Source organism: Paenibacillus sp. NPDC055715 (assembly GCF_053617595.1).
The window spans coordinates 1-57,671 of record NZ_JBSHGA010000016.1 but is presented as its reverse complement, the minus strand read 5'-3'; the positions used below and the strand labels follow the sequence as shown (position 1 = coordinate 57,671).

Annotated in this window: 48 protein-coding genes, 11 tRNA genes and 2 pseudogenes (1 of these 61 running past the window's edge); 7 read left to right on the top strand and 54 right to left on the bottom strand. The window is 46.2% G+C overall.

Annotated features, from left to right (window positions below):
• On the top strand, positions 1 to 29 hold the 3' portion of the coding sequence (locus tag ACWGOO_RS19825; protein WP_452486221.1) for a hypothetical protein. Its footprint begins 691 nt before the window's first position; the window shows 29 of its 720 coding nt (coding positions 692–720); the start codon falls outside the window, past its left edge; its stop codon occupies positions 27 to 29.
• A 17-nt stretch (positions 30 to 46) separates the two neighbouring features.
• The gene (locus ACWGOO_RS19820; RefSeq protein ID WP_452486219.1) at positions 47 to 247 is read left to right on the top strand and encodes a hypothetical protein; all 201 of its coding nucleotides are present in this window, start codon (positions 47 to 49) and stop codon (positions 245 to 247) included.
• 158 nt (positions 248 to 405) lie between these two features.
• Here ACWGOO_RS19820 and ACWGOO_RS19815 read toward each other — a convergent pair whose 3' ends face one another.
• Positions 406 to 819 (bottom strand): hypothetical protein, encoded by a 414-nt coding sequence (locus tag ACWGOO_RS19815; protein ID WP_452486217.1) that lies wholly within the window; start codon positions 817 to 819, stop codon positions 406 to 408.
• Between the two features lie 378 nt (positions 820 to 1,197).
• Positions 1,198 to 2,052, bottom strand: a complete 855-nt coding sequence (locus ACWGOO_RS19810; RefSeq protein WP_452486238.1) for a tyrosine-type recombinase/integrase — start codon at positions 2,050 to 2,052, stop codon at positions 1,198 to 1,200.
• Between the two features lie 2,915 nt (positions 2,053 to 4,967).
• Between ACWGOO_RS19810 and ACWGOO_RS19805 the strand changes: the two genes are divergently transcribed.
• The gene (locus tag ACWGOO_RS19805) at positions 4,968 to 6,176 is read left to right on the top strand and encodes a tyrosine-type recombinase/integrase (protein ID WP_452486215.1); all 1,209 of its coding nucleotides are present in this window, start codon (positions 4,968 to 4,970) and stop codon (positions 6,174 to 6,176) included.
• Positions 6,177 to 6,279: 103 nt separating this feature from the next.
• On the top strand, positions 6,280 to 7,110 hold the full coding sequence (locus ACWGOO_RS19800; protein WP_452486213.1) for a PPK2 family polyphosphate kinase: 831 nt from the start codon (positions 6,280 to 6,282) through the stop codon (positions 7,108 to 7,110).
• 119 nt (positions 7,111 to 7,229) lie between these two features.
• Here the strand turns inward: ACWGOO_RS19800 and crcB (ACWGOO_RS19795) are convergent, their stop codons facing one another.
• From crcB (ACWGOO_RS19795) to ACWGOO_RS19680, 24 genes and pseudogenes are all read right to left on the bottom strand, one after another.
• Complete coding sequence (gene crcB, locus ACWGOO_RS19795; RefSeq protein WP_452486211.1) at positions 7,230 to 7,586, bottom strand: fluoride efflux transporter CrcB; 357 nt, start codon at positions 7,584 to 7,586, stop codon at positions 7,230 to 7,232.
• The gene (gene crcB / locus ACWGOO_RS19790) at positions 7,583 to 7,984 is read right to left on the bottom strand and encodes a fluoride efflux transporter CrcB (RefSeq protein ID WP_452486209.1); all 402 of its coding nucleotides are present in this window, start codon (positions 7,982 to 7,984) and stop codon (positions 7,583 to 7,585) included. The genes crcB (ACWGOO_RS19795) and crcB (ACWGOO_RS19790) overlap by 4 nt, the downstream gene beginning before the upstream one ends.
• A gap of 100 nt (positions 7,985 to 8,084) precedes the next feature.
• Entirely contained in the window at positions 8,085 to 9,395 is a 1,311-nt protein-coding gene (locus ACWGOO_RS19785) for a replication-associated recombination protein A (protein ID WP_452486207.1), read from the bottom strand.
• Positions 9,396 to 9,675: 280 nt separating this feature from the next.
• The gene (locus tag ACWGOO_RS19780) at positions 9,676 to 11,817 is read right to left on the bottom strand and encodes a HelD family protein (RefSeq protein ID WP_452486205.1); all 2,142 of its coding nucleotides are present in this window, start codon (positions 11,815 to 11,817) and stop codon (positions 9,676 to 9,678) included.
• Between the two features lie 336 nt (positions 11,818 to 12,153).
• Entirely contained in the window at positions 12,154 to 13,020 is an 867-nt protein-coding gene (gene citG / locus ACWGOO_RS19775) for a triphosphoribosyl-dephospho-CoA synthase CitG (RefSeq protein ID WP_452486203.1), read from the bottom strand.
• Between the two features lie 43 nt (positions 13,021 to 13,063).
• On the bottom strand, positions 13,064 to 13,609 hold the full coding sequence (citX, locus tag ACWGOO_RS19770; protein WP_452486201.1) for a citrate lyase holo-[acyl-carrier protein] synthase: 546 nt from the start codon (positions 13,607 to 13,609) through the stop codon (positions 13,064 to 13,066).
• A 1-nt stretch (position 13,610) separates the two neighbouring features.
• Positions 13,611 to 14,642: a [citrate (pro-3S)-lyase] ligase gene (gene citC / locus ACWGOO_RS19765; protein ID WP_452486200.1), complete on the bottom strand. Its 1,032-nt coding sequence runs from the start codon at positions 14,640 to 14,642 to the stop codon at positions 13,611 to 13,613.
• Between the two features lie 129 nt (positions 14,643 to 14,771).
• Positions 14,772 to 15,944, bottom strand: a complete 1,173-nt coding sequence (locus ACWGOO_RS19760; protein ID WP_452486198.1) for an NAD(P)-dependent malic enzyme — start codon at positions 15,942 to 15,944, stop codon at positions 14,772 to 14,774.
• Positions 15,945 to 15,998: 54 nt separating this feature from the next.
• Positions 15,999 to 17,558, bottom strand: a complete 1,560-nt coding sequence (gene citF / locus ACWGOO_RS19755; RefSeq protein WP_452486196.1) for a citrate lyase subunit alpha — start codon at positions 17,556 to 17,558, stop codon at positions 15,999 to 16,001.
• Positions 17,559 to 17,568: 10 nt separating this feature from the next.
• The gene (citE, locus tag ACWGOO_RS19750; protein WP_452486194.1) at positions 17,569 to 18,450 is read right to left on the bottom strand and encodes a citrate (pro-3S)-lyase subunit beta; all 882 of its coding nucleotides are present in this window, start codon (positions 18,448 to 18,450) and stop codon (positions 17,569 to 17,571) included.
• Positions 18,451 to 18,744, bottom strand: a complete 294-nt coding sequence (gene citD / locus ACWGOO_RS19745) for a citrate lyase acyl carrier protein (protein ID WP_452486192.1) — start codon at positions 18,742 to 18,744, stop codon at positions 18,451 to 18,453.
• Positions 18,745 to 18,789: 45 nt separating this feature from the next.
• Positions 18,790 to 21,033, bottom strand: coding sequence for an ATP-binding protein (locus ACWGOO_RS19740; RefSeq protein WP_452486191.1), 2,244 nt, complete (start codon positions 21,031 to 21,033; stop codon positions 18,790 to 18,792).
• A 182-nt stretch (positions 21,034 to 21,215) separates the two neighbouring features.
• Positions 21,216 to 22,565 (bottom strand): 2-hydroxycarboxylate transporter family protein, encoded by a 1,350-nt coding sequence (locus ACWGOO_RS19735; RefSeq protein ID WP_452486189.1) that lies wholly within the window; start codon positions 22,563 to 22,565, stop codon positions 21,216 to 21,218.
• A 357-nt stretch (positions 22,566 to 22,922) separates the two neighbouring features.
• Positions 22,923 to 23,621 (bottom strand): response regulator transcription factor, encoded by a 699-nt coding sequence (locus ACWGOO_RS19730; protein WP_025716948.1) that lies wholly within the window; start codon positions 23,619 to 23,621, stop codon positions 22,923 to 22,925.
• 397 nt (positions 23,622 to 24,018) lie between these two features.
• The gene (locus ACWGOO_RS19725; RefSeq protein ID WP_452486187.1) at positions 24,019 to 25,836 is read right to left on the bottom strand and encodes an ABC transporter ATP-binding protein; all 1,818 of its coding nucleotides are present in this window, start codon (positions 25,834 to 25,836) and stop codon (positions 24,019 to 24,021) included.
• A gap of 98 nt (positions 25,837 to 25,934) precedes the next feature.
• Positions 25,935 to 27,233, bottom strand: coding sequence for an NCS2 family permease (locus tag ACWGOO_RS19720; RefSeq protein ID WP_452486185.1), 1,299 nt, complete (start codon positions 27,231 to 27,233; stop codon positions 25,935 to 25,937).
• Positions 27,234 to 27,407: 174 nt separating this feature from the next.
• Positions 27,408 to 28,157, bottom strand: a complete 750-nt coding sequence (locus ACWGOO_RS19715) for a tRNA threonylcarbamoyladenosine dehydratase (protein ID WP_452486183.1) — start codon at positions 28,155 to 28,157, stop codon at positions 27,408 to 27,410.
• A 155-nt stretch (positions 28,158 to 28,312) separates the two neighbouring features.
• Positions 28,313 to 30,091: an aspartate--tRNA ligase gene (gene aspS / locus ACWGOO_RS19710; RefSeq protein WP_452486181.1), complete on the bottom strand. Its 1,779-nt coding sequence runs from the start codon at positions 30,089 to 30,091 to the stop codon at positions 28,313 to 28,315.
• A 152-nt stretch (positions 30,092 to 30,243) separates the two neighbouring features.
• On the bottom strand, positions 30,244 to 31,488 hold the full coding sequence (hisS, locus tag ACWGOO_RS19705) for a histidine--tRNA ligase (RefSeq protein WP_452486179.1): 1,245 nt from the start codon (positions 31,486 to 31,488) through the stop codon (positions 30,244 to 30,246).
• A gap of 657 nt (positions 31,489 to 32,145) precedes the next feature.
• A pseudogene (locus ACWGOO_RS19700) lies at positions 32,146 to 32,539 on the bottom strand (hypothetical protein).
• A gap of 58 nt (positions 32,540 to 32,597) precedes the next feature.
• Positions 32,598 to 32,798 (bottom strand): annotated as a pseudogene (locus ACWGOO_RS19695) (protease); the annotation flags it as partial.
• 155 nt (positions 32,799 to 32,953) lie between these two features.
• Complete coding sequence (locus tag ACWGOO_RS19690; RefSeq protein WP_452486177.1) at positions 32,954 to 33,178, bottom strand: hypothetical protein; 225 nt, start codon at positions 33,176 to 33,178, stop codon at positions 32,954 to 32,956.
• A gap of 42 nt (positions 33,179 to 33,220) precedes the next feature.
• The gene (dtd, locus tag ACWGOO_RS19685) at positions 33,221 to 33,667 is read right to left on the bottom strand and encodes a D-aminoacyl-tRNA deacylase (protein WP_452486175.1); all 447 of its coding nucleotides are present in this window, start codon (positions 33,665 to 33,667) and stop codon (positions 33,221 to 33,223) included.
• Positions 33,668 to 33,805: 138 nt separating this feature from the next.
• Complete coding sequence (locus ACWGOO_RS19680; protein ID WP_452486173.1) at positions 33,806 to 35,983, bottom strand: RelA/SpoT family protein; 2,178 nt, start codon at positions 35,981 to 35,983, stop codon at positions 33,806 to 33,808.
• 269 nt (positions 35,984 to 36,252) lie between these two features.
• Here ACWGOO_RS19680 and uraA point away from each other — a divergent pair, with 269 nt between their 5' ends.
• On the top strand, positions 36,253 to 37,563 hold the full coding sequence (gene uraA / locus ACWGOO_RS19675) for a uracil permease (protein ID WP_452486236.1): 1,311 nt from the start codon (positions 36,253 to 36,255) through the stop codon (positions 37,561 to 37,563).
• Between the two features lie 369 nt (positions 37,564 to 37,932).
• Here uraA and ACWGOO_RS19670 read toward each other — a convergent pair whose 3' ends face one another.
• From ACWGOO_RS19670 to ACWGOO_RS19635, 8 genes are all read right to left on the bottom strand, one after another.
• Complete coding sequence (locus ACWGOO_RS19670) at positions 37,933 to 38,109, bottom strand: hypothetical protein (protein WP_452486171.1); 177 nt, start codon at positions 38,107 to 38,109, stop codon at positions 37,933 to 37,935.
• Between the two features lie 9 nt (positions 38,110 to 38,118).
• Positions 38,119 to 38,370: a hypothetical protein gene (locus tag ACWGOO_RS19665; protein WP_452486169.1), complete on the bottom strand. Its 252-nt coding sequence runs from the start codon at positions 38,368 to 38,370 to the stop codon at positions 38,119 to 38,121.
• Between the two features lie 115 nt (positions 38,371 to 38,485).
• Positions 38,486 to 38,998: an adenine phosphoribosyltransferase gene (locus ACWGOO_RS19660; protein ID WP_452486167.1), complete on the bottom strand. Its 513-nt coding sequence runs from the start codon at positions 38,996 to 38,998 to the stop codon at positions 38,486 to 38,488.
• Between the two features lie 68 nt (positions 38,999 to 39,066).
• The gene (recJ, locus tag ACWGOO_RS19655; protein WP_452486165.1) at positions 39,067 to 41,463 is read right to left on the bottom strand and encodes a single-stranded-DNA-specific exonuclease RecJ; all 2,397 of its coding nucleotides are present in this window, start codon (positions 41,461 to 41,463) and stop codon (positions 39,067 to 39,069) included.
• A gap of 34 nt (positions 41,464 to 41,497) precedes the next feature.
• Positions 41,498 to 42,454: a cation diffusion facilitator family transporter gene (locus tag ACWGOO_RS19650; RefSeq protein WP_452486163.1), complete on the bottom strand. Its 957-nt coding sequence runs from the start codon at positions 42,452 to 42,454 to the stop codon at positions 41,498 to 41,500.
• A gap of 132 nt (positions 42,455 to 42,586) precedes the next feature.
• Entirely contained in the window at positions 42,587 to 43,504 is a 918-nt protein-coding gene (gene secF / locus ACWGOO_RS19645) for a protein translocase subunit SecF (protein ID WP_452486161.1), read from the bottom strand.
• On the bottom strand, positions 43,494 to 44,750 hold the full coding sequence (secD, locus tag ACWGOO_RS19640; RefSeq protein WP_452486159.1) for a protein translocase subunit SecD: 1,257 nt from the start codon (positions 44,748 to 44,750) through the stop codon (positions 43,494 to 43,496). Before secD ends, secF begins: the two co-directional genes overlap by 11 nt.
• Positions 44,751 to 44,841: 91 nt before the next feature.
• A complete protein-coding gene (locus ACWGOO_RS19635) occupies positions 44,842 to 45,099 on the bottom strand; it encodes a post-transcriptional regulator (protein WP_452486158.1) in 258 nt (85 codons plus the stop codon).
• A 309-nt stretch (positions 45,100 to 45,408) separates the two neighbouring features.
• On the opposite strand from ACWGOO_RS19635, the gene spoVB reads away from it, so the two are divergent.
• Entirely contained in the window at positions 45,409 to 46,983 is a 1,575-nt protein-coding gene (spoVB, locus tag ACWGOO_RS19630) for a stage V sporulation protein B (RefSeq protein WP_452486156.1), read from the top strand.
• A 5-nt stretch (positions 46,984 to 46,988) separates the two neighbouring features.
• On the opposite strand, the gene ACWGOO_RS19625 is transcribed toward spoVB, so the two are convergent.
• Positions 46,989 to 47,768, bottom strand: a complete 780-nt coding sequence (locus ACWGOO_RS19625) for a YetF domain-containing protein (protein WP_452486234.1) — start codon at positions 47,766 to 47,768, stop codon at positions 46,989 to 46,991.
• A 205-nt stretch (positions 47,769 to 47,973) separates the two neighbouring features.
• On the opposite strand from ACWGOO_RS19625, the gene ACWGOO_RS19620 reads away from it, so the two are divergent.
• A complete protein-coding gene (locus ACWGOO_RS19620; RefSeq protein ID WP_452486154.1) occupies positions 47,974 to 48,363 on the top strand; it encodes a TIGR04086 family membrane protein in 390 nt (129 codons plus the stop codon).
• Between the two features lie 115 nt (positions 48,364 to 48,478).
• Here the strand turns inward: ACWGOO_RS19620 and yajC are convergent, their stop codons facing one another.
• The 19 genes from yajC to ACWGOO_RS19525 form a co-directional block, all read right to left on the bottom strand.
• The gene (yajC, locus tag ACWGOO_RS19615) at positions 48,479 to 48,811 is read right to left on the bottom strand and encodes a preprotein translocase subunit YajC (RefSeq protein WP_452486152.1); all 333 of its coding nucleotides are present in this window, start codon (positions 48,809 to 48,811) and stop codon (positions 48,479 to 48,481) included.
• 34 nt (positions 48,812 to 48,845) lie between these two features.
• Complete coding sequence (gene tgt / locus ACWGOO_RS19610; RefSeq protein ID WP_452486150.1) at positions 48,846 to 49,985, bottom strand: tRNA guanosine(34) transglycosylase Tgt; 1,140 nt, start codon at positions 49,983 to 49,985, stop codon at positions 48,846 to 48,848.
• A gap of 20 nt (positions 49,986 to 50,005) precedes the next feature.
• Entirely contained in the window at positions 50,006 to 51,034 is a 1,029-nt protein-coding gene (queA, locus tag ACWGOO_RS19605; RefSeq protein ID WP_452486148.1) for a tRNA preQ1(34) S-adenosylmethionine ribosyltransferase-isomerase QueA, read from the bottom strand.
• A gap of 7 nt (positions 51,035 to 51,041) precedes the next feature.
• Positions 51,042 to 53,135, bottom strand: coding sequence for a SpoIID/LytB domain-containing protein (locus ACWGOO_RS19600; protein WP_452486147.1), 2,094 nt, complete (start codon positions 53,133 to 53,135; stop codon positions 51,042 to 51,044).
• 276 nt (positions 53,136 to 53,411) lie between these two features.
• Positions 53,412 to 54,419, bottom strand: a complete 1,008-nt coding sequence (ruvB, locus tag ACWGOO_RS19595; RefSeq protein WP_452486145.1) for a Holliday junction branch migration DNA helicase RuvB — start codon at positions 54,417 to 54,419, stop codon at positions 53,412 to 53,414.
• Between the two features lie 50 nt (positions 54,420 to 54,469).
• Positions 54,470 to 55,084: a Holliday junction branch migration protein RuvA gene (gene ruvA, locus ACWGOO_RS19590; protein ID WP_452486143.1), complete on the bottom strand. Its 615-nt coding sequence runs from the start codon at positions 55,082 to 55,084 to the stop codon at positions 54,470 to 54,472.
• Positions 55,081 to 55,584 (bottom strand): crossover junction endodeoxyribonuclease RuvC, encoded by a 504-nt coding sequence (gene ruvC / locus ACWGOO_RS19585; protein ID WP_452486141.1) that lies wholly within the window; start codon positions 55,582 to 55,584, stop codon positions 55,081 to 55,083. The genes ruvA and ruvC overlap by 4 nt, the downstream gene beginning before the upstream one ends.
• Positions 55,585 to 55,821: 237 nt before the next feature.
• Positions 55,822 to 56,526 (bottom strand): BofC C-terminal domain-containing protein, encoded by a 705-nt coding sequence (locus ACWGOO_RS19580; RefSeq protein WP_452486139.1) that lies wholly within the window; start codon positions 56,524 to 56,526, stop codon positions 55,822 to 55,824.
• A 118-nt stretch (positions 56,527 to 56,644) separates the two neighbouring features.
• Positions 56,645 to 56,718: transfer RNA gene (locus tag ACWGOO_RS19575), tRNA-Pro, on the bottom strand.
• Positions 56,719 to 56,725: 7 nt separating this feature from the next.
• Positions 56,726 to 56,805: transfer RNA gene (locus ACWGOO_RS19570), tRNA-Leu, on the bottom strand.
• Positions 56,806 to 56,818: 13 nt separating this feature from the next.
• A tRNA-Arg gene (locus ACWGOO_RS19565) sits at positions 56,819 to 56,895 on the bottom strand.
• Positions 56,896 to 56,900: 5 nt separating this feature from the next.
• Positions 56,901 to 56,975: transfer RNA gene (locus tag ACWGOO_RS19560), tRNA-Gly, on the bottom strand.
• A gap of 35 nt (positions 56,976 to 57,010) precedes the next feature.
• Positions 57,011 to 57,086 (bottom strand) — tRNA-Lys (locus ACWGOO_RS19555).
• Between the two features lie 27 nt (positions 57,087 to 57,113).
• Positions 57,114 to 57,190, bottom strand: a tRNA-Asp gene (locus tag ACWGOO_RS19550).
• 28 nt (positions 57,191 to 57,218) lie between these two features.
• Positions 57,219 to 57,295 (bottom strand) — tRNA-Met (locus ACWGOO_RS19545).
• 32 nt (positions 57,296 to 57,327) lie between these two features.
• Positions 57,328 to 57,403 (bottom strand) — tRNA-Val (locus ACWGOO_RS19540).
• Positions 57,404 to 57,409: 6 nt separating this feature from the next.
• Positions 57,410 to 57,481: transfer RNA gene (locus ACWGOO_RS19535), tRNA-Glu, on the bottom strand.
• Between the two features lie 18 nt (positions 57,482 to 57,499).
• Positions 57,500 to 57,591: transfer RNA gene (locus ACWGOO_RS19530), tRNA-Ser, on the bottom strand.
• A gap of 3 nt (positions 57,592 to 57,594) precedes the next feature.
• Positions 57,595 to 57,670 (bottom strand) — tRNA-Asn (locus ACWGOO_RS19525).
• Between the last annotated feature and the right edge of the window lies 1 nt (position 57,671).

Below are 57,671 nucleotides of genomic sequence, written 5' to 3'. Positions count from 1 at the left end.
GAGTAGTAGCTTGTTTCAATTACCTGTGAACCTGTGAGGTGATTTGATGAACAAGATTTTAGCGTTCTCGATTTTGGGAATGGGTATAACTGGTGCCGTTTTAATCATCTCAGTTGCTCTGTTGTTTAACTCCCCAATAGGAAATGTGTTGAAGATGGTTACTGCTGCTTCAACATTATCTTTTATTATATTTGCTGTCTCGGCTTTGGTATTTCGTCGGCGATTAGATGATGAAAAAAGAGAGTAATATATTTATACTTCCTCGATTTAGGACGAATGATTCCCAGTAGCAATCCTAACAATTTGGTATAAGTGGTATTCAGGTTCAGGGCTGGCATATCGGAAGTTGGTCATAACACACAAAAAAGGGGAATTCTCATTATCATCTGAGAATTCCCCTTTTTTTTATTTTGTTACAGGTGTGGCAGCTACCGATGTATCCAATAATCGAGTACCTTTATGGACTAGAATCTCAATCAATTTTAACTCGTTTTCCGTTGGAGTTACTTTCATCTTGCTCAACAGGCCATCAACTGTATCAAGTGCTACCTTCTCCTTTTGTTCAAAAGTCAGTGTTTCATTTGAATAATTATGTACATATTCAATTACTTCACTTGCCACATCTAAAACAAAATTAGCTTTGTCTTTATGCTGTTCAGCAATTGGAAGAACCTCTACAACTAATTTGCCTACATCGACACTCCCAAGAATACTATCCGTATCACTCAGATTGACACCTCTCTTTTTAAACCAAGTAATAACCAATACGCCTAATAGCACAAACAACACTGTTCCACCAATAATATAAATATCATTCACTTTACATTTCTCCTTGTTATAAGAATAAAAAAGAGACGATAATTATCATCTCTTTGAAAAACTGAATTATTTAAAGAATCCTTTGCGGTATAACACAGTAATTAACCGATAAAAGTCATAACTACCGCCAGAAGTCGTATCAACCGCTCCAGCGTTTTTGGCTGCCACACAAGCTTCCGCAATTTGCGTATGGTATCGAGTCAAAAAATAACCTGAGTGTCGGAGTGGATGTGCTAGGGGCATTTCTGGAAATTAAAGTGTTGTTTTGGATGTAAAATACCCCCCATCGTATATTCTGTGTCTATTGGTATTGATCAGCAGACGCAATGAAAACCTAGACATGATTATCTAGGCTTGTAACAGTGTACACATATGAATTTAGAGTCTGTTCATCTTCTCTATCATCTTTTGTTTTGTTGGGTTAGCGTATAAGAGTGTAGTATGAATATTGCTATGCCCTGCTTGGTTCGCCACTTCATGGACTGACATATCATTTTCTAATGCATAAGAGCAGAAGAAATGTCTCAGATCGTGAGGAGTTATTTCCTTTCCTACAATCGCTGAGTATTTATTGAAGAGTTTATTGATTACCGTTCTGTCTAACTTACCTCCTCTGTTACTTGGGAACAGATAATCACTTGTAATGCCCTTGTCTGAGCGATCTTTAATCCAACTCTGGATAGCTGTTCTCGCCTTGTCTCCCATAAACACAGTTCTAGTCTTCTTTCCTTTGCCTTCAGATACAATTAATTCTCTTGAAGTCAAATTAAAATCAGTCACACGGATATTTAGAGCTTCACTAATCCGTAGTCCACAGTAGGCCAGTAATGACACGATAGCATAGTTCCGTTTTGACTCATGTTCCAGTACCAATTGTCTGAACTTCTCAACGTCAGCAAGTCCAACAGTAGCCAGTGAAGCATATTGACGTTGAATCTTTAACATATCCTTTTTATTAATCGCAACTTCTGACTGCACTCCTGATTCAATCAGGTAGTCGTTAAACTTGATAAGTGCGCTGATTTTAGCATTGATAGAAACAGGAGCAAGCTTCTTCACAGTTTTGAGATAACTAATGTAACCCTTCACATTCTCTCTATGCAGCTTATTGAACTCCATTCCTTTGCTTTCATCAAACCATTTCATAAATCCACTTACATTAAGTATGTAACTTTTAATCGTATTCAAACTTTTTTCATCCTGCCGTAAGTATTCCTCAAAAGCGTGGATCATCTTCACCACTCCCATACAATTATGTTGCATTCGATTTAAGTGGATTTCGTATAAATTATGTTGCATTATATAGTCTAATTATACTGTCATCCTATTCATTTTGCAACATAATTAATATTATGTTGCATTGCTAGAATTGATGAAAATTATTTACTATACAACATTCACAATGATCAATAGTTCAGAAGAAATAACCATCTTGAAATTCAATACAGTATTATCCAAGTTGGTTAGCACTCATATGGGCAGTTGGACATAGCGTCCAATTCAATGGTCAACTTAGAAAATTTCGAAGTCGATGTATTAGGTTGATGCTGTGTCAACCATTATAAGGGGTATCGCCAACTTTGGAGACACTGTAGAGATAAGCCGCATCAACACCCTTATCGAAGCTCAATCGTCAAACTTGATCATATGTTTAAGAATCGCGTATTCCATATAGCTTTCTGTGGCCTAGTGATTCAAAATTATGCCTGACTATATTTACATCGTGCCGTATTGAAAAAATAGCGAAAAATGTAGATAAACAAAGGAATTTGTGAAGGATTTCTTTGCATCGTGGGTTTCAATCGTACGTATCGAGAAATAATGTGTAAAAAAGCTTGATATATCAGTGGATATTTAAGTTTTTATAAATTAAATTGTATAAAACTTAAATTCGGAATTTCCTTTATTCATCTATGTTTTTGAAAACACCACAGACGTATCGTGAATCGTAACAGGAATAGCGGAGTGGAAGTATTATAATTGTCATTTTGAACATATCAATACGATTATATTTATAACTCACTCTATCATGCTTACTCAATTCATATGTAATAGCTGAAGCCTAAGACAATTTGTCTCAGCTTTGCATTGCTCGCGCAACTCACGCACAGTCATTTCATTTATTTTTTTCTGTTGACCATTTGTTTGTAACTCGGTTTAACCTAGTTTTGTTAATCATATATTGGTCTGATAATTTTCCATTACACATTGGTACTCAACAGCGATTTACCTTTGAACCTTCTAAGCTTAACTTAGTAGCCTATACTGAAATTGATTCAGCATTAAACATGGAAACAACCATCACAATGAGAGGAAAAAAATATTCCTCAAAAGAGGCAGACCAAAATAATTTTAATCTGGCAAAAACTCAAGCCGATATTGCAAATAAAATTGGTGAGTAAAATAATTTTGGTCAGCGCTAAGTTAAACTTAGGACTCAACTTTGGTGATATGTATAAGGGACGAAAATTCGTCCTGAATGATCTAATCCTGAATCAATTTCAGTATATAACTCGGTTAAACCAATTTTTAGCTCCATATATTCTCACGACTGAACTTTCAGCAATCAGATTTAGCACCCTAGAAATTTCAAGGACAGGTAATCGTGTCACTTGGTGACATTAGGTGACACCCAAAAGTTGGACGTTGTTTTCAACAGTTTACCATGTCTTAGGTAATGGGTCTATAGTAACAAAAAAACGCCTATCGCTAGGCGCTCAACAAAGGGGGCTAAATTTCACCCTCCTTGACTCTATATGCACATTCCCTCTTGTTTCAGCTTCCTTTTCATACGTCGAATCCATAGTGAGCTGCTTCCTAATCTCTATCCTTCTCTCAAGCCCTACAGCCTTCCCTGCCCCTTCTTTAACCAAGCGTCTATACATTGAATCCAACCAATCCAAATTCATGTTACATAGCCTTTCTGTCGGCCACAAGCATCTTAAGATTGATCCATTCATTATTCCACGACTTCACATACAATTTTCCATTGATTAACCGTCCAGTTTTATACATATTCATTTGCTCCTTTTTTTAGAATGGTAGCTATATAGAATGAACTTTCAGCAATCAGATTTAGCACCCTAGAAATTTCAAGAACAGGTAATCGTGTCACTTGGTGACATTAGGTGACACCCAAAAGTTGGACGTTGTTTTCAACAGTTTACCATGTCTTAGGTAATGGGTCTATAGTAATGATAAACAAAAAAACGCCTATCGCTAGGCGCTCAACAAAGGGGGCTAAATTTCACCCTCCTTGACTCTATATGCACATTCCTTCTTGTTTCAACTTCCTTTTCATACGCCTAATCACACTCAGTTGGCTCCTAATCTCCAGCCTTCTCTCAAGCTCTGTATCCTTCCCTGCTGCCTTTCACCAACTGTCTATACATTGAGTCAAGCCATTCCATATCCATGTTACATAGCCTTTCTGTTGGCCTGAGCTAATGTTTTGAGACTGATTAACTGACCATCCCAAGTTTGCAGGAAAAGCTTACCCTTTATGAGTCGTCCACATTTATACATTGGTTATCGCTCCTTAATTGATTTGATAGAATGTATTGTCATTTTGACGCTATAGTGCTTATTCCAATCAATGATTCAAACACCTTTATCCTCTACCCTTCCATTCCTCTTACCCAACGTTCAGATAAGGTTCCTCAAATTTTCGTAGAAGCTTTCTCAGACTAAATCCACATTCCACTATGTTTATTGTCTTCTCTATATAGGATTAACACACCAATTGACTCAGCCACATCCTTCATTGACCGCTGGACCATTGGACCAGCGCTTTGATCACCATTATTCAGTAGGACCATTGGTCCTTCTGCTTCTCAATATCAAAGTAAAATCCAATGTAGGAAAAAAAGTATATATTGAGAAACGTATATACAAAAAATCCAGTCACCGTCAATATGGGGGCAACTGGATGGTAAAATTGGTGTTTTATATAGCGGGATCGATTATCCATATACCTTTGTGACGCTCTCACGTTCGTTCTAAGGTTGCTATGTGGGAGCTTGAATCTCACTCCTCTGTTAAGCATTTAAAATTCTCATATCAAAAACAAACTATTTACACATCTAATTAAATATGATATTTTCAATTATTGCACACAATAAAATAAAGAAAATATTAGGAGGATGCACATGGCAAAAGGCTCTGTAAAACTTGACGAAAAGACTGGATTGTATTACTACGTTGTTGACGTAGGAAAGGATGGAATCAGGAAGCAGAAAAAGAAGCGAGGATTTAAAAGGCGGAAAGATGCACAGGCGGCTATGACGGAAGTATTAAATCAGGTAAACAAAGGCGACTACATTGAACCAAGCAAGATAAAGTTTACAGATTATATGTTGGATGTGTGGTTAGTAGAGAAAGAGCAAAACAAACGTATGACGCGACTCACTGCCAAATCTTATCGGTCTGGTATTGTCACACATATTTCACCTTTTCTATCACTTGGGGAATTGACCTCTACAGACATAAAAGGAGTGATGAATCGTATAAAAAAGAAAGATAAGAATGGAAAGCTGTATGCAGATTCATATGTTCAAAGGATTTTCAATATTATGGTGTACAGTTTGAATTATGCAGTTAAAAATGATTTGATAAAAGAAAGTCCAATAAAGAAATTAGATAGACCTAAAGTTATAAAAAGAAAATTGAATGTTTGGGATGTCGATCAAATACGCAGATTTTTGAGTTCCTTTGAAAACCATAGACATTATATCGTCTATTTCTTGGCAATACACACAGGAATGAGACAAGGTGAAATACTCGGTCTACCTTGGAGGAATGTTGACTACAGGAATAAATGTATTATGGTTACTCAAACATTAGAGAGCGATGCAAAGAGGATTAAAGAAGGAGCCAAGACTACCTCAAGTGTTCGTTCGATTGATATATCAGACGAAGTAATTGAAATGTTGCAGAAGCAACATGAAAGAGTCTTAATGGAAAAAGAACTGGCTGGAGAAATGTATGTGGACAATGATTTAATCTGTTGTACAAATATTGGAAAGCAAGTTTTCCCAAACACAATTACAAGGCTGATGAAAAGAAAGATAGAAGAACTAGAACTACCATCTATTCGATTTCACGATCTTAGACATACCTCTGCTTCGTTGATGCTGTCCATTGGGATACATCCAAAAGTTGTTTCCGAAAGATTGGGACATCGTAGTGTAACTATAACTTTGGATACTTATTCGCATTTGTTAAAAAATATGCAGTCAGATGCAGTAGTTGGATTGAGTAATTTACTGAGTAAAAAAGAAGAAACTGAACCACTAGAAATTGAAGAAAAATTTTGTGACCAGAAGCGTGACCAGAAAGTCGAAAATGTAGCCGTTTAGACCAAGAAAAGCTAAGATACATAAGGAATTTTTGATAACAATCCCATTTGGGTATATGATGTAGACAAGATATCATACTTCAATTGAAAAGGAGCGTGCCTCTATGTCTGATTCATTGGGAATGCTGATGCCGGGTAAGAAAGTTTCTTTGAAAGGGTGGGACCCCAAGGATACGAAGGATATCAAAAATAAAGAAGAAATTCAGCAGGAAACAGATCAATTGAAGGAACGTTTCGCGGCATTACAAAGCAAATTATTTACGGAAAAGAAGCAGGCGGTTTTGTTCGTATTCCAAGGTATGGATTGCAGTGGAAAAGATGGAGTCATTAAACAGGTATTTTCCAACCTCAATCCGGCGGGTGTGACAATCCACAGTTTTAAATCACCTACAGCCGAAGAATTAAGTCACGACTTCCTGTGGCGTGCCCACAGCGTAACCCCGAGGCGGGGATATATCGCAGCGTTCAACCGTTCTTATTATGAGGATGTGCTGATTACACGTGTTCACGGTCAGGTATCCGACAAGCAGGCCAAACGAAATATTAAACATATCAAACATTTTGAACAACTGCTGCTGGATAGCGGTGTAAAGGTCGTCAAAATCTTTTTACATATTTCAAAGCAATTCCAATTGGAGAAGCTAATCGACCGGATTGAAAAACCACATAAAAACTGGAAACTCGATCCGAGTGATTTGCAGGAACGTAAATTTTGGAAGCAATATACCCAATATTATGAGGACGTACTGGAGCTAAGTGCAACCAAACAGGCTCCTTGGTATGTCATTCCTTCGGATAACCGTTGGTACAGAGATTACACCGTGCTGCGCATTGCCGTCCAAACGCTGGAGGAAATGAAGCTGTCCGATCCTGAACCAAGACCGGAACTGGAATCCCTTTTGCCTGAGCTGTATAAAGAACGGGATAAAAAATAGCTTCGCAGGCACAGCACTACATCAATGTTCGATTAAAACAACACCAAATAAAAAAGCTTCCGAAACCTTACTCAAGGCTGAATATGCCGGGGGTAGGGATTCTGGAGGTTTTTATTGCGTCAACTAACCCCATACCCTACAGCCGCAGCTACAACCCCTACCAACACCGAAGACAGCACATACACAGCCGTACGCCGATATTCTCTGCGCTCCATCAGTTGGAGAGATTCATACCCGAATGTTGAAAAAGTGGTATAACCACCACAAAAGCCTGTTCCTAGCAGCATCCAGAGTGCAGGCGAAAGATTGTGCTGCATAAATTCGCCGTACAGCCAGCCGAGCAGCAATGAACCACTGATGTTAATGATCCATGTTCCCCACGGAAACGTGGTGCCGAACCTTTTCCCGGCCCACATGCCAAGCCCGTATCTCGCCAATGTACCGACCATTCCACCTGCCGTCGCCCACCAGATCATAAGCTTCCCTCCTTGGGGGCAGCTTGCGTCATTTTCGTGCCCAGACGAATACCTGTCCAAGTCAAAAACAGACCTCCACATACACTGAGCAACAGATACAACACAGCCGTAAGCGCACGATCATGAACCGTTAGGCGCACGGCATCCACGGCAAAGGTGGAAAAGGTTGTAAAGCCCCCAGTAAAGCCTGTTCCGATGGCAAGTCGCCAGCGAGGCCTGATCCGCCACGACCGCAAAGTTACCGTAAAGAACCAGCCGAGAAACAAACATCCGATCCAATTGATTAACAACACACCAAGTGGAAAATCCGCCCCTGCTGCAGGCAGCAACAATTGCACACCGTAACGGGCAGAGGTCCCAAGCGCTCCACCTGCCCCGACGAATAGCACGTCTTTCATCTTTATATCCCCTTCTTCACTCTTGCAGTATTCAGGGTGTAACCATAACAGTGGCTAAACCTTATCTTACATATTACGTATATCCGTCTACTACTATATTTTACGACTGTGAATCCCGCCACTGCTGGTTTTGTCTGATTTTCGACTCATTCCCCTGCTCAGTAGCCTGGTAAAAGGTCCGATCTGCTATCGAATCAGGCAAATATTGCTGTTTCACATAATGATTCGGATAATTGTGCGGATATTGATAGCCGACATGACCGAGCTTCTCCGAACCTTTGTAATGTGCATCGCGCAAATGCAGTGGCACCTCAGCAGATTTGATGTCGACCATAGCCGACATTGCCCGTGAAATCGCCGTATATACGGCATTCGATTTTGGGCTCTCCACGGCGAATAAAATAGCCTGTGCAATGTTCAACTTGGCCTCCGGCCAGCCGTTATTGCGATAAGCTTCAAGCGCACTCACTGCCTGCACCATCGCCTGTGGATTGGCCAGCCCAATATCCTCACTGCTTGCTGCGATGAGGCGGCGGAGAAAGGTCATCGGGTCCATGCCGAGCTTCTCTACGGCGTACAGGAACCAGAACAGCGCCGCGTCGCTGGAGCCGCGAATGCTTTTGTGAAAGGCGGACAGCACGTCATACTGCGTAGACTCGTCTGCCTTGACAATCGGGCGGCGAATGGATTCCTCCGCGACTTCCAGCGTCACGTGAATCGTGCCGTCTGTCAGCGGAGGCGTCGTGAGCGCCGCCAGTTCCAGCGCGTTCAAGGCGCGGCGGATATCGCCGTTCGCCATGGACGCGATGTGACCCAGCGCAGCTTCGTCCACCTGAAGCTGCATATAGCCGAGCCCCTTGTCCGCATCACCCAAGGCGCGGTGCATGGCTGCCAGCGAATGCTCCTGCGTCAGCGATTCGAGCTGAAACAACGTAGAGCGGCTCAGCAAGGCGCCGTTTACGTAGTGAAAAGGGTTTTCGGTTGTGGCGCCGATAAACACGATCGTACCCTTTTCCACCGCAGGCAGCAGTGCATCCTGGCGTGAGCTGTTGAAACGATGTACCTCATCGAGAAACAGGATGGTTTTTTTGCCGTACATTGATTTATTCATTTGTGCGCGGTCAATGACTTCCCTCACGTCCTTCACAGACGCTTCCACTGCATTCAGGCGGACAAATTCGCCTTGCGTGTGTTGTGAAATGATATGCGCCAGCGTCGTCTTGCCACATCCCGGCGGCCCATACAGGAGAATGGAAGAAACCTGATCTGCCTCTATAGCTCTTCGCAGCAGCTTACCCGGACCGACGACATGCTCCTGTCCAATATATTCGTCCAGCGAAGTTGGACGCAGTCGGTCAGCAAGCAACCGATTGCTTGGCGTCGAATCCTGGGAATATGAAAATAAATCCATTTCATTCACTTCCTTATAGTGATAGGAGAAAACACTCTACCCCTGCATGTCCATTTGCATCGCGTTCGCCCATGCGGTTGAAAACCCTGAAAATTCAAGCGATCTATCATCCTAAAAACGGTATGAACCGCCTTTTATTCTACCATACCCACAGACAAGTTGCAGATAGCACGATCACGGCATCGCTATATACTTCCATACCTGTAGCCTGGCAAGCAAAAGAAAGAACAGCCGGACGAAAGATGAACTTCGTGGCTGTTCTTATGCTGGTAGATTTCCCTTACTTCAACTGTTCCTGTACATAACTCGGAAGCGCACCTTCATGTAACAGCCACAGCTCATGCAGCGCACGGGTACAGCCCACATACAGCAGCTTGGCGTCCCATGCCAGCTCTCCATAATGCTCTTGGTCGGCATCCGCCACAATAACTGCGTCGAACTCCAGCCCTTTGGACAGGTACACAGGCAGAACGGACAAGCCGCCTTCATATTGCTTTTTACCGCCGTCAATCAGATTTACGTCCAGCCCAGCATGTATGAAAACCTCATGAAGTTCTACAGCCTCTTTTAAGGTACGTGTCAGCACGGATACAGTGCGATAATCCTTGGAGGAAAGCTCTTTGAGAGCGGTAAGCAAATACTGTTCACGTCCGGATGTGTCATAAGATTCGGTACGCACCGGATCGCCACTACGAAATACCGGAACTGCTGTAATGCCGCCGCGAACTCCCTGCTCCAAAATTGTATTTGCAAATTCTATAATTTCTAGGGTTGATCTGTAGCTTCGAGTCAGTGCAAAATACGCCGTATGTTCTGGCGCAAAAAGAGAGCTCATTTCCTCCCACGCATGTACGCCACGGTATTCATGAATCCCCTGCGATAAATCGCCAAGTATTGTAAAGGAATGTCCTTTTACGAACAAATCCAGCAATGCGATATGAAAAGGCGAAAAATCCTGCGCCTCATCAATGACCACATGGTCAAAACGCTGAGACGATTCTACCTCATGAATCAGCACGTGGAGATACACCAAGGCAGTCAAATCCTCTTCGCGGATCACCTGATTTCGCAGGTCCGACTGTGTAGTCTTGAAAATAGCAGCCGGCAAAGAAGCCTTCATCTCCGCAGCCGTTTCTGCGGGTAATCCTTTGGCTGCCTGAAAAAGCTGCTTGTAAAGCGTCAGTGCGTCGTATTGAGGCCATTTTTTAGCATATGCCTTTTCTCGAGTTCCTGCTTTTTTCTTACGCTCCTTGAGTGCAGCCGCCGAAGGCGACTTTTTCAGCTCCATTTCAATCCAGCGATGGACTCTTGCAAGCACTCGCTCCTTCCGCTTCGCGAGCGGATAGGGCTTGTATTCTTCATTGAACCAATTCAAAATCTCAGCTCGCGGCAGCACAGCCCCATCCCAGGGTGAAAAGTCGCCTTCCGGTACCGAGATAGGCTCCAGCCGCTCCACAAATGCCTGAAGCAGCTTCATAAAGTGAACCGAACCTTTGAATCGTCCCGGCGCCTCGTCCATAGACTTCGTCCGCAGGCTGCCGCTCTCAAACCAATAAGATAACGTTTCGGCAGGGTCCGCCAGAGGTAAATCCAGCCCCAACAAATGGAGCGCCCAGTCCGCAAATGTACTTTGCTGAATATTTCCGACCCCCAGCTCTGGAAGTACATCTGAAATATAATCGAGAAACATATGGTTCGGCGCGAAAACGACCATCTTGTCCGCCGACACTTGATCCTTGTATTGATAAAGCAAAAATGCGAGACGATGCAGCGCTACCGTCGTCTTGCCACTTCCCGCTACCCCCTGAATAACGAGGGCTGTATTTTTGGCCGCACGGATGATCTGATCCTGCTCGGCCTGAATGGTGGATACGATATCCCGTAAACGGTTATCCTTGTTCTCTCCCAAACGGTAAACGAGAAATTCATCGGAAACGGCAGGCCCATCGCTTTCACGATTGTATGTATCAGCTACCCGTTCCAGAATTCTTTTACGGATGACAACGTTGCGTTTCAGATACACCAAGCCCTCAATCGTTCCCTCGGGAGCCTCGTAGGACGCGGTTTCTTCACCACCTGTAAACGAATAAAACAAGCTGGCAATCGGCGCACGCCAATCAATCACAAGCGGATACGCCGATGTCTCTTCACGCTCCACTCCGACTTTACCGATATACAGCGGCTTACGCTGCCCTCTGCCACGCTCGTCAAAATCCATGCGTCCAAAATAAGGCTCCTGTGAGCTTTTGGCCAAAGCCTGACGTTTTTCCTCCCGCGCAGATTCCAGCACTTGCTCCGTAAAATCATGTCCGGTGTATACCGGCGTATTGCGAAGCTGTTCCAATCTCCGATCAATTTCCTCCATAGCAAGCGACAGCCTGTGCTGTTCTTCTTGATAGGCACTTTGAAACTCATTCTCCATTTCAGTTACCTCCTAAGAATATCAAGTCTCGATTTCTGTATCTTTTTCACTTGCTCGACACAAAAAAAGGAAAGTAAGCGTAACACATTTAACCACAAAAATCCAATCTTACTTCCCAATACGCTTATTTTATATACGAAAGACCTCTTATTAAAACACAAACTAATGGATTACCCAGATATGGAGCTTTGCCGCAGCAGCGTAGCGGTGATTTGAATCCGAATATTAACGATATGGTTGCTTTGATATAAAAAACACCCCTTACAGCAGTAGGTTTTACGAATTAACCTGTCTGTTGTAAGGGGAACATATCACTTTGCGGACAGCCCTTTTTCATTAAAATGGGTCGGGTAGACATAAATATTCCAACATGATTGTAACTGCCAGTAAATCAGCGGAGCCACCAGGACTAACATTTTTTTGCACAAAATCATCGTTCATTCGATGGATCATGGCGACACCTCTCTCTGACAAGATACCGCCCGCCTCTAGCACCTGCCTGGCATATTTCTGGACATAGGTTAGCATCTCCCTATCGTGTCTACCAACGACATTCGTATCTTCGTTGACAACCATCAGTTGTAACAGGGTTTGAACACAAATATCATTCACATGGTATCGTTGCGATGACCTCAACTCACGATAAACGGGCAGAGCATACTCTCGCACGGTGGGAAAGCCTGCTTCCACCTCACCACGTATGCCCATCATACCCCACTCTTTATACAACCGTTCGCCGACCGTTAAGCCTGTTGATTTTTTCAGGGATGCAAGCTCACTCGCACATAAACCTTTGGTCATCTGAGCAATGGTCTCACAAATGATTTGTTCATCCAGCCTGCTGGCAGCTGCTCTTGTCGTGTAACAATACGCAGCAGCAGCACATATAATTCCTAACGAAAAAATAAGTCCTTTATGTGTGTTCACCCCGCCTGTTGCGGCAAACATAGCCTGTTCGGCTTCCTGTCCCAAGGGGCGTAGATTCGCAAATAGTATACGGAGATCCTCTCCATGAAAGGAACTTCCCGCCTTTGCACATCTTTCAAAGTAGCCGGAAAGTGCGGCCGCACTAGACATAAACGTAAAGAAGTCCATATCCTTGTGAGCACCACGATTAAACCGATCTACCAGTCCCGGCTTTGGGCTGGCAGAGACCTCTGTTAACAGCGCAAGGACAGCTTGTTGACCAAGAGGAATGACCATACTAACAACCTTCTTCTCTGGATTTTTTAATGATGATGAACGATCATGCTCGTTTGACTACTTGATGCTTTCGCTTATAACCGTCCACCAGTGCTTTGATAGCTTCCAGCAATTCGGGAAGTGCATGTGCTCTGCTCCGTCCACAACCATGCGCAGCCTGGTCGCACAGGAGACATTTTCGCTTGCCCAAGCCAAGTTCATCTCTGGAGATTGCCCTTTCATTGAGTCCAATCACATCCAGATCCAGTAATCTTCCTAGTGGATGCCCATCTTCAATCGCAATGACCAACCTTTTCAATATTCGTGCATCTGCCTGAACGGCAACATATGCTTCTGGGCCTGTTAGCAGATCATACGCTTCACAGTGCAGCGGTGTCATTTGGTTCACCGCCAGCTGACTCATCAAGATACGATAGCCTTCATGAAAAACGTATTTACTAGTTGGAGAGGACTTCTGTGGTCCCGGGATATTGATCGTCATGCTGATCAGAGGTACCGTGTACCTGTTGATCAGTTGTCTTTGTCTATCTGCCCGGTTTTCGCGTGCCTGTAGCATTTCTTCAAGGGTGACCACCTCATACGGATACATGTTATGACATCTCCCTGATACGCCTGATGATTTCTCCAACTTTCACTGACAATAAAAACTGATAGGTCGTGTCCGGTACAAGCTGCTTCACTTTATCCATTTGACCGAGACGGATATATTTGCGGACCGCAGAGGCGCTGATTGCCTCACCTTCCCATAGCAGTCGCGGTATTTCCTCCACGTCTATTCCAACGGAAGGCAGTAATTTTTTCATGCTCGTGTTGTACCTGCGGGTCAAGACACAGCTTGGCTCCTGACCGATATACCGTTTTTGAATATTTAGCAACGGAGCTATATACTGGATAAATATTTTTAAATCTAGTGATATATGCGTACTTGCTGCCTCTTCATCATTTTTGAGGAAGTAAGAAGGAAACGTTGCGCCTGAGATAATATAGTCTTTGCCTTTGTGCAAGACCACATTGGCTAAATGTCTCACGCCTTCTTCCACTAGTCTGTATCTGACATCTGAGGGAAAAATGGATCGGTCCTCCCAGACTACAAAAAGATGTACCTTTTCCCACACCGCCGCTGCATGCTCGATTAAGTGCAGATGTCCAAGTGTGAATGGATTACAATTCATGACAATCGCAGCCGAAGGCACGGGGTCCCCCGATTCCTGCAAAAGCTCTTGCTGATACTGCCTGACACCATCCCATCGGTTTTCCAACAAAACCGCCTTGGAGGATTCCTCCACGATTGGATAAAAGCCGAGATCCTTGAAAATTTGTTTATTGACTGGTTTTGTATAAATAAACAGGTGAGCCCTTCCCCTCCTGTATTCTTCATTTACTAAATGGCTAACGATTTGTGCCGATAGCCCCTGGTCTTTATAAGCTTCATCCACAGCAATGCACTTTAGTACACTGCCTGAAAAGGAACCTGTAGCGGCAATGTTGCTGCCATCTACAATTTCCATCGTATATTCAATTTGATGGTCTATTCTAAGACCTTGGCGCTTAAGGAAGTCGCGAAGCTTTCTTTGAGCGTCTTCAGAGGTTGGATTTAAAATCTCTTCACGCAAATGTTCCATCCACATAGCCATAATGATCACCATTTTTCTGCATGGAAGTCTGAATAAGTATGAATGGCGCATCCCACACTCTGCAAGCGAAAGGATAGGATGCGCATCCTGTTTATTTGTTCTGAAAAGACAATGTCTTTATTTTCTTACAACACCGCTTTGTTCTGCGACGATTTTTACTGCTTTACTAACTGCTGAGCTTATTCTTTTGTCAATCGCATCTGGAACGATATAGGTATCATCAAGCTCCTCATCTGTCACCAGATCTGCGATGCTTCTGGCTGCCGCTAATTTCATTTCCATCGTGATGTCCGTGGCTTTGGCATCAAACGCGCCTCTAAAAATACCGGGGAATGCCAGCAGGTTATTGATTTGGTTGTGAAAATCCGATCTGCCGGTCGCAACAATTCTTGCTCCGCCTTTGTGTGCTTCCTCCGGCAAAATTTCCGGAATCGGATTGGCAAGGGCAAAAATGATGCTTTCATTGCTCATGGTTTGCACCATTTCTGTTGTCATCACATCTGCAACCGATAAGCCGATAAAGATGTCCTTGCCTTTGATGACTTCTGTCAGGCTGCCTGTTTCTTTATCACGATTTGTCAGCTTGGCGATTTGCTGCTGAGGCTCATTGAGAGAGGTGTCGCCTTCGACCAAGGCACCATTCATATCGCAGAGGACTATACGCTTCGCTCCTGCAACAAGCAATAGCTTGGCGGTGGCAATCCCCGAAGCTCCTGCTCCATTGATGACGATGTGCACATCCTCTATTTTTTTGCCCACAAGTTTCAAAGCATTAAATAACCCTGCAAGCACAGCAACTGCCGTTCCATGCTGATCATCATGATAAACCGGGATGTTCAGTTTTTCTTTTAATTTGTCTTCAATATAAAAGCATTCTGGCGCCTTGATGTCTTCAAGATGAATGCCTCCAAAACCTGGGGCGATCACTTCAACCGTGCGCACAAACTCGTCTGGATCAGTGCTGTCGATACAGATGGGGAACGCATTCACCCCACCAAATTCTTTGAGCAGCAAGGCCTTGCCCTCAATGACGGGCAGCCCTGCCTCAGGACCAATATCCCCCAGACCCAGCACGGCTGTCCCATTCGTCAGAATCGCCACGGTGCTCCCTTTAATCGTGTATTCATAGGCTTTGCTCTTATCTTTGGCGATTTCCTTGCATGGCTCGGCAACGCCAGGTGTATAAGCTATCGCTAAATCCTGTTTACTTACGACCGGTACTGTCCCCGTAATCTCCAGCTTACCGTTTCTTACGCGGTGTGCCTGTAAGGCGGCTTCTTTTATACTCATAAGTTTGTTTGTACTGAGCAGCTGCTCAATACTTCCTCCTCTTGGTTTATAATTTTAGCGTCCTTGTTTCACTTGACGAATGACATCAATTACGGAACCATCACGATATTTGATCACACCCACAATTTTATCTTCCCATTGAATCGGCTCTGGTTTGCCGACAATCCGCGTAGCCTTCTCTTGCAACTCTTCGATCGTAAAGACAGGAAGCTTGGCGGCTTTCAAGCTAGCCAGGAGGTCCTGGCGGAGAGGGTTCACCGCGATGCCCTGATCGGTAACCAGTACGTCAACCGTATGACCTGGCGTGATAATGGTATTTACACGATCAAGAATAGCAGGCATTCTTCCGCGAATCAGCGGAGCGACGATGATGGATACTGCAGCGCCTGCGGCAGTGTCGCAGTGTCCGCCGGAAGCTCCGCGGATAACCCCATCGGACCCGGTAATTACGTTCACATTAAAATTCAGATCAATCTCGAGCGCACTCAGCACAACAACATCCAGTTGGTGAGCAGCGCAGCCTATATTTTCAGGGCTTGCATAATATTCCGCACAAATTTGTTGATGGAATTTGTTCTTTCTCAGCGATTCTACGGCACGCAGGTCGAAGCTCTGCACGTCCAAAAGCTTTTCAATCAATCCTTCTTCATGCAGGTCAACGATTTGTTGGGTAATACCACCCAGCGCAAAGCTTGCTTTGATATTGGCGGCAAGCATTTTTTCCCGCAGAAATCTGGTCGTTGCCAGTGCAGCACCCCCGGAGCCGGTTTGCAATGAGAATCCATCCACGAAATATCCGGATGCTTCAATCACATCTGCCGCATTTTTGGCAATTAACAGTTCCTTCGGATTCTTCGTGTAACGGGTAGCCCCTGAGACAATCCCCTTCTGATCGCCGATACGATCCACGACGACCACATAATCCACCTGGGTTTCAGGAATCGCGAATGGAGTGTTCGGATAGGAGACCAAATTGTCAGTGATCATCACAACATTGCGCGCATACTGTGCATCTACCATGGCATAACCCAGGGAGCCGCATGCCGATGGAGCTTCGTTTACACTGGAAGTTCCGTTTGCATTGCCGTATGCATCGCAAGAAGGAGCGCCCAAAAAGGCTACGTCAATCGGGCATTCCCCTGATGCAATCGCTCTTGCGCGACCACCGTGAGAGTTAATCGTCACCGGAATATCAAACAATCCGTAGGAATATGCCTGAGCCAGCTCGCCTCTAAGACCACTGGTCTCGATTCTGCGGATGACACCGTTTCGCACATGCTCTACCAACGGCGCATGAATATCCGTCAAGGAGCTGGCTGCCAGGACAAGATCACGAATACCCATTTGGGCGATTTTATCAATAACCATATTCACGATAAAGTCCCCGTTGCGGAAATGGTGATGGAACGAGATCGTCATCCCATTACGCAAGCCCGTAGCTTCAATGGCTTTCTCCATCGAATCCATGATTTTGTTTTTGGCAGGATTTCGCTGGCGGTCTTTTAACCGCTCTGTATTTTTAAATTGTCCGTAAGTCGATTTGCGATCAAAGGGAGTTATCGCATCAAGTCCCTCAATAGCTACAGGAATTTCTCTCCCAGCACCGTTTAACATAACATTCACCTTACTCTATATTTATTTTTGCCGCTTCCGCCAGATCAAGTACTCTACGTGCACGTTCTACAATCGGACGGTCAATCATTTTACCGTCGAGACTGATCACACCCGAGCCTTTTGCCTCCGCTTCGAGACTGGCTTCAATGATCCGCTTTGATTTTTTGATCTCTGCTTCTGTTGGCGTATAGATGCGATTTACAATCTCGATCTGACGTGGGTTAATAATGGATTTGCCATCAAAGCCTAGCTGTTTGATCAGCTTCACCTCGTTGGCAAAGCCCTCCTCATTATTTACATCCGAGTAGACTGTATCGACAGCAGCAATGCCAGCAGCTCTGGCTGCAAATAATATAAGGCTTCGTGCTGTCAGCAGCTCAATGCCTTCTGGCGAGCGTGTTGTCTTCAGGTCTGTGACAAAATCCTCCGCTCCAATGGCGATGCCGATAAGCCGCTTGCTGGCAACCGCAATTTGCGCCGCGTTCAATGCGCCCTTGCCACTCTCAACCGCTGCAAAAAGCTTGATTGTCCCTTGCTCCATGCCGATCTTTTGTTCAATTTCGGTAATCAATTCATCCGCCTCAATCACGTCATCGGCGGTCTCCGTTTTCGGCAATCGAATGGCAGTTGGCTTCGCTCGTACAATCGCTTCAAAATCGTCTCTGCCATACGGCGTATTGAGTGGGTTTACCCTGACCAGCACCTCGATGCCTCCGAAATCAAAGGTTTTCAAAGCCTGGTAAACCAGCAAACGTGCCGCATCTTTTTCGTATAGGGAAACGGAATCCTCAAGGTCGATCATAATCGAATCTGCCCCATAGATATGGGCGTCCCGGATCATCCCTGGGTTATTCCCTGGAACATACAACATGGTCCTTCTCAGTTTCTGCATCTATTCCGCCTCCCATGGTCGGCAGTCGCCCTCGACCACTCTGCTTACGGCTGTCATTACTCTAGCCTTAATGGCGCAATCCAGTGCGCCTTTATCATTCGCGCGGATATACGCATGCTCAATGCCCATTTCTTGTAATGTTTCGAGAATCACTTTGCGAATCTGGTTTCCAAACTGGTTCTCTACGGTACTTTTCAACTCGATTTCAATACCCTTCGTCTCGTTCGGCTCGATCGAAATCGTAATATCGCTTGATTCCAGTGTACCGGCCATGCCTACTTGCTGAATAATCAATGTCTACACCTCTTTTGCCAATTGGATGGTAGTTAATCCCCATCTTCAGGATTGCAAAACCTTATAAATCATTTGTGCCATATCTGAACCTGCTACAGGCTTACACATGTATTCATCAATGATCAATCTCTCCTTGTATGTCACCACAAGATCCTCGACGTAACCGGTAATCAGGATGATCTTCATACTTGGGTTGATTACCTTGATACGTTCAGCCAATTCCGTACCCGTCAGATAAGGCATGGCCTGATCCGTAATGACCAGATCGTAATGGTTTGGGGACTTTTCGAACCGCTGCAATGCTTCCACACTGTCTGATTCTGTCTCAACATGGAAACCATACAATTCCAGTCCTTTTCTCATCGCTTTCAATACTCGCTGTTTATCATCGACCAAAAGGATGCGCTTTTGTTCAGTAAATACAGGGTTCTTATTTATCTCTGTCTCTTTTGCTACAAACTCCGTTTTCGGCAGATACACCGTAAACGTACTACCCTTGCCCAGCTCCGAATCCACGGTAATAAATCCTTGATGTTTTTCGAGAATGCTTTGGACGATATACAATCCAAGCCCCGTACCCTCTCCTGTCGGTTTGGTTGTGAAAAAAGGATCAAAGATTTTCTGCAAGGTGTCATCACTCATCCCTCTCCCCGTATCCGAGACAGATAAAGTAACGTAATCGCTGACTTCCAGGACGTTCTCGCGGATTTTTTTTATCTCTTGCAAGGGAATGGTATCCAATATGATTTTTAGTTCGCCACCGGTTGTTTTCATTGCTTGGTAGGCATTGTTGCACAGGTTCATAATGACTTGATGAATCTGTACTTTATTTGCAAAAATTACGGCTGAATCTACCCGTTTTTTGAATACAGCATTCACTTTGGGCGAGAGGAAGGATTTTATGAGTCCCAGTGCCTCTTTGACCTGCTCTTCAACTTTGACCGGAGCGTTTTTCTTGACCTTTCCACTCTCCAGCCGGCTCAATAGCAGGATTTCCTCGATTATCAATCTTGCTTTCTCGGAAGCATCATAAATCTCACTGACGTAATCATAAATTTCTTCAGTAGGTTCTATCCTGCTAAGAAGGATTTCTGCATAGCCTCTGATGGGGGTCAGCAAATTATTGAAATCATGGGCAATTTCCCCTGATATCGTACCGATTAACTGTAGCTTCTGCGAGTGCTGCAATTGTAGGTCTTTTTTTCTCAATAGTTCGTTTTTGTTATTCAGTTCCCGCAAATACCTCGTCTCGTATTCCAGAGCCTCTTTATTTTTCTTCGTCCTCATGATGATATAAACGGCACAAGCCAACGTCAGGACGATCATTGAAAAAATCTCAATGGTTTTAATTTTATTTTTTTCAATCGGTTCTCTCACATCATCGTAGTTCATGGCGGCGGCTACCACCCAAAACGAATCACCGAGATGAAAACGGGAAAATGCCTCGATCTTTTTCGTCTTGGTATAGAATTCGTCACCCCACCAGTACGAATCGTAGAAAGCTGAGCCTTGTTCCTGGGTAAGCTGCATTTTGAACAGTTTCTCCAGGTCGCGGTAATCAAGTCCCGGGTATTTGGCCTTAATCGCTGAGAGCGATAACCCGATATTTGCTTCGCTCGGGTGCATGAGATAGTAGCCTTGCTGATCCTTGACATGGATATAACCCTTGGTCCCCACACGAATCGGCTTCAACAGCTTCTCATACACAGCGTTTAGATTTACCACACTGATGAGCGCACCTTGAAATTTCCCATCGAGATAAACAGGCTGAAACAGATGCACAATGTAATTACCTTTATTTTCTATCTTAGCGCTTGCAATGAATGGTTTTTTTTCTCGCAGCACCCTTTGTATATCATTCTTGATTAATTCATAGGCTTTAATCGTATCCGTATGATTGCGCTTGGGAAAAGTGTGTACTATTTTCCCCTCCAGGTTTACCTGGCTAACCCGATAGATGCTATCTTTTTTGGCGGCATAATAAGCAGACAGGTTTTCGTCAATCACGGCTTCATTCTTATTTGCTATGGCGAGCGACATCTGCCGGTTGCCCGTCAATATTTGCAGCGTGTGCATTTGCTCATCGAAAAAGGATTCAATTGACGTGCTGTTTAGCTTGGCAATCGTTAGCAATTGCTGCTGCTGCTGTTCAATTACGGTACGTTCTCCGTCCATATACGAGCCGTAGGCCATCCACAGCAGAACTAGAAAAGAAATCGGAAGCGCTAGCATCGTGATGAATGAAAAATGGCTTCGAAAATGAAACAGTATCTCTCTTTGAAATCTCATCCTGTTTTATCATCTCCATCGAGCTACTAGCCCATGAGTCCCTAGTGCTAGGCTAGTTCGCTTCCGATTATATCAGCTATTCACGTTCGTCTACTAAATAGTGTCTCAAGACAACTTCATTGTAATGACAAGATCTTAAAGTATCCTGTCAAATTATTAATTTTTTTTAAGGTTTCACTCCCTTAGTGTGTAATATATCGCAGCAGGAAAATAGCAAGTGTTACCGTTGCTGCACCACCGAGACGTGTGGATACCTGGGCAAATGGCATGAGTCCCATTCTATCGGCTGCAGAAAGGATCGCAACATCCCCTGTTCCACCTTGACTGCATCGAGTAGAAGTAATAATCGCGGCTTCAATCGGATACATTTTCATCCACTTACCAGCAAAATATCCACCCACAACCACGGTTAATACAGTTACAAAAATGGTGATGAAATAAGTAGGGCTAATTACAGAAATCAGTGCCTCCCATGGTGTTTTAGCAACACCTACTGCAAGCAGGAGCGGGTACGTTACGGCGATCACAAAGAAACGTTGCATCTGTTGCGCTCCGTCTTCAAGGAATTTGGGCAACCAACCAAAATATTTGGCCAGGAATGCCGCAAAGAGCATGACGATCGGACCAGGCAGACCAACAAACTCAGCGGCTAAGGTGCCTAACATGAAGAATCCGATAGCTAAAATGGCTCCGGCAGCCATTTGGTAAAGATCAAGCGGCTTTTTGTTTTTATCCTCTGCAAGTCCCAAAACATCGCTATCCCCTGTTTTGAGCAGCGTGCCGTTACCGGTAAGTTCCGGTTTTTTATCCCCCAGTTTTTTCAACAAGCCGGACAGGATAATAGCACACAAGCTACCCAACATGACCGCAGGAATAACCATGGCAAATTGTTCACCCTGGGTCGAACCTAAAATTTGGCTGTAGCCGATAGAGAGTGGAATCGCACCTTCACCAACGCCTCCCGCCATGATAGGAACAAGAATGTAAAACAAGGTATCATACGCGGAGATTCCCAAAGCCACACCTGTAAGCAAACCGACGCCTGTTCCGAGAATGGACCCGATCGTCAAAGGGACAGCCAATCGAACGACCGCTTTTATCATCAGTTCCCGGTTCATACCAAGGATACTGCCAGCGATAACAATTGCGATGTACACATACAGGAAATTGGTATTATCCATAAAGTCAGTAACGGAATCAATGGCTGACTGCGGGAGAAGATGAGCATACACCATGTAAGAAGGAACGAACGTTGCCATAATTGCAGCGCCGCCGATATCCTTCAGAATAGGAATACGCTTTCCAATTTCCGCTAGAATAAAACCATACAATACCATGACAGATACAGCCCCAGGCATATCACTATCGAGCTTTCCGGAGTTCATCAGCAAGTAGACAACAGCCATAAACGGGATGTAAAGGCCTACAGGAATGACACCTCCAATCTTGTAATTTAACACCTTTTTCCATTTGGAATTTGTTCGTGGCTGTAGCTTAAGCTCTGCGGCTTCTTGTAGATTATTAGTGACCACTTGATCGCCTCCTTGAGATCAATCTGCGTTTTATCCTCGAATCAATCGCTAACCCAGGTATTTACAAGATTTGTAGTAGAACGCTTTTTCACTCATTGGATGATTCGAGATAACTATATTGTAAAAAGCAAATCTTAAAGTATCCTGATTAATCCTTAAATGTTTTTAAGAACCATGCGATAAAATTATGTCAGCGTTTTCAATACAAAAAAACTACAGTTGACTCATTTACTAAAACAGCTTGTTCAGTATTTTCATAATTTTAGAGAAATAATTAGTCGTAGAAAAAAAGCCCCCCGAGTCCATCGGCGTGCTTTCAAGAGAACGTATACAATTGGATAGAATTATATAGTTAATCTATCTTTCAACGGAAAAACGATATCCGATTCCCCAGACGGTTTTGATATATTTCGGATTAGTCGGATTTTCCTCAATTTTGGTCCGCAGATGTCTGATATAGACCATAATCGTATTATTATCGACAACCGTATCTTTCCAGATGTTTTGATATAGCTGTTCTTTCGAAAAGACCTGATTAGGATGCTCCATAAAAAATTTCATGAGTTGTAATTCTTTTGATGACAACGCAATTTCCTGATTATTTTTATGAAACGTATAGGTATGATGATTGAATAGAAATGGTCCCAATGCAATGCGTGAGGCTTGTTGTTTTGATTCCTGCAGCTGGCGATATCTTTTAATCTGGTTCTTTACCTGAGCACAAAGCACAGGAGGACTAAATGGCTTGGTAATATAGGCATCTGCCCCAAGTCCAAGTCCAATGATCTGATCTGTGTCTTCTTTTTTCCCGCTCAGAAAAATGATCGGCGTATGGATGCCCATATTGCGCGTTTGACCAAGCACATCATAGCCATCAATATTTTCCATCATAATGTCCAGGATGACGAGATCGAACGGCTCCTCGCTAATCATCCGCATGGCTTCCATGCCGTTTTCAGCCTGAAGCACAACCATTCCGTCGCCTTCAAGAACCGTTTTAATCAATTTTCTGATTGCGTTCTCATCATCAACAACTAATACTCTCGGTTTGCTCATTCTTGACCCCATTCCTTTCTAAAAGTCCTCCTACAAAAGCCCTTTTTAACAATACAAAAAAACATCACTTTTTAGTCTAGCATCATTTTAGCCAACTCTATATGTTGTATGTCATATAGCCTCAAAAAAACTAATTCCTTGTTAAATATCTTATTAAAACCTTTTCATTAATATTTTGGAAAAATAAATCCGTCCCACTTGTTGTTGTGAGGGGAGCATCTACGCCTGTTTTCATCTTATGTATGGACCTTTACCGTAGCAGCGGAGCGGGTGATTTGAATCCAGAGAAGCGGAGCGTTCGCCTTTGCCTCTGAATTCCCCCCCTGCTCTTATTTACAATCAAGGGGATTTCAGAGGCAACAGCGATCGGAGGATCAAATCACACGCGAAGCAGCCTCTAATGCTCCATACTCCTCTCCCCCATCTCCACAAACTGCTTTTGAGCCAGCTCGCGGTATACCTGGTGGGACTCTATTAACTCGGCATGAGTCCCTGCACCTGTCACCTTGCCCTTGTCCAACACAATAATCTGATCGGAGTGAACGACCGTAGACAAACGGTGAGCGATAACAATCGTCGTTCGTCCCTCCATCAAATTCGCCAGCGCCTTTTGTACCTCATGCTCGGATGAACTGTCCAAACTGGAGGTAGCCTCATCCAGCATGAGAATGTCGGGGCTGCGAAGAAGCGCACGCGCAATGGCAATCCGTTGACGCTGCCCGCCGGACAGCTTCATTCCTCGTTCCCCTACTTCAGTGTCATAGCCTTGAGGCAAATCCATAATAAACGTGTCCGCATATGCCATCCTGGCTGCTTGTCTTACTTCTTCCAAATCAGCTTCCCGTCCCAATCCATACGTGATATTATCTCTGACTGTTCCGGACATCATTGAGCTTTCCTGCGACACATAACCGATTTTGGAGCGCCAGGAGGATAATGTATATGACGATATCGGATCATCTCCATAACAGATTTCTCCGGTATTTGGTACATAAAAGCGCTCCAACAATGAAAACAAGGTCGATTTTCCACTCCCGCTCGGACCTACAAATGCTGTCGTACGGTTAGCTGGAATGACCAAATTTGCGCTATGAAGAACCTCTTCCCCTTCGGTATAGGAAAAAGCAACATCATGCAGCACAATATCCCTGCTCTCTTTTGCCGCTTCCAGCTTCAATTCCAATGGCTCCTCTTCATGATCCAAAATACTCTGAATCCGCTCAGTAGCTCCAACCACCTTTTGCAAACGTGAGTACAAGGTCGTGAATTGGGCCATCGGTGTAATTACCTGAAACAGTAGCAAAATAAAAGCCACTAAATCCCCGGCAGTCAGCATACCCGATGCTACTCGTACGCCACCTACACCCAAAATAATGACCAGTACTGCGGTTAGCAGAAAGGTAGAAATAGGACCTACAAGGGCCAAAATGCGGGATTCCTGTAGGCCAAAGCGGAACATCCGGTAGATGCGATCCTCCCCGGCCTTGGCTTCTCTGCTTTCCGTTCCGTAAGCCTTCACCAGCCTAATTTCACCTATAACCTGGCTCAGCACGGAGGTCAGATCTGCCATCTCGTCCTGCTGCTTTTTGGAGATGCGATACATTTTCCGCCCTACAGGAAACAAAATAAGAGCAGTTAGCGGAACAATCGTCAGAATAATGAGCGTCATAACCCAATCCAGATAAAATAACAGCGCAATACCGCCAATAATTGCAATCACATTAGAAATCAGATTGACAAGATACTCTGTAATAAGGTTCATAATCAGGCTTGTATCATTGGTGACACGACTCATCGTATCTCCTGACCGATTTCGGTCAAAGTACGGGATGGGGAGAGACAAAATTTTATGCCATAAGCGTTTGCGCAAATTAGCCACAATTTTGTGCCCCGCATAGTTCAGCATATAAATAGAAACCGCCGACGCCACAGCTTGAAGCACAAAAGCCCCAAGTAAACCAAAAATGACCATACGATTCAGTGAAGAAAAGGTCAAGCCGTCGATCAATCCCTTGGTCATCAGCGGTACAATTAAACCGGCAACTGTCTGAACGAGGGTCAGAATCATGGCAATGATGAGAATGGCCTTGGGTGGGTGTGCACTCGCAATTAATTTGATAAACCGACCCATGCCGGCCTTATTGGGTCTTTTAGTCGACTTTTCCTGCTTCCAGTCCTGTTGCTCATCTTGCTGTAAATGATGCTCATTTTCCATAAACCATCAACCTCGCTTCCGAATCTGACCATGCTTGTCCAAACAACAACACCCGCGCTCTGCGCGGGTATGAACAGTACATCCTATCTTCGATTTTACTATACCAATGAATGAAGCACAAAGTTAGCTACAAACAGTACAGAAATGATATACAGAGCGACAGGCACTTCCTTGCCGCGTCCTGCTGCCAGCTTGGCAACAGGGTATGCAATAAAACCAAATGCCATCCCATCTACAATGCTGTAAGTAAAAGGCATCATCACCATGATCAGAAATGCAGGAAACGCCTCGGTAAAATCACCAAAATCCATCTCACGTACATTTTGCACCATCAGCCCGCCAATAATGATTAACACGGGAGCAATCGCGCTATCAGGAATATAAGCCAGCAGCGGAATACAGAAGAACGTGGCCCCGAATAATATAGCAGTTACTAGCGGTGTTACGCCCGAACGTCCCCCTGCTGCAATACCCGCTGTCGATTCCGCCGCAGCTACCGCCGGACTGCTGCCTAAAATACCGGCAAAAATATTGGTCACCGCCAATACACGCAAGCTATTCTTAAAGGTGTCCGGTCTTCCAATCATGTTGGTCTGCGCAGTAATCATACCAATATTCTCAAATAGCACAATAAGCAGCAAAAGAAAAACAGCGATCCAGAAGGCAACCGAAGCGATACCTGAAAAGGACAGCTCTCCAAACAATTGCCCATACTGCCGCACGGTTTCAGACGTTCGCACCGTATTTGTCGGCTCTACAGCTCCCAGCACGTAAGCCAGCCCCGTTCCTGCCAAAATACTGATCAGCAGCCCTCCTTGAACGTTACGGACAAACAACACAATAGCGAGCAGCAACGTTACACAAGCCGTGATCACCTTAGGGTCATTAAAATGACCGATGGCCACAAAGGTCGTTTGATGAGCAATCACGATACCGCTTTTTTGCAATCCGATAAAGGTTAAAAACAAACCAATTCCTACCGTAATTCCGTGCTGTAAATTGTGGGGTATTTCCTGGCTAATCAGCTTGTACAAAGATGTAAAAGCTACAACAGCGAATAAAAGCCCTGTGACGGTGACCACCATCAATGCTTCCTGCCAGCTCAGCTTCATCGAATGTACGAGCGTATAAGTGAAAAACGCATTAATCCCCATCCCTGGTACAACAACCATTGGGGACTTTCCGCCAAAGGCCATCAGCAGGCAGCCGATAATCGACGTGAGCAGTGTACCCAGCATCGCCCCTTGCAGGGGAATTCCGGCATCTGCCAAAATGGTCGCATTGACCATCACAATATATACAACAGAAAAATAGGAAATGGCACCAGCAGCCACTTCCTTTTTCCAATGATGCTCGGGTTTGAACCCGAGGCTTCTGGACCATAGTCCACCCTTCATACCCAAACCCTCCAGCAAGTTGTTCGATCTGTTCACAGTAAAGCTGCGCTTTTATAAAAAAACAAAAAGAGCTGTAGCCGACTGTGACACAGTTGATGTGACGCACAGAGCTACAGGTCTTAAAATAACTGCATACCGCTACAGAGCTACAAATTACTACCTACTATTTCAGACTTACACGCCAGCGTTGCTTAACAAATCCTTGACAGCCACACTGACCATGATCAATCCTGCCACGGGAGGTACAAAAGCATTACTCGCAGGCGGCTGCTTCGCCTTCCGGATTTCGGGTGCATTCGCAGGTACGATTTTTTTCGTAATCTCTTCACGCGGCTTCATCGGTTCCTCATCCGAAAATACGACCTTGACGCCTTTTGTAATGCCTTCCTTACGTAGCTTAGTGCGGATCACACGAGCAATCGGGTCCATTTTCGTCTGGGAGATATCCGCCACCTGAAAACGGCTTGGGTCCATTTTATTGGCAGCGCCCATACTGGAGATCATCGGAACCCCCCGTTTCAGACATTCCTTGATCAAATGAATTTTGTAAATAATCGTATCCGAGGCATCCAGCACATAATCCAGATCGTACTTGAACAGCTCCTCATACGTTTCTTCCGTATAAAACATGTTCAGTGCAATCGCTTTACATTCAGGATTAATCAGCTTTACACGCTCTACCATCAGATCAGCCTTTTTTTGGCCAACCGTTGTCGTCAGCGCATGAATCTGTCGGTTAATATTGGTAATATCTACGACGTCCTTATCAATCAAAATGATGCGTCCAACACCCGTCCGCGCCAGCGCTTCTACCGCAATGGAGCCGACACCGCCGATACCCAGCACAGCTACCGTGCTATTTTTCATAACCTCCAGACCCTCAGTCCCGATGGACAGCTCTGTTCGTGAAAATTGATGCAGCATATGGTATATATCCTCCCTCACTGATTTAGACACTATGCTTGAACTCCGTGCATACAAACCACGAACCCATCATCCATAAGAGGGTAACGGGTTCATGGCATTTTATAAACTATTCACAGGCCCATGCAGGACACTTGTAAAATCAAGCATTCGTCTTAAGCTTTAGGAGCAACTGGTTTCGGAGCAAGACGGATATGAAGCTGCTCCAATTGAGCCTGATCCACTTCGGACGGTGCATCCATCAGCAGGTCGGTCGCATTGGCTGTTTTCGGGAATGCAATGGTTTCACGTAGGTTTGTACGACCTGCAAGCAGCATCACAAGACGGTCAAAACCGAAGGCAATACCACCATGTGGAGGCGTACCATATTCAAACGCATCCAACAGGTAGCCGAATTTTTCATTAGCTACTTCCGGCGACAGGCTGAGAGCTTTGAACATTTTCTCCTGAACATCACGTTTGTAAATCCGCATCGAGCCGCCGCCCACTTCGTAGCCGTTCAGCACGATATCGTAGGCTTGGGCACGAATTTGACCCGGATCTGTTTCGAACAGGGCAAGGTCTTCGTCCTTAGGACGAGTGAACGGATGGTGTTCTGCTACATAACGTTTTTGTTCTTCATCGTAGCCAAGCAGCGGGAAGTCTACAACCCATGCAAATTTGTATACATTGTCGTCGATTAGACCCAGTTGACGGCCAATTCTCAGACGAAGCGCGCCCAATACATCAGCAACTACTTTTTTAGTATCCGCAGAGAAGAGCAGCAAGTCGCCTTCTTCGGCTCCCGTACGCTCTCTCAGAGCTTCGATTTCTTCCGGTGTAAAGAATTTAACGATAGGCCCCTTGAATTCGCCTTCTTTCACTTGAATCCAAGCTAGACCTTTGGCACCGTAACGTGCAGCATACGTACCCAGATCGTCAATATCCTTGCGGCTCCATGTGCCACAACCCTTAGCATTGAGAACTTTAACCTCGCCGCCTTTTTCAATTACGGAAGCAAATACCTTCACGCCGCTGCTTGCCACGATATCATTGGCATGAATCAACTCAAGGCCGAAACGCAGATCCGGCTTGTCAGAACCGTATTTGTCCATCGCATCGGCATGTGTAATCCGTTGGAACGGAGTTTCCAGTTCTACACCAACCGTCTCTCTGAACAGCTTCACCATCATTTGCTCCATCATTGACAGCAAGTCATCCTGTTGCATGAAGGAGGTCTCAATGTCGACCTGTGTAAATTCAGGCTGGCGGTCGGCACGCAAATCTTCATCGCGGAAACAACGTGCAATTTGGTAGTAGCGTTCTACCCCACCCACCATCAGCAATTGCTTGTAAAGTTGTGGCGATTGCGGCAAAGCGAAAAACTCACCATCATGCACACGGCTTGGCACCAAATAGTCACGCGCACCCTCCGGCGAGCTTTTCGTCAAAATTGGTGTTTCCACCTCGAGGAAATCTTCACCGTCCAGGAAGTCACGGAATACTTTTGCTGCTTTGGAACGCAGTTTCAACGTCTGATGCATTTCCGGACGACGCAGGTCTAGATAACGGTATTTCAAACGCAGCGACTCATCCACTTCGATGCCATCCTCAATAAAGAATGGAGGTGTTTTGGCTGCATTCAATACTTCAATTTCCGTAATACGTACTTCAATTTCACCTGTAGGCAGGTTCGCGTTAATGGTTTCTGCATCACGCTTGACCACTGTACCCGTAACCTCCAGAACGTACTCACTACGAACACGGTCCGCGATTTGCAGGGCGTCGCCGGAATATGCCGGGTTAAACACGATTTGCACAATCCCGCTGCGGTCACGCAGGTCGATAAAAAGTACGCCTCCCAGGTCACGACGGGTTTGTACCCAACCGTTCAATGTAACTGTTTCTCCGATATGCGCATGGGTTAATGCGCCGCATTGATGACTCCTCTTCATAATACACACTCCTGTTTAGTTTTAGTAATTGGTGCTATCTGACCAGCCAAAGGAAGTTCCACCCGACTGAATGTTACTCGGTGACTTCAATACATATTTGTTGTCTTTCGTGCTTACTGCATCACAAGTGATAATAAAAGATGGTCTGGGTTTTAACCCAGCTCTTCCACCAGTTGATCCAACTTGACGGTTCGCTGCTCGCCAGTTTCCATGTTTTTCAGTGCAATTTCACCGCGTATCAGCTCATCCTCGCCCAAAATCGCAGTAAAGCGTGCTTTAAAGCGATCTGCTGATTTCATCTGTGCCTTCATTTTGCGACCCAGATAATCTCGCTCTGCGGAAAATCCGGCTTGACGCAGCTTGAATAGCTGTCTGGTCACTTCCGTTTCTGCCGCTTCACCCAGCGCCACCATATAGACATCCAGCGGCTTGGCTTCGTTCAATTCGACGCCCTGATGCTCCAAGATTAGCTGAATTCGCTCCAGTCCGATACCGAAGCCAATACCCGGCTGATCCGGTCCGCCCAGATCGCCAACCAATCCGTTGTAGCGTCCGCCTCCACCGATGGTGTCAATGGCTCCAATCCCTTCGGCTTTGAATTCGAACGCGGTCAGCGTATAGTAATCCAGCCCCCGTACCAAGCGCGGGTTGACTGTATATTCCACACCCATAGCGTCCAAATTTTGCTTGACCTTCTCAAAGTGTGTGCTGGATTCCTCGTCCAAGCTATCCAAAATGGAAGGCGCACCGCCAAATTTGTCCTGGTCATCCTTGCTATCCAGCACTCGCAACGGGTTACGCTCAATACGCGCTTGGCTCTCCTTAGTCAACGTATCCTTGATCGGCAGCAGGAAGTCCACCAAATGCTGGCGGTAGGCTGCACGACTGGCTGCATTGCCGACTGAGTTAATTTCCACCTTTACCCCTTTCAGGCCCAGCTCACGGCAGAACTGATACCCGAAAGCGATCACCTCTGCGTCCAGTGCAGGATCTACCGCACCTAAAGCTTCAATACCAAATTGGTGGAACTGGCGCTGACGTCCAGCCTGCGGGCGCTCATAACGGAACATTGGACCGATATAATACAGCTTCGTTACATCCGGCTCCCCGTATAGCTTGTTCTCCACATAGGAGCGAACCACGCCTGCTGTCCCTTCCGGACGTAAAGTCATACTGCGCTTCCCTTTATCCTCAAAAGTGTACATTTCCTTTTCCACCACATCCGTCGTTTCACCCACACCTCGAACGAATAAATTCGTTTGCTCAAACATCGGTGTACGGATTTCACGATAATTAAAGCGGCGGCTAATTTCACGGGCTTTTTGCTCGACAACTTGCCATCTTTCTACATTGCCCGGCAGCAAGTCCTGCGTTCCCGTCGGTTTTTGAAAGGCCATTAACATATCCCCCCGTCTGTGTATTTCTTGTTTCAATATAAAACAAAAAATCCCCCGCCCTGTTAGATTAACAGGGACGAGAGATTGTCGTTTACAAATCACCCGTGGTACCACCCACATTCCGGAGTTTGCCCGGACAACCAGCGTAAAAAACGCTCAGTGCCCGTCAGCATTGCGCTGACTCCGCTCATACGTATAACGCCCGTAACGCGCAGTACGGCTATTATGCAGGACCATCCACTGCTCAGTACAGTTACATGTACTCTAAGGGTGGATTCCTCAATTGTTTGCCGTATGTTCTCGGGGAGGTCATTCGTCCGATCATCAAGGGAATTCTTACAGCCTGGAAATTCCTCTCTGTGCTTGTGGATTCGGAGTACTTGGTCCCGTCATCAAATCATTTTTCATTATTTTATGATTTTAATGAACCGCTTCGACAAAGTCAAGACATTCCCCCGTAATAAGACAAATAAGTCCTATAAAAAGAAAATAACCTGCGAAAACGGTCCGCAGGTTTCAAAAGATATATCAAAAGGGGGTCATGTCGTTATTATAAACAACAAATATTAAGGAATGATGTTTCGAATGTTACAATTGTATTACAGCTCCTCTATAGCAAACTAAATTCCTCAAGTATGGATAAACTTGCGATGATCTTCAGCTTGAATCCAGTTGTGCCACATATTCACGATTTGAACGAAGCTTATGAACAGCCTCCTCATAATCGGCATCATTTACCTTCGCGGACAATACATACCGCAATTCATCCTAATCACCGTTAATATAGACGTTCTGAAGCAGACCTGCGTCGTGGTTTGTTGTCCCGTTCCGCCTCGTTCTTCGGGCTGAGCCACGGTTTACCTCACCATCCTCCACGTCAGGTAGAATATTCTCACCATAAGCGCCAGAGGGATCAACACAGCGTTTCCCGGCCAAGCGTATCATCCAACGCACCTACTTCCAAATCTTCCGTTCCATAGGCTTGGAGCGAAGCTCTGGCTCCCTCAGCATCATCCTCTGTGCAAAAATAAGCTTGAATCTGCTTTGCCATATCAAATCCTCCTCAAATGGGAATTGTACAGGCATAAATTTACAGCAGTACTCACAATGATAGCGCCAATCGTTTTCTTTGTCTCGTTAATTTCAGTCACGAATTTTAGAACATTTGCATCCAGACGCAGATTTTCCGGGGATGATCCGTCGGGAATAACGACCGCAGCGTAATGTCCGGCCTTCTTCAATTCATCGTTCGGTACTTGCATTTCAGAATCCTCAAATTGGTCAGCCAACAAAGATGCAATTTTACTCATAATCGTTCAGATCTCCTTTCGGTTATCCCCAAGATGGTTTTAAATTAAGTTTGTGACAAATTTCCGTTTGTCTACCACGCTTTGTATACCCGCTTGATCTGGTTTTATAACATTCGAAGCAGGGAAAAAGAAAAAGGAGCCTCTCGGCTCCTTCCCTACCTGCGCGGCAAAGCACCGCGTCCCGGCTTGTCCATGGCTACTGCAACATGCTGCAATAACGTATCAGCGTCACAGGTGAGGCTGATCGCCTCTTGAATGCTACCGGGAAAAAACAGCGCAGCGCTTCGATAACCGTCTACTTTTGGGGTTTGACGCATGGCTTCGTCTCTCCTGTCAACCTTAAGGCTATCCGCCTGGCTAATCACCAGCCGGGATGACATTATCGTCCCCCTGAACGGTCATTTTATGCTACTCAGCTTCACCTACGACCGTTCGCTATCCAGAATCAGCGTCACTGGCCCCCAGTTCGTCAATGACACATCCATCATAGCCCCGAAAATCCCCGTCTCGACCTCCAGGCCCTTTGCTCGCAGTTGACTGTTGAAAAAATCATACAGTTTCTCTGCTTCCTCAGGCTTGGCAGCTCCCATAAAGTTGGGTCTTCTCCCCTTACGACAGTCGCCATACAACGTAAACTGAGAGACAGACAAAATGGCCCCGCCGACATCCAGCACACTGTCGTTCATTTTACCTTCAACATTCTCAAATATACGTAATCCCGCTGTTTTGTCCGCCAAATAAACGGCATCAGCCGCCGTATCTCCCTGACCAATACCAACCAGCAGCATTAATCCGGTTCCGATCTTGCCGACCACCTTTTGATTAGCCGTTACCTGAGCGTCTTTACAGCGTTGAATAATAATCTTCATCGCCTGTTCGCTGTCTCCTTTATCCTTGCCCTGTAAAAGCCACCTATGTGCGGGTCACGTCTCTTTTAGCGACATAACGGGTCTTTACACCTAAACTGCGTTACAAAGGCTGTAAACCTATTTTCACGTCCACAAGGGTTATTGCATAATCCGGTGAACAGTGTATACATCTTTCACCCGTTTGATCCGCTCTACAACAGAATGTAAATGATCCGTATTGCGAATGAGTATCGTAATGTGAATCATCGCCATTTTATTTTTATCCGTACGGCCTGTAACGGCTGAGAAGCCGGTTTTATTTTCCGAAATAGCCTGAAGCACCTCGTTCAACAAGCCGTTACGATCATGTCCCGTAATCTCAATATCAACGCTGTAATTCACTTCTGCGGCTTCTTCCCACTCAACCTCAATCACACGCGCCTGATCTTCGCCCGTACCCGAAGGGATATTAGGACAATCCGTGCGGTGAACAGATACCCCGCGTCCACGTGTTACATAACCGATAATGTCGTCTCCCGGCACAGGATTACAACATCGTGCAAAACGTACGAGCAAATTGTCGACGCCTCTGACACTGACACCATTGGTCGGTGTTTTTTTCCGTTCGCCCTGCGGTTTATATTCCTTGACCTCGGTCGTCAACTCGATCAGCCGTGCCTCTTCTTGCTCCCGGCGCAACTTCTCTGTCAGACGTGTACAGACCTGCGCTGCTGTAATACCACCGAAGCCGATGGCAGACAGCATATCCTCGATATCGTTAAAAGAAAACTTCTGCGCAACTTCCTGAAGCTTGTCGTCGCTCATCCACACCGAAGGCTCTATATCGCGTTTTCTCAGCTCGCGTTCCAGATTCTCACGGCCTTTTTCGACATTTTCCTCACGCTTTTCCTTCTTGAACCATTGCTTGATTTTACTGCGCGCGTGAGAGGACTGAGCAATTTTGAGCCAGTCCTGACTAGGTCCATAAGAATGCTTGGACGTCATAATTTCGACGATATCGCCGGTTTTAAGTCGATAGTCTAGCGGCACAATTCTTCCGTTTACCTTGGAGCCGATTGTGCGGTTTCCGACTTCAGTATGGATACGGTAAGCAAAGTCCAGCGGAACCGATCCGGCTGGCAGCTCAATAACCTCTCCTTTTGGCGTAAATACAAAAACAAGGTCGGAGAAAAAGTCCATTTTGAGCGATTCCACAAATTCCGACGCGTCCTTCGCCTCATTTTGCAGCTCCAGAATTTCGCGAAAAAACGTGATTTTGTCCTCAAAATTGATATTATTCGATCCGTTACCTTCTTTGTAGGCCCAGTGGGCCGCGATCCCGAATTCAGCAGTACGATGCATATCGACCGTGCGAATCTGTACCTCGGTTGGTTCGCCGTTCGGACCAACTACTGTCGTATGAAGGGACTGGTACATGTTGGCCTTGGGCATGGCGATGTAGTCTTTAAACCGCCCCGGCATCGGCTTCCACAATGTATGGATAATACCCAGTGTGGCATAGCAGTCCTTAATGTTATCCACAATAATCCGAATCGCCAGCAAATCATATATTTCATTGAATTGCTTGTTTTTCGTCGTCATTTTTTTAAACACACTGTAAATATGCTTGGGACGTCCGGATAGATCGGCCTGAATACCCATCTCTACCAGCTTCTCAGCGATGCATTCTATAACGTTATCTATAAACTGCTCCCGCTCTGCCCGCTTCTTATGCATCAAATTGGCGATGCGATAATATTGCTGAGGATTCAAATAGCGCAGAGCAATATCTTCCATTTCCCATCTAATCGCGGAAATACCTAGTCTGTTCGCAATCGGACAGAAAATTTCCAGCGTTTCATAAGCAATCCGGCGCTGGCTTTCCTCGGACTGGTATTTCAAGGTGCGCATGTTATGCAGACGATCCGCCAACTTGATGACAATGACGCGAATGTCCTGTGCCATGGCGATAAACATTTTTCGATAATTTTCGTTCTGTTGTTCTTCCTTGGAACGGAACTGGATACGCTCCAGCTTCGTAAGACCATCGACAAGCATCGCACATGTATCGCCAAAATGCTCGCGAATCTGCGTCAAAGACACCGTCGTATCCTCCACAACGTCATGTAAAAGAGCGGCGATAATGGAGATGGTATCCATCTGCATATTAACGACGATTTCAGCAACCGCAAGCGGATGCAGAATATAAGGTTCACCGGACTTGCGAGTCTGGCCTGAATGGGCCTGCTCGGCAAAATCGTAGGCTTCCCTGATGCGGATAAGATCTGCTTCTCTGGTATAGCCGTCGGCCTTTTTAAGTAATTGCTCTATCCCCATTCTGCTCTATTCCGTGTCCTTTCTATGCAAAATGGAACCCGCCGATCAATGTCGCGCAAAGGTTCCCTTTTAAAAGTGATTTCCTATAATTATGACGGTTACCACGTCACACGTCAACTATTACAGGTTTGGCATTGTCGTGTCATTCCGACACATATAGGTCAATGAAATCAGGATTGTTGGCGAAATGAAACGAATCATATTGAAAAGAATACGAAAAGTAATTATTGTATATAAGAATAATTGAAAGAACTAAGGAGTGAACTGCGCTGCAACGCGAAATTCAAGTTAATGAAAAGCTTCCGGCAGGACCCGGGATCCTGCTCAGCGTACAGCATTTGTTTGCCATGTTTGGCAGTACCGTGCTGGTACCGAATATCTTCGGTGTCGATCCCGGCATGATTTTGCTAATGAACGGAATTGGCACATTGCTGTACATCTGGATCTGCCGTGGCAAAATTCCCGCCTATCTCGGCTCCAGCTTCGCTTTTATCGCTCCAGTTAGTCTCGTACTTAAAAATAACCCTGGTGGCAATGGCTATGCCATGGCCCTCGGCGCTTTCATTGTTACAGGTATTATTTTCTGCCTCGTTGCGCTGGTGATCAAATATGCCGGAACCCGGTGGCTGGACGTTGTATTCCCACCGGCTGTCATGGGCTCCATCGTGGCACTAATTGGTCTTGAATTGGTTCCTGTTGCAGCAGGCATGGCAGGCATTATCAATGCTGATCCCACCAAAGCCTGGACCCCAGATCCCAAAACCATTACCCTTTCCCTTGTTACACTAGGTGTCACTGTTCTGGGAGCCGTGCTATTTCGCGGGTTTGCCAAAATTATTCATATTCTGATTGGTATCGTGGTGGGGTATGTACTCGCTTATTTTATGGGTATGGTAAACAAGCAAGCAATTGCGGATGCTCCTTTTTTCGGACATCCTGCAATCACCACTCCAGTATTTAACACCTCGGCTATGCTGACGATTCTTCCAGTCGCTCTGGTCGTTATCGTGGAGCATATCGGGCATTTGCTTGTGACTAGCAACATTGTCGGACGCGAGCTGTCCAAAGATCCCGGCCTGCATCGTTCGCTGCTGGGTAACGGTATCTCCACTATCTTTTCTGGTTTTGTCGGCTCGACGCCCAATACAACCTATGGTGAAAATATCGGTGTCATGGCATTAACGAAAGTGTACTCTGTATGGGTCATTGGCGGAGCCGCGGTCATTGCCATCCTGCTGTCCTTCTCAGGTACCTTCTCGGCGATTGTTTCCAATATTCCGGCTCCGGTCATGGGCGGCGTATCCTTGCTGTTGTTCGGTGTCATCGCTGCCTCCGGTCTGAGAATCTTCGTGGAGCAAAAAGTTGATTTCGCCAAGCCGACTAACATGCTGCTTGCTACGGTCGTACTGGTCGTTGGAATCAGTGGTGCTACACTCACTTGGGGGGCTGTAATCCTCAAAGGTATGGCGTTGGCTACAATCAATGGGATTATCCTTAGCTTGTTCTTCAAGCTGATTGACGTACTCGGCTGGTCCAATGATAAAACTCAGGAACCTTTGACCGAAAAAACACCGGATTGATGCCCATCCCATCATATTGAAAATCGCCGGCTCCATGTGCTGCGAATGAACACCACCTGCCTAAACGGCAAAATGTGTTGACCACAGCATATGGAGATCGGCGATTTTTTTATAGTAGTGCCTGTATTTTCGAACAAAATCACATACGAAAACGGGATACCACCTGATTGGTGTTGTCAGAAACACCTGTAAGCGACTTCGCTGAGCTATCCAGACTTTCCAACGCTTTCAGTTGACCTTCAGATCGTTCAGAGTCTTGCTCAGCACGTTCAGCAGAAGCTTTTGCAATATCGGCAAGGTAACTAATAATGCCGCAACTTCCTCCGAGCCTGCTGACATTGCTCCGAAGCCGATGAAACCTCCTGTACTTCAATCGCCACCTGCTGGATTTCCTGATTCATCGCAGCAAAGTGCTGTTCTGACCATCCCCAAATTGCTAACCAGCAAAGCCCCCATAATCAACAGGATTCCAATAGCACTAACGATAAGAAGCAGCTTAAGCATTTCGTTCGCAGGACGATTCAACTCCGAATTCGGCAGCAGCACCCCAATTTTCTAACCCGTTTGCGGTATTGTATCATACAGCATCCGATAATCCTCATTCCCGATGGACGCAGATATCTGGCCAGAAGCACCATTTTGGATAGCTTGTGCCGCCTCCGTACCCAACACTTCGCCAGCGGTTCTGCTTTTATGGATTGAAGTCCCGATGACAGGGTCGCTCCATTCTTGTCCACCAAAACCGCACTTCCTTGAGCACCGAATTTCATCCGCTCGATATAAGCTTGAATACCCGTCATAAAACATATCTAAACAAAAATAGCCCGATGGAGCAACTCTTTAAGAAAAGAGATATCCCATCGAGCTATTTAGGTTATTCATGCTCAAATATTTTCCGGGAATCCTCCTGGCTTTAGAGCGCTTAGTACGTAATCAGCGTAAACACATCTACGTCAGGCAATTTCGCCCGTCCATTCAGATCAGACAGCTCTATAAGAAAAGCAGCGCCTACCACATTTCCACCAAGCTGACGTACCAAATTCACTGATGTAGCGATGGTTCCGCCTGTAGCAAGCAGATCATCCGCAATCAAAACATTTTGTCCCGGCTCAATTGCATCTTTATGCATAGCCAGCATATCCTTGCCGTATTCCAAACCATAGGCTTCCTCGATAGTTTCACCAGGCAGCTTGCCGCTTTTACGGATGGGAATAAAACCAATACCAAGTGCATAAGCCAGAGGCGCACCTACAACGAATCCACGTGCTTCAGGACCTGCGATCAGATCAATTTTCAAATCCGATACCAGTTCCTTCATATCATTGATTGCCTTGCGGTATAGTTCTCCATTTTTCATCAGAGTCGTAATGTCCTTAAAACTAATCCCTGGTTGTGGAAAATCGGGAATCACCCGAATATATTCTTTGTAGTCCAACTTAGTTCCTCCTACTGTAACTTCTAGTTAATATATCCATCCTACATCATCAGCTTTGAGGCTATTCCTCAAGACGCGCCCTTCATAAGCGACATAATCCAGTTTGTCATCTGGGTTGTATCCGCATCCAGCAAATAACGCTCCATTTCAGCCATATCATGCAATTCCTGATAACGTGGAGAATCCGTTAAATCCCGCTTGGGCGGATTGGACACAAAACAGAATCGCCCTTCTGTACGCGTTATAAACTCAAGCTCCTCGAAAATGTCCAGCACTTTAGAAAGCATCCGTACTGAGCAGGAGCATTGGCGGCTAAGAGCAGGCAGCATCGCTTTTTCATCCACAAGCTGCGTCCCCATTCGGGAAAGCATAACGTAAATACGCTTGAACAGCTCCCTGTCTGGGCTGACAAGCCGGCCACCTCGTTCACTGACCGAATGAAGGAGAAACACATTCTCTACCTCTTCAAACGTAGACCACAATGCCTGCAGCTGTTCCGGTGTATCCGGTGGCTCCAACACGAACAGTGACTTTACAGAGTGTTGCGCATCCCTTCGGTCATCACCGGAAGTAACGCCGCCCTCCTTATCATATACCCATATGGATTCGGTGTTCACTGGATGAGACAGACGAAGCCTGGACGACGGATGCATCACAACCGCAACGTCATTTCTTCGTTCTTCAATACGAGGATGAAAGATCTTAAGCCCCCGCTCCAGTTCGACAAAAGGGTCCGATACCCCCCGATAATCAAAAATTTGAGGAGCCTGTACACGGATATCCTGCATCATCAACTGGAGGGAGCGTTTACCGTTCCATTCATTAATAGACAGCTCGCCCAGCAGATCAAGCTCGGTTTGCTGCTGCAAAAAATCAGCCAGATCGCCACGCCGGAAGGCAATCGCATCCAGCGATAATCCGTTCTGCTCCAGCAACAGCTTCACATGATTTTTCTCACGCCCCATTTTACGGGCCTCACGCAATTGAAGACCCTGTAACACGAAACGTGGAGAAGGGTTCCCCATACCAAAGGGCTGAAGTAATTCCAGTTCTTCAACCACCTGTATAGATACCTCGTCCAGACGACAGACCATATCTGCCTCGGCTACAGGAACGAGATTGTCTGGCGTCAGAATGGAAGCGGCATAGCGATTTAACCGTTCCTCAAACGATGCCAGATTGTCGTGAGACAACGTCATACCCGCAGCCGAAGGATGACCGCCAAAGTGCTCCATCAGGTCATGACTGTCTGTCAGAGCACTGTAAATATCCAAAGCCGGAATAGAACGGGCAGACCCTTTGCACATACCTGTCTCTGCATCTATGCCGAGAATAATGGTTGGACGATAATAGCGATCCAGCAGCTTGGATGCCACAATCCCCACGACACCCACGTTCCAGCCTTCACCAGCCAATACGATTACAGACGGCAGCGTGCCTCCATTCAGCTTGGCTACCAACTGCTGCTCGGCTTGTTCCATAATACGTTCAACTACTTGCTGACGCTCCCGATTGAGCAAATCCAGCGCATGCGCAAGCTGATCCGCTTCTTCTTCCTGCTCTGTCGTCAAAAGGGAAACCGCCCGGCCCGCATGATCCAGGCGTCCGCTGGCATTAATCCGCGGAGCTAAGGCAAATGCGATGTTGACAGAGGTCACTGTAGACATATCCACGCCCGCTACACCAAGCAACGCCCGAATACCCAGGAACGCAGAGCTTCTCATAGACTGAATCCCTCTACGTACCATCGTCCGGTTCTCACCATGTAACGGCATCAGATCGGCTACCGTACCGATAGCAGCAATTTCAAACCATTCCTCGGGAACTTCACCCAGCAGCGCCTGTGCCAGCTTTAGAGCCACACCAACACCAGCAAGGCCCTTACATGGATAGGGACAGCCGGGCAGCTTCGGATTGATCAGAGCATACGCTTCAGGAAGCACAGCAGGAGGCTCGTGATGGTCAGTTACAATAACATCTATGCCCAAGGTTGCTGCATAAGCGATTTGCTCTACTGCACTAATTCCCGTATCCACCGTAATGACCAACGTAACCCCTTGCTGATTAGCCCAATCAAGGGCATGATTGTGCAGTCCATATCCCTCATTGGAGCGGTGCGGAATGTAAATATCATACGAAGCTTTCAGGAAGCGCATAAGCTGAATCATCAATGACGTACTGGATACCCCGTCCGCATCATAATCACCATAAATTAATATGTGTTCGCCACGCTCCAGCGCCTGACGGATTCTCGGCACTGCCACCTTCATACCTAGGAGCAGAAAAGGGTCGTGTATGTCGTCTGCACTTCCGTACAAAAAGCGGTTTGCTTCCCCGGCCGTAGTGACACCCCGATTCACTAAAAGCCGGGATAACAATGGTGAAATCCCCAGCTCTTCCGTCAACGGCTGAGCCACTTCCAGGTTAACCTCCGGGGTCTTCCATCGGTACTGCGAATGAAGCAATCCTATTCACCTTTCTTTCATAGTCGTCCTGCCATTATTGCAGCAGGGACGACACATCATTATCCGGTAGTTCATGATTAGACTTGTAAGGATACCCGGCTTGATAAGAAACGAACTGCATCTGTACATGGGTTACCTGCGGAAAACGAGCCAGCAGCAGATTTTTTGCCCGATCAGCGATCTCCTGTGCTTCTTGCACCGTAATCCGAGGGTTGACACTGATTGTTACATCCACAGTTATAAAATGACCTGCTTCCTGTGCATGCAGATGCTCAACGGTGACAATACCATACACCCGCTGAATCGTCTCCATAAAGCGTTGCGAGTCTTCCTCACGCAGAGGTTGGGCAGGAGCCGGATAGGCGGTATTCAGTACCATCAGATATCCTTTACGTAACACCAGACAGGCTACCAGCAGCGCAGCGGTTGGGTCAAGATATAATAATGCAGGCCACTCCATCGCTTCGCCTGTCATTGCCCCAATCATACCGATCAGTGCAATCAGCGACGCATAAAGCGAGTATCGTTCATGATTAGCGTACAAATCTGCTTCGGCCTTATGACCGTGTTTAATGGAGTAGCGGTATTGAAACTGAAATAGCGCCTCTCTCAGCACCAAAGCAGCGAAAGCGGTTATGAGCGCATATAGGCCTGGAGCCTGCGGCTCCGGATTGCTTAAAGAGCGAACAGCTAATATACCCAGCTGAAGGCCACTCATCAGTACCAATATAGCTAGTACCACCGATATGACAGTCCGGACTTTTTCACCGTTCCGCAATCGTACCAGTATACCATGCTCTGCTGCACCTTTGGAGAACAAAAGCTCCTTCAAACGGGAAGCGCTATCCGCAGCCGTGTGAAGCGCATCCCCCATCAATGCCTTGCTGTTTGCCGCATAACCGACGGTTCCCTTTAGAACAGCCAGTGCAAGATTACCCACAATCCCGCTCCACGCCGCAGTTTCCAATGATTGGCTGCGTTCGCTATTCACAACGTTTCCCCCTCAATCCTGAACTGACAATTTTCCGGTAATGCTCCATTTTAAATTCTCCAAACCTTAGAAAACCGCGCCCATGCAGACGCGGCTTTCTCTTTAATTCATATTGCTGATGTCAAGCGTAATTTAGGGCTTTGCAGTCTTGGCCGCACCGCCGCCAGCTGTCGGATACTTATGTTTTCCTTTCAAGGCTACCCACAGCGGGCTGGCAATGAAGATGGAAGAATAAGCACCAAACAACAAACCGATAACCATCGCAAGCGAGAACATCCGAATCGACTCGCCGCCAAAAATGAACAAGCACAAGGAGGCAATAAACACAGTAAACACCGTTGCAAGTGAACGATTCATGGTCTGTGCAATACTGTGATCAACCACCCGATCCAAGTCGGCCCTGGACTTTTTCTTCGCAAATCGTAAATTTTCCCGAATACGGTCAAAAATAACGACGGTGTCATTGATGGAGAAACCGACAATTGTCAGAATTGCAGTAATGAAGGTCAAGTTCACCTCAAGATGAAAAATAGAGAAGATACTGATAACGAGAAATGCATCATGCAATAGCGAAACAATGGCTGCAATAGCGAACCGCCATTCAAACCGAATCGAGATATAAATAGCAATGGCCACGGAAGCCAACAAAATAGCCCACAACGCATTCTGTTCCAGCTCTTGCGCCATTTCCGTATCTACTGTATTAACCTCAAAGGAAGCTTTTGGATCAAGCTCTTTATTGAAAGTTGTTTTAAAATCATTCACTTGTTGATCCGTCAACACCTGTGAAAAACGAATACCGAAGCGCTCTTTACCCGACGTATAATCCACCTCTTTGCCGATACCTTTCTTGTCCAGCAAAGTTTGAATCTGTTCTTGTGTAACTGCTTTGGTCAAATTGACGTCCACATTGGAACCCGAACGGAAGTCAACACCGTAATTCAAACCGAATATGGACAAGCTCAAAATGCCTAGCAGCGTAAGAATAATCGAGAACGTGTAAAACCACTTGCTCATCTTGACATATTTATAGTCCCAATTAAAGCGCACTAATATCACTCTCCTTCACACCAAAATACTTGGGCTTCTTCACAGCATCCGCTTTAACCAGCAGATTGAGCAAGAAACGGGAGAAGAAGATATTCGTCAAAATACTGGTGACAATATCAACCATGAGCACCAGAGCGAAACCTCTAACCGAGCCTGTTCCCAGACCGAACATAACAGCAGCCGCTATAATGGTCGTAATATTGGCATCCATAACGGTACGGAACGAGGCCTTACTACCTGCGATGACAGAAGAACGAATCGTTTTACCTGTCTTGATTTCTTCTTTAATCCGCTCATACGTAATGATATTGGCATCGACCGCCATCCCGATCCCCAGCACGAACGCTGCGATACCCGGAAGCGTGAGTACAAACCCGCCTAAGTAGAAGATGGCAAGCACCAGCCAGGTATGAACGATGAGACAGAAGCTGGCAACCAGCCCCGGTACACGGAACATCAAAATCATGAATACCAGAATAATGATCGAACCAATCAAACCGGCACGGATCGTTTGATCCAGTGACAATTGACCCAGTGTAGCGCCTACACTCTGAGAGTATTTTTCCGTCAGTTTGAGCGGGAGTGCACCCAGATTAATCGTATCAGCCAGTTTGTTCGCTTCTTCACGAGTATAGCTACCTGTGATCGATGCACTGCCATCCGTCAGTTCTCCACGTACCGTAGGGGCGGAGAGCAATTCCTGATCCAGGAAAATAGCCAACTCTTTGTTAAGAAGCCGCTTTGTAATCTCTGCAAACTTGGCTTTGTCTTTCACTTTGATACTAATTTCAGGTTGATTCAGCTGGTCGAAGCCGACAACAGCGCCATTCTCCACAAAATCATTACCGCGCAGCTCAATTTTGCTGTATTGGCCTGGCTTTTTGGCATCCGCTGCCGTTGCACTGCGGAACGTCAGCTCGGCAGGCTTTTTCAGCATGGAGCGGACTTCCGCTTCATTAGAGACGCCAGCAAGCCGCACGCGAATACGGTCGCTACCCTCCGTTGTTACTTCCGGCTCAGTCGTACCGAGCGCATTAATTCGTCTCTCCAGACTTTGAGCTGTTTGTATGAGAGATTGTTTGGTTACATTCTGCCCGACTTCCAAAGGCTGGGCTTCATATAAGATTTCAAAGCCTCCCTTTAAATCGAGGCCTAGTTTTAAACTGTTCAGTAGGCCCGGGCTTGTCCCGACCATAACACCAGTGGTTATGAGCACGACCACGATGAAACTTAGAATTCTCTTCATTCCGTCCCATGTTCCCCTTTCATTCTCAATATTCCTATTATAGCTACCCCTCAAAAAGCAGTCAATTTGAACGCAAAAAAAAGACCCCCTTCTATTCGAAAGTGGAGCCCCGTAATGCGGACATTGTCAAATAGTTCATAAAGCTCGTCGCTTTAAGAGAAAGTATATCGTTAACGAGCTTGTGCAGCGGAGGAATACCCTCCTTTTCATACTTATGGCTGACGCAATTCCACACGTCCTTGCTTGTAACATGCTTATAGCCTACGAGAATCAGCTCGTCCGCCTTGCTTTGACACAGCATCTCAATTGCGTCATCCCAGTCCTGCTCATTCAGCTCTTCCATATCCACGATGACCGTTCCTCCTTCCAGCGACTACGGTTCCGCAGATCAGCAATTAGCGGGGTTATTGACTGCTTTATAGAACATTTCTGACCTGATCCTGGAAAACCCTTCTTTTTCGTCGAAAATAGCCGTAAACCAACAATATATGCATTTATTTCGATCGTCAATAGCAGAATTCACCACTCCCCCTCTTGTTGTCCTGAATCCCTCTTGCTTTTAGTCGGAAAAGCTTGTCATGAACATGGACAGGTCCGGCATATCTTTTACAGTAACACATAGACGCGGAATTCATTTTTGGGGAAGAGGGAGTTGCGATTGAAAAAGCAGACATTCATCCATGGAGCAATTATTTTATTAGCAGCTGGAATTATCAATCGGCTGCTGGGTTTTATTCCGCGAATCGCGCTCCCACGTATTATCGGTCCCGAAGGAGTCGGCTTGTACCAACAGGGGTATCCCTTTTTTATCGTGTTGGTAACCCTTATTACCGGGGGGATACCGCTTGCCGTAGCCAAGCTTGTAGCCGAGACTGAAACGGCGGGCCAGCCCGAAATGTCACGGCGTATTTTGCGCACCAGCCTGCGCTTCACTGTTACACTCAGCCTGCTTGCCATAGTGCTTTGTCTTCTCTTTGCCCCCTGGATTACAAGCCACCTGCTGACAGACAGCCGTGTATATTATACATTTGTCAGCATGAGTCCGATGATTGTTATTGTTGCCGTTTCCTCTGCCTATAGAGGCTATTTTCAGGGAAAACAAAATATGATTCCATCCGCAAGCTCCTCTATAGCCGAGACTGTCATGCGCATTGTTTGCGTCATTTGGTTTGCTGCCCTACTTCTTCCACATGGCGTGGCCTATGCTGCTGCGGGGGCGATGCTCGGTGCACTGGCGGGTGAACTCATCGGCATGATTGTGCTTCTATGGCAATACAAATGGAACCAGCGAAGAGATCATGTTCCCCTACAACCAGAAGTATCTTTACCTTCAGGAGCTCATTCCGAACAACCGTCTGTGTTGTCACGACTTTTGTCTATATCCGTTCCCGTAACAGCCGGAAGACTTGTGGGGTCGTTGTCCTATTTGCTTGAATCTATCCTATGTATGCGCAGCCTCGCCGTAGCAGGTATTGCCACCGGAGTGGCCACCGCCCAATACGGGGCTATGCAGGGTATGGTCATTCCTGTGTTACTACTACCCGGTGTCCTCACCAGTTCGCTGGCTGTTTCCCTTGTACCTTCCTTATCCGAAGCTGCTGCCAAGGGACAAATCACAGCCATCCATAAGCGATTGCATCAATCGCTTCGACTTGCTTTGGTTGCAGGAGCCCCATTTGCTGTCATCATGTACGTATTGGCAGAGCCTCTGTGTCTGTTACTCTATAATAATGGCGACATTGCAGGCATGCTTAAGCTCATGGCTCCCTTCGCTCTTTTTATGTACATTCAGGCCCCGCTTCAGGCAGCACTTCAGGCTCTGGATCGTCCCGGAAGCGCCTTATTCAATACCTTTGTCGGGGCCGCTATCAAAATCACGCTTATCGTTTGGCTTGCTTCCCAGCCTCAATACGGTATCTATGGAGCTGTCATCGCCATTTGTATCAACAGTGCCATAGTCACCCTTTTGCATGGCTTCAGTGTAAGCAGACTGCTTCGTTTTCGTGTGCGGCTGCTTGATTTCTGGAAAACCGGTGTGGGCATGATGATCATGGCGGCTGCGGTCTTATATGCTTACAGACATCTAACGGTTTTCGATCAAATGTGGCTGCAATTTCTTTTTGCCGCAGGCTTTGGCATTATTCTGTACCTTTTTCTGATGACTCTGACCAAAATGATCGACTGGGACAATCTCACCCGTATCCCCATCTTGAGAAGATGGTTTAGAGCATAACAGGTTTAATCCGTGGATTCCCCAAAGGCCGGTGGTGTAATATATACATCGCCTTTATGGTTAACCGAGCACAAGAAAACATCCTTAAAATCTTTATGACCTTGTGCTTGGATCTGATTTTTAAGCCAAAAACGGTTCATATCCATACGCTCCAAATTTCGATCCAGCACCTTGCCATCCATAATCAACGGAATAGGAAGCCCCTCATATCTAAACTTCCCACTAATTTTAGGCAAAGAAGTGACTTTATTCTCCTGTTGATCATTGTTTGCCAAATTCGTTTGCTCTACATTCGGTGTCTGCTTTTCAGATTCAGTATCTCCAACGTTATCATCTTTACGTATGACCGTGAGCTTACCTGTTGTTTCCAAAATAACATATTCTACATCGTCCAAGCCTTCGATATTTTGTTCTCGAAGTTGTAACAGCAAATCATCTAAATTGTAGCGTTGCTTCAGCATTTCTTCCTTGTTTATTTGTCCGTTGGAGAACAATACACTTGGCTTACCATCGAACAGCAGCCGCAGACCCCGACTTTTAAGACTGAAGTACGAAATGCCGATCTGCAAAATCAGCAGCACGCCCAAAGGAATCAGCCCTTCATACAACGGACGCTTTATATCTTCCAAACTGAATACAGCGATTTCCGCAATCATAATGGATATCACGAGGTCAAAAACGGATAATTTCCCGATCTCCCGTTTACCCATTAACCGCATAACCAGAAATACAATAAAATACATGAGCAACGTTCGAAATATATGTGCCAAAATATCGTGCCCCAACATGTCCGCCCCTCTCCTGTACTTGCGACAAGACATTCGCCGTTCATTGTACACGTATTCTGACCGTTCCTCATATCAACCATACAAAAAACAAAAGGTTAAATTATAGAAATAAAGAAAAAGACTGCTTACGACTTGGTACTAAGCCGGGAGGCTTGGCCATAGAATTATAATAGTTCAAACCTTGGTACAGGAGGAATTATCAATGGAGCTCATTCGCCGCTGGTGTTCGTTTCGTCTGGCCCATCCCATTTTATCCGGCTTGTTTTATGCTTTTTCATGGATGCTGCTCGGCGCATTTATCCTTTCGCTACTCTTGTGGTTGACACAGATGCAGGAACAGGATTTATCGTTGTATACGTACATCGTTCATGCATTCGCCATGGTATCTGGCGGCTTCGTCGCTGGTAAAAGATCTACAACCAAAGGTTGGTATCAAGGCGGCATTACCAGCATCCTGTATGGGCTAATCGTGCTGCTGGTCGGATTTCTGGCGCTGGATGCAGGCATGAACGCCAAGGATTTGGTGCATTTGGGGATCGCCTTTATCATTGGAGCAGGGGGCGGGATGTTTGGGATTAACCTGAGTAAATAATCAAAATGGATCCTTTGACTACACACTGAACGAACTGCTTACAATTGCGGTTAAACAACACAAAAAACCGAGCCCTTCTCAAAGGCTCGGTTTTTTGCATGGTTATGCTAATATTCTATGACTTGGAAACAGCTTCCTCGGAAACTGTATCTTTTGCAATCGCATTGCTGATCGCGCTGCGATCAAAGGTCAGCTTCGTAACATCATTCACACGCAAGATTACCACATCGTCCGTAATCTCCAAAATTGTACCATGAAGACCTCCGATTGTAATCACTTTATCGCCCTTTTTCAAGGCTTGAAGCATCGTTTGACGCTGCTTCTGTTTTTTCTGATTCGGACGAATCAGCAAGAAATAGAAGATTACAAACATCAGAGCCAGTGGCCAGATCATTTGAAAAATTCCTCCAGTTCCCCCGGTTGCAGCAGCTGTAGCAAATTGAAACATATTAAATCCCCCTTTCGTATACTCTCCCTAAAACTTAAAAGCCTTTATCATTATCATGAAGACCGTACTGCTCAAAAAATTCATCGCGGTAATCAAGCAGTCTGTCATCCATAATCGCTTGTCTGACATTACGCATCAATTGAATTAAGAAATGCAAATTATGATACGTTGTCAGTCGAAGCCCAAAGGTTTCATCCGCTTTAATCAAGTGTCGTAAGTAAGCACGTGAATAATTACGACAGGTATAACAATCACAAGCCGGATCAAGCGGGCCGAAATCTCTTGCATATTTGGCGTTGCGAACGACAAGACGGCCTTGGCTGGTCATTGTTGTCCCGTTGCGAGCAATTCGTGTTGGAAGTACGCAATCAAACATATCCACACCACGGATAGCGCCTTCAATCAAGGCATCCGGAGAACCTACGCCCATCAAATAGCGTGGCTTGTTAGTGGGAAGCAGAGGAAGCGTATAATCCAGCGCTTCATACATCAAATGCTTCGGTTCACCTACGCTCAGTCCACCAATAGCATAACCCGGGAAATCCATGGAAGTCAAATCTGCCGCGCTCTGCTTGCGCAGATCTTCATGCATGCCCCCCTGAACAATGGCAAACAACCCTTGATCATGAGGACGCGCGTGCGCCTCCAGACAGCGCTCAGCCCAACGGCTGGTGCGTTCCAACGACTTTTTCACATACTCATATTCAGCAGGAAAAGGAGGACACTCATCGAAGGCCATCATAATATCCGAGCCAAGCGAGTTTTGAATTTCCATGGCCACTTCCGGCGAAAGAAACAGCTTATCTCCATTCAAATGAGAGCGAAAATGAACGCCCTCCTCCGTAATTTTACGCATTTCACTCAATGAAAACACTTGAAATCCGCCGCTGTCCGTTAAAATAGGACGATCCCAGTTCATAAACTTGTGCAGCCCACCCGCTTCACGAATAATATCGTGACCGGGACGAAGAAACAGATGATACGTATTACTCAAAATAATTTGAGCATCCATTTCCTTCAGTTCCTCGGGACTCATCGTTTTAACTGTAGCTTGTGTCCCTACAGGCATAAAGGTTGGTGTTTCAATAACCCCGTGAGGTGTATGCACACGCCCGAGACGGGCTCCCGATTGCTTACAGGTTTTAATATGTTCGTATCTTATTGCTGGTGCCATATTTTCTCTACCATCCTTAATTAATAAATGAACATTGCGTCCCCAAAGCTGAAAAACCGATATTCCCGGTCAATCGCCTCCTGGTAAGCATGCATAATATTCTCCCTGCCCGCCAGTGCGCTGACCAGCATAACCAATGTCGATTTAGGCAAATGAAAATTCGTAATCATCGCGTTCACCACACGGAATTCATAACCTGGATAAATAAAAATCTGCGTCCAGCCACTGCTGGCCTGTAATAGTCCGTCACCGAATGTATTGCCCACCGTCTCCAGCGTCCGGCAACTGGTTGTCCCCACCGCCACGACTCTTCCGCCTCGCGCTTTCGTTTCATTCAGCACATCTGCCGTTTCCTGTGACAATGAGTAATATTCTTCATGCATCACATGCTCTTCAATCGTATCCACAGACATGGGTCTGAACGTTCCTAAACCGACGTGAAGTGTGACAAAAGCAATGGAAACGCCCTTTTCTCTAATTCGGTCCAACAATTCCTCTGTAAAATGCAACCCCGCAGTTGGAGCCGCGGCTGAGCCTTCATGCCGGGCATAAACCGTCTGATAACGCTCACGGTCATCCAGTTGCTCCTTGATATACGGTGGAAGCGGCATTTGTCCAAGACGATCCAATATCTCCTGAAAAATACCTTCATATGAGAATGAGAGCACTCTTCCGCCCATATCTCCTTCTTCCTCAATGACCGCTTTCAGCTCATCACCGAAAACGATAACCGCGCCCTTTTTCAACTTCTTGCCGGGTTTTACCAGTGCTTCCCATCGGTCACCCTCCAGTTGCTTAAGCAGTAACACCTCGGCCTTAGCTCCCGTATCTTCCTTGATACCGAACAAGCGCGCAGGAATCACTCGGGTATCATTCAGCACCAGCGTATCGCCCGGTTGAAGATACTGCACAATATCTGAAAATGTATGATGACCCACTTCACCGCTCCCCTTGCTCAACGTCAGCAATCTGGAAGCACTTCGATCAAGCAAAGGCGTCTGTGCAATTAATGTTTCAGGTAATTCAAAATCGTAATCGTTTACGTTCATATATTGGTCAGTCCTTAACTATATCCACATTTTTGTAATAGTGTTGCAAAATTTTCTTGTAATCATACCCTTGATCAGCCAAACCTTTGGCTCCCCATTGTGACAAACCCAAACCGTGACCATTCCCTTTGCCTGTAAAAATAAAGCTTTGCGTTTTGTCGATGACTCGCGCATGACGATCTTCATTCATGATGATCATCCCGTTACCACTGAAAGTGCTGCTCCCTGATGCCGACAGGATTGTAGTTCCCTGTGCACCATTTACATGAGTAGTAGCCCCATCAGCGCCTAATACAGTATAACTGCCGGTACTCTCAATATCAAACAGCGTGCTCGGCAATCCGCCCATCGCTGAACGATACATATCAGGATATTTCACCTTCAAAGGCGATCCATTCGCTTCAACCTCCAGCACACGACCGGACGGACCACGTTTGGTGACATCGAGATGATCAATAGAGGACGGTACTGTGCCCGTTACTTTCCCTTGCAAGGATTTTACAAGCTGGGCAGCCGTAAAGGGCCCCCGCACCCATGCGTAGTCCCCGGATTGAGGTACCTTTTCTAATACAATCATTTCTTCACCGGGCTGTATCTTCGCTACTGCTACCACAGTTGATTGAATTTGAGGAATGGAACGCACATTGGTATTTTCAGCAGTCACAGTGACTTTGTCTAGCCCCGCCTCTGTAACTCCCTCCAGCTCCTTAACGTTATCCTCACGGATATAGCCTGTCTTTCCGTTAGAGAGAAGCACGTGATACCACTCCTGTGCTCCTTTTTGCGCCGAAGTATCTCCTGAGCTATCTACGCTGGCAAACGCTTCGCCGCCACTGTTCCACACCTCGGAAGCATCCGCTGTAACGCCGCCCGCATTGGATGAAAATACAGCTTCGACCACCTTGCCACCACTTTTAATCACTTCACCAGCGGTTGCATCTACAGCCTCGCTAACATTCGCATGCTCCGAGCCTTTGCCGTTATAAGCCTGACTTAGCGTTCCATCCACCACGTTACCGATCTGAAAGCGATTGCCTTGGGCAAGCGCATAGCTGCGAGCCGACACCGCTTGAGCCTTGAGCGCTTCATCCGGCCATGAGGAATAGACCTCAGCTCCTACCACGGAATACAAATACTGCTCCAACGGCACTTCGTTAACAAGCGCCAGCTGTCCTGACGTCATACCGATCTCCATGTCGCCACGGTATGTACGCTGTGATCTCTCGACCACTTGAATTCCATCGTTGCCTCCGTTGACAATTACCTTGTTATTATCAGAACCACTCAGCACGTAATGAGTCATCACCTGGGAGCCTGTCGTTACTCCTGCTTCCTGTCTCACAATCAGTCCGGTTTGAGTAGCGTTGACTTTAGAGAGCGTAAGTCGCGGTTGCTTGCTTTCCAGTTCTGTTTTCAAAGCGGACAACTTGCTATCATTACTCTCTTCACCGACCCACACAGCATATTGACCTCTCGATTGAATTACGGTAAAAGCATCAAACCCTGCGGCGGCAATCGTCGTTCGGACGAGATTGGCCTCTTGTTCACTTCCGTAGTTCCCCGTAGACCAATGCTTGTTCCCCGTAACTTCGGCCTGTGCTCCAGTTGCAGTAGAAATGCGCTGTACAGCAGCCTGCGCCGCCGGTTCACTCGCATATATTCCCGCATACACCTGATAGACAGAGCTACCGTTTTTCGAGCCAATAAAAACCGTCGGTTTATCATTGGTCTTCTGCAACACTTGAGCCGCTTTTATCGCAGCCGCTTCATTTCCTTCAAGTACCTTCACCCGATAGCTGTCTACACTAAAACGGGCCATGCTGTCCGGAAGTCCCGTCCAGGCCTGAAAACTGCCCCCACTGTTTTGTCCGACACTCAAACCCCCTGATGATTTCAAGGTTACAGCGGGTACAGTCGCTTTATATTTGCTGCCCAGATCCGCAAAAATCACTACACGAATATCCTCTTGGGCGGCAGCGGCGTGAACAGTTGGAGACCAAGGCAAGCAAACTACAGCTAATACCATAGCCGCTGTTGCCCGTTTGGCCCGACCCGCCCATACGCCGAAAATTGTGTTTCGATTCAACGCGTTTCCACTCATTTCTAGCTCCCCCATTTCTGGCTGTCATAGCACGCATACTGCATGATTTGGCGGAAACCTGGCTCATACCTGTCCCTTTCAATTCATCGGCGAAATACACCTAAACTTGAACCCGCTCAAATCTTAATTCACGCACTCTCTTTCCCCATACCATCCGTCCTGCAATATCATGTTTGTATATCCGTGTAATCACGTTAAAAACTAATCTCAGCTACATTTTTCTGTGTATGAGGCGATACTGCCTGTTCTCATGTGATAAAAATACACACTCCCTGCTCACCGTGAATCCGTCGGAATGGGAATTCCGAGGTGAGCATAAGCCGCCGGAGTCACTATTCGTCCCCGCGGCGTTCTTTGCAGAAGGCCGATTTGCAACAAATATGGCTCATACACGTCCTCGATCGTCTGACTTTCTTCACCAATGGTCGCTGCAATTGTGTCCAATCCCACAGGCCCGCCACGGAATGAATGAATCATCGCCTTAAGCATTTTATGATCAATTTCATCCAGTCCGCGCGGATCAATTTGCAGTCTCTTCAACGCCTCTGCGGCCAACTCTGAATGAATAATACCATCCCCGGCAACTTGGGCAAAATCACGCACCCTTTTTAACAGCCGATTCGCAATCCGTGGCGTCCCCCGTGAACGCAATGCGATTTCCTCGGCTGCATCCCCGACAATCTCAATCTCCATAATATCCGCGTTCCTTGATACGATGTAGGCCAGCTCGTCTGTCGTATAGAACTCCAACCGACTAATGACACCAAATCGGTCACGCAACGGCGCAGAAAGCAGCCCAGCGCGCGTAGTAGCCCCGATAAGCGTAAAGGGCGGCAAATCCAGACGGACTGAACGCGCACTCGGGCCTTTACCAATCATAATGTCCAGCGCAAAATCCTCCATTGCCGGATACATGACTTCTTCCACCGTACGGTGCAGGCGATGTATCTCGTCAATGAACAAAACATCGCCCTCTTGAAGATTAGTCAGCAACGCTGCCAAGTCTCCAGGTCTTTCAATTGCCGGGCCTGAGGTCGTGCGTAAATTAACGCCTAGCTCGTTAGCGATAATATTGGCGAGCGTCGTTTTGCCTAATCCAGGCGGACCGTAAAGCAGCACATGATCCAACGCCTCTTTACGCATCTTGGCTGCTTCAATATATATTTTCAAATTTTCTTTTACCTGATTTTGCCCGATATATTCATTCAGATAACGGGGGCGAAGGCTTAGCTCCGCCGTCTGGTCTTCCATCATCAAATTGGCGGAAATAATCCGGTCATCCATATTCCATCGCTCCTCCTTTTCACCAGACTTCTTTTACGGACATCATCGTCCTATCCGGCAAACAACAGTTGCAAAGCCCGTTTCATCAAAATATCGGCAGATTCATCAGGTTTCGCGTCTTTCTTCATTCTGCTCCATACCTTATCCAGCTCCGCATCTGTGTAGCCCAGCGCCTTGAGCGCTTCTCGTGCCTCGCTCCAATAGGAACCCTCGCCCTCTTCCACGACAGGCTCCGCAAACAATCCCGTCGCGATGCCGACTGAGCCGATGCCGTCCAGCTTGTCCTTCAAATCCAGAATCATGCGCTGTGCTGTCTTTTTACCGATACCCGGCAGCTTGGTGAGAAATGCGATGTTCTCCTGATAGATTGCCGTTACCACATGAGTAGGTGTACCGCCTCCCAAAATGCCTAGCGCCACACGCGGTCCAATTCCGGATACATCAATCAGCTTACGGAACAACTGCTGTTCCTCACGAGTCCCAAACCCGAACAATAAAATAGCATCTTCCCTTACATGATGATGAATATAAATGACAACAGGCCCTTCCTTTTTGGCAAAGGCATAAGGATTCGGACAAAATACCCGGTACCCGACACCCTGCACATCCAAAACGACATATTCATTTTCCAAGTGAGCCACAGAACCCCGCAAGAAATCTATCATTTTCGCAATACCTCATTTAATTTTGAATTTAGTCCATATGAATGCGCATGACAAATAGCTACTGCCAAAGCATCCGCCACATCATCCGGTTTGGGCACGACTTGAAGCTTCAGAAACATTCTTACCATTTCCTGTACCTGCATCTTCTCAGCCTTTCCATACCCTACAATAGCCTGTTTAACCTGCATAGGCGTATATTCCCCTATAGGCAGACCACGTTGTTTCGCAGCCAGCACTAGCACGCCGCGCGCCTGACTCACAGACATTGCGGTTGTTACGTTACGATTAAAAAAAAGCTTCTCGAGCGCTACCGCATCAGGTTTATATTTATCAATCAATTGCAGCATGCCTTCATACACATGAAGCAACCGCTCTTCTTCCGGTGTATGGGCCTCCGTCTGGATACAGCCATATTGAACAGGAACCACCTTACTGCCGATCTTGTCCACAAATCCAAAGCCCACAATTGCAATACCCGGATCAATTCCTAGAAAACGCAAAAAAATCTCTCCCCTATCGCCAAAATACGGCGTTAACTAGCCATCAACGGTCAATATCAAAACCACAATCATTGCCAAACACTAAACAAAGCGAACATATGTGTCGTTCATTCCATTATAACAAAACTTTGCATCTAATAGAGTAAAAAGTTTAACTCTAAGTTCAGCACAAAAAAAGAGACGTTGTAAGCCTCACCCCTAAAGGGCAAAGCCTACACGCCTCCCTCTTGCATATAATCAATATTGCTGCTTCAATACCCGCTGTGTTCGCTCCACCGCAAAATCACTAAAAGTGGAGATCACACTGTTGTATTCGTTCATATCCTGCACACGGATTCCCTGCTGGAGCTGCTCATACACTCCCTCGGGCAGAGATGTCTCCATTGATCCTACATCCAGCTGAAAGAAAGTCCGAATTACTTTTTCTTTTTTAGGCGGTCCTTCAAACAAAGTAAGCTGTCCATCCATACTCATACCCATGTAGGCGTGCTGTTTGCATAACTCCGACAAATCCTCCACCTTACGCTCCAGCCACACCTCGCCACTGGTATTTAACCGTCCCTTCCAATCAGGATGCTGCTTCAGCAAGCTCTCTAACTGCTGCGAACTTAACGTTCCCAAGGAAAGTGTCTCTGTGCCACACACATAGGTAGTTAACAAATGAGTCTTCCTGCTGATGCCTGAAGCACGGATACTTTGCAATACCTGCATCTGCGAAGAACGTACTTCAGCCGTACTCGTGTGTGAAAGCTCCTCCGTATCAACGTCCGTCATAACGGTAGAAGCGAGGGGCTGTGACAGCATAGTCTGCATATGACGTGAAAACAGGATACCTAAACCTGCCAGCAAACAAGCCGTTCCCAAAATAGTACAGGCCCACACCGTTTTTCTCCACTGCTTCCAGCGTTGTTTAATTTGTTTTTTCCAGCTTAATCGCTTCACAGTAATCCCTTCCGTCCCACTTTTTGAGTTAGTGTGGCCTGACGATTACTGATTTATACAAAAAAAGACAATAAACACAACAAAAAAAGCCGCTTCTTCAAGCGACTTTCTTTTTGAATCGGGATGACACGATTTGAACATGCGACCCCCTGGTCCCAAACCAGGTGCTCTACCAAGCTGAGCTACATCCCGAAATATATGCCGGTGAGAGGACTCGAACCTCCACGGTTTCCCTCACGATTTTGAGTCGCGCGCGTCTGCCAATTCCGCCACACCGGCTTATGAAGTTAAATGGCGCGCCCTGAGAGATTCGAACTCCCGGCCTTTTGATTCGTAGTCAAACGCTCTATCCAGCTGAGCTAAGGGCGCAAATATGGAGCGGACGACGGGAATCGAACCCGCGACCCTCGCCTTGGCAAGGCGATGCTCTACCGCTGAGCCACGTCCGCAATACAATGATATTCATGAGATATAATTTCATGAATGGTGAGCCATGAAGGACTCGAACCTTCGACACCCTGATTAAAAGTCAGGTGCTCTACCAACTGAGCTAATGGCTCTTAACAGAGTAGTATAACTTTGTAAAATGGCGGAACTGACGGGATTCGAACCCGCGATCTCCTGCGTGACAGGCAGGCATGTTAGGCCTCTACACCACAGTTCCATAATAATGTTCCATTAATAAATTTAATTGGTTGCGGGGGCAGGATTTGAACCTGCGACCTTCGGGTTATGAGCCCGACGAGCTACCGAACTGCTCCACCCCGCGATAATACTAAAGAATACTATATACTAAATAAATGGTGGAGGCTGAGGGGATCGAACCCCCGACCCTCTGCTTGTAAGGCAGATGCTCTCCCAGCTGAGCTAAGCCTCCATATTATGACCCGTAGGGGAATCGAACCCCTGTTACCTCCGTGAAAGGGAGGTGTCTTAACCGCTTGACCAACGGGCCTTACTAATAAATAATATCTGGCGGAGAGAGAGGGATTCGAACCCTCGAGACGCTTTTGGCGCCTACACGATTTCCAATCGTGCTCCTTCGGCCAGCTCGGACACCTCTCCATATGGCTCCCCGAACAGGACTCGAACCTGTGACAACTCGATTAACAGTCGAGTGCTCTACCAACTGAGCTATCAGGGAA

What these genes read in the sequence shown, in the direction of transcription:
- citX (WP_452486201.1), bottom strand. Translation starts at nt 13,609, where the DNA reads ATGTATCCGTATGAGGTGGTCACCCTTGAAGAAATGCTACAGGCACGC.
- ACWGOO_RS19665 (WP_452486169.1), bottom strand. Translation starts at nt 38,370, where the DNA reads ATGTTTTATGACGGGTATTCAAGCTTATATCGAGCGGATGAAATTCGG.
- yajC (WP_452486152.1), bottom strand. Translation starts at nt 48,811, where the DNA reads ATGTTTCAATTTGCTACAGCTGCTGCAACCGGGGGAACTGGAGGAATT.
- ACWGOO_RS19805 (WP_452486215.1), top strand. Translation starts at nt 4,968, where the DNA reads ATGGCAAAAGGCTCTGTAAAACTTGACGAAAAGACTGGATTGTATTAC.
- ACWGOO_RS19810 (WP_452486238.1), bottom strand. Translation starts at nt 2,052, where the DNA reads ATGATCCACGCTTTTGAGGAATACTTACGGCAGGATGAAAAAAGTTTG.
- ACWGOO_RS19800 (WP_452486213.1), top strand. Translation starts at nt 6,280, where the DNA reads ATGTCTGATTCATTGGGAATGCTGATGCCGGGTAAGAAAGTTTCTTTG.
- citC (WP_452486200.1), bottom strand. Translation starts at nt 14,642, where the DNA reads ATGGAACATTTGCGTGAAGAGATTTTAAATCCAACCTCTGAAGACGCT.
- ACWGOO_RS19600 (WP_452486147.1), bottom strand. Translation starts at nt 53,135, where the DNA reads ATGAGTGGAAACGCGTTGAATCGAAACACAATTTTCGGCGTATGGGCG.
- ACWGOO_RS19820 (WP_452486219.1), top strand. Translation starts at nt 47, where the DNA reads ATGAACAAGATTTTAGCGTTCTCGATTTTGGGAATGGGTATAACTGGT.
- dtd (WP_452486175.1), bottom strand. Translation starts at nt 33,667, where the DNA reads ATGAAGATTATTATTCAACGCTGTAAAGACGCTCAGGTAACGGCTAAT.
- ACWGOO_RS19720 (WP_452486185.1), bottom strand. Translation starts at nt 27,233, where the DNA reads ATGAAGGGTGGACTATGGTCCAGAAGCCTCGGGTTCAAACCCGAGCAT.
- queA (WP_452486148.1), bottom strand. Translation starts at nt 51,034, where the DNA reads ATGAACGTAAACGATTACGATTTTGAATTACCTGAAACATTAATTGCA.
- ACWGOO_RS19780 (WP_452486205.1), bottom strand. Translation starts at nt 11,817, where the DNA reads ATGGAGAATGAGTTTCAAAGTGCCTATCAAGAAGAACAGCACAGGCTG.
- crcB (WP_452486211.1), bottom strand. Translation starts at nt 7,586, where the DNA reads ATGATCTGGTGGGCGACGGCAGGTGGAATGGTCGGTACATTGGCGAGA.
- ruvB (WP_452486145.1), bottom strand. Translation starts at nt 54,419, where the DNA reads ATGGATGACCGGATTATTTCCGCCAATTTGATGATGGAAGACCAGACG.
- ACWGOO_RS19740 (WP_452486191.1), bottom strand. Translation starts at nt 21,033, where the DNA reads ATGAGATTTCAAAGAGAGATACTGTTTCATTTTCGAAGCCATTTTTCA.
- ACWGOO_RS19785 (WP_452486207.1), bottom strand. Translation starts at nt 9,395, where the DNA reads ATGGATTTATTTTCATATTCCCAGGATTCGACGCCAAGCAATCGGTTG.
- hisS (WP_452486179.1), bottom strand. Translation starts at nt 31,488, where the DNA reads ATGGCCTTTCAAAAACCGACGGGAACGCAGGACTTGCTGCCGGGCAAT.
- ACWGOO_RS19620 (WP_452486154.1), top strand. Translation starts at nt 47,974, where the DNA reads ATGGAGCTCATTCGCCGCTGGTGTTCGTTTCGTCTGGCCCATCCCATT.
- tgt (WP_452486150.1), bottom strand. Translation starts at nt 49,985, where the DNA reads ATGGCACCAGCAATAAGATACGAACATATTAAAACCTGTAAGCAATCG.
- ACWGOO_RS19760 (WP_452486198.1), bottom strand. Translation starts at nt 15,944, where the DNA reads ATGAGTATAAAAGAAGCCGCCTTACAGGCACACCGCGTAAGAAACGGT.
- ACWGOO_RS19680 (WP_452486173.1), bottom strand. Translation starts at nt 35,983, where the DNA reads ATGGGGATAGAGCAATTACTTAAAAAGGCCGACGGCTATACCAGAGAA.
- citF (WP_452486196.1), bottom strand. Translation starts at nt 17,558, where the DNA reads ATGTTAAACGGTGCTGGGAGAGAAATTCCTGTAGCTATTGAGGGACTT.
- ACWGOO_RS19725 (WP_452486187.1), bottom strand. Translation starts at nt 25,836, where the DNA reads ATGGAAAATGAGCATCATTTACAGCAAGATGAGCAACAGGACTGGAAG.
- ACWGOO_RS19690 (WP_452486177.1), bottom strand. Translation starts at nt 33,178, where the DNA reads ATGTCATCCCGGCTGGTGATTAGCCAGGCGGATAGCCTTAAGGTTGAC.
- citG (WP_452486203.1), bottom strand. Translation starts at nt 13,020, where the DNA reads ATGGTCATTCCTCTTGGTCAACAAGCTGTCCTTGCGCTGTTAACAGAG.
- citE (WP_452486194.1), bottom strand. Translation starts at nt 18,450, where the DNA reads ATGCAGAAACTGAGAAGGACCATGTTGTATGTTCCAGGGAATAACCCA.
- ACWGOO_RS19715 (WP_452486183.1), bottom strand. Translation starts at nt 28,157, where the DNA reads ATGCTGCATCAATTTTCACGAACAGAGCTGTCCATCGGGACTGAGGGT.
- aspS (WP_452486181.1), bottom strand. Translation starts at nt 30,091, where the DNA reads ATGAAGAGGAGTCATCAATGCGGCGCATTAACCCATGCGCATATCGGA.
- secD (WP_452486159.1), bottom strand. Translation starts at nt 44,750, where the DNA reads ATGAAGAGAATTCTAAGTTTCATCGTGGTCGTGCTCATAACCACTGGT.
- crcB (WP_452486209.1), bottom strand. Translation starts at nt 7,984, where the DNA reads ATGAAAGACGTGCTATTCGTCGGGGCAGGTGGAGCGCTTGGGACCTCT.
- ruvA (WP_452486143.1), bottom strand. Translation starts at nt 55,084, where the DNA reads ATGATAGATTTCTTGCGGGGTTCTGTGGCTCACTTGGAAAATGAATAT.
- ACWGOO_RS19730 (WP_025716948.1), bottom strand. Translation starts at nt 23,621, where the DNA reads ATGAGCAAACCGAGAGTATTAGTTGTTGATGATGAGAACGCAATCAGA.